Origin of the sequence: Pseudoalteromonas rubra (assembly GCF_000238295.3) — a bacterium.
GTDB classification, from domain to species: Bacteria; Pseudomonadota; Gammaproteobacteria; order Enterobacterales; family Alteromonadaceae; genus Pseudoalteromonas; species Pseudoalteromonas rubra.
The window spans coordinates 403,701-461,371 of the sequence record NZ_AHCD03000035.1 but is presented as its reverse complement, the minus strand read 5'-3'; the positions used below and the strand labels follow the sequence as shown (position 1 = coordinate 461,371).

44 protein-coding genes, 7 tRNA genes and 1 pseudogene (2 of these 52 cut by a window edge) are annotated in these 57,671 nt (G+C 45.3%); 26 read left to right on the top strand and 26 right to left on the bottom strand.

Annotated elements, in window-relative coordinates; genetic code table 11:
• Positions 1-13, bottom strand: a pseudogene (locus tag PRUB_RS13055) (IS110 family transposase) (its annotated part extends 176 nt beyond the left edge of the window); the annotation flags it as partial.
• A 387-nt stretch (positions 14-400) separates the two neighbouring features.
• Here PRUB_RS13055 and PRUB_RS13050 point away from each other — a divergent pair.
• Positions 401-928 (top strand): hypothetical protein, encoded by a 528-nt coding sequence (locus PRUB_RS13050; RefSeq protein ID WP_040644971.1) that lies wholly within the window; start codon positions 401-403, stop codon positions 926-928.
• A gap of 210 nt (positions 929-1,138) precedes the next feature.
• Here PRUB_RS13050 and PRUB_RS26685 read toward each other — a convergent pair whose 3' ends face one another.
• Positions 1,139-1,486 carry an IS5/IS1182 family transposase gene (locus PRUB_RS26685; RefSeq protein ID WP_010387234.1) on the bottom strand — a complete coding sequence of 116 codons (348 nt, stop codon included), beginning with the start codon at positions 1,484-1,486 and terminating at the stop codon, positions 1,139-1,141.
• A gap of 921 nt (positions 1,487-2,407) precedes the next feature.
• Here PRUB_RS26685 and PRUB_RS13040 point away from each other — a divergent pair.
• Entirely contained in the window at positions 2,408-2,770 is a 363-nt protein-coding gene (locus PRUB_RS13040) for a hypothetical protein (protein WP_010387231.1), read from the top strand.
• A 185-nt stretch (positions 2,771-2,955) separates the two neighbouring features.
• On the opposite strand, the gene PRUB_RS13035 is transcribed toward PRUB_RS13040, so the two are convergent.
• Positions 2,956-3,927: a transposase gene (locus tag PRUB_RS13035; protein ID WP_010387230.1), complete on the bottom strand. Its 972-nt coding sequence runs from the start codon at positions 3,925-3,927 to the stop codon at positions 2,956-2,958.
• Positions 3,928-4,705: 778 nt separating this feature from the next.
• Here PRUB_RS13035 and PRUB_RS13030 point away from each other — a divergent pair.
• The 8 genes from PRUB_RS13030 (at position 4,706) to PRUB_RS12995 (ending at position 12,929) form a co-directional block, all read left to right on the top strand.
• Positions 4,706-5,335, top strand: coding sequence for an ankyrin repeat domain-containing protein (locus tag PRUB_RS13030; RefSeq protein ID WP_010387228.1), 630 nt, complete (start codon positions 4,706-4,708; stop codon positions 5,333-5,335).
• Positions 5,336-5,671: 336 nt separating this feature from the next.
• Entirely contained in the window at positions 5,672-6,799 is a 1,128-nt protein-coding gene (locus tag PRUB_RS13025; RefSeq protein WP_010387227.1) for a serine hydrolase domain-containing protein, read from the top strand.
• Between the two features lie 333 nt (positions 6,800-7,132).
• The gene (locus PRUB_RS13020) at positions 7,133-7,603 is read left to right on the top strand and encodes a DUF3291 domain-containing protein (RefSeq protein ID WP_010387226.1); all 471 of its coding nucleotides are present in this window, start codon (positions 7,133-7,135) and stop codon (positions 7,601-7,603) included.
• Positions 7,604-7,737: 134 nt separating this feature from the next.
• Positions 7,738-8,634, top strand: coding sequence for an ADP-ribosylglycohydrolase family protein (locus PRUB_RS13015; protein ID WP_010387223.1), 897 nt, complete (start codon positions 7,738-7,740; stop codon positions 8,632-8,634).
• A gap of 44 nt (positions 8,635-8,678) precedes the next feature.
• Positions 8,679-8,960 carry a hypothetical protein gene (locus PRUB_RS13010; RefSeq protein ID WP_010387221.1) on the top strand — a complete coding sequence of 94 codons (282 nt, stop codon included), beginning with the start codon at positions 8,679-8,681 and terminating at the stop codon, positions 8,958-8,960.
• A 232-nt stretch (positions 8,961-9,192) separates the two neighbouring features.
• Positions 9,193-10,914 carry an FAD-binding oxidoreductase gene (locus tag PRUB_RS13005; RefSeq protein WP_010387220.1) on the top strand — a complete coding sequence of 574 codons (1,722 nt, stop codon included), beginning with the start codon at positions 9,193-9,195 and terminating at the stop codon, positions 10,912-10,914.
• A gap of 515 nt (positions 10,915-11,429) precedes the next feature.
• Positions 11,430-12,143: a hypothetical protein gene (locus tag PRUB_RS13000; protein WP_010387219.1), complete on the top strand. Its 714-nt coding sequence runs from the start codon at positions 11,430-11,432 to the stop codon at positions 12,141-12,143.
• A 165-nt stretch (positions 12,144-12,308) separates the two neighbouring features.
• Entirely contained in the window at positions 12,309-12,929 is a 621-nt protein-coding gene (locus PRUB_RS12995) for an ankyrin repeat domain-containing protein (protein ID WP_040645197.1), read from the top strand.
• Between the two features lie 142 nt (positions 12,930-13,071).
• Here the strand turns inward: PRUB_RS12995 and PRUB_RS12990 are convergent, their stop codons facing one another.
• Entirely contained in the window at positions 13,072-13,914 is an 843-nt protein-coding gene (locus tag PRUB_RS12990) for a formylglycine-generating enzyme family protein (protein ID WP_010387217.1), read from the bottom strand.
• Positions 13,915-14,346: 432 nt separating this feature from the next.
• Between PRUB_RS12990 and PRUB_RS12985 the strand changes: the two genes are divergently transcribed.
• Together PRUB_RS12985 and PRUB_RS12980 are read left to right on the top strand one after the other, a co-directional pair.
• Complete coding sequence (locus PRUB_RS12985) at positions 14,347-15,348, top strand: hypothetical protein (RefSeq protein ID WP_010387215.1); 1,002 nt, start codon at positions 14,347-14,349, stop codon at positions 15,346-15,348.
• A gap of 806 nt (positions 15,349-16,154) precedes the next feature.
• On the top strand, positions 16,155-16,463 hold the full coding sequence (locus PRUB_RS12980) for a hypothetical protein (protein WP_010387213.1): 309 nt from the start codon (positions 16,155-16,157) through the stop codon (positions 16,461-16,463).
• Positions 16,464-16,592: 129 nt separating this feature from the next.
• On the opposite strand, the gene PRUB_RS12975 is transcribed toward PRUB_RS12980, so the two are convergent.
• On the bottom strand, positions 16,593-20,681 hold the full coding sequence (locus PRUB_RS12975) for a hybrid sensor histidine kinase/response regulator (RefSeq protein ID WP_052026458.1): 4,089 nt from the start codon (positions 20,679-20,681) through the stop codon (positions 16,593-16,595).
• Positions 20,682-21,238: 557 nt separating this feature from the next.
• On the opposite strand from PRUB_RS12975, the gene PRUB_RS12970 reads away from it, so the two are divergent.
• Positions 21,239-22,516 (top strand): flavin monoamine oxidase family protein, encoded by a 1,278-nt coding sequence (locus PRUB_RS12970; protein WP_010387210.1) that lies wholly within the window; start codon positions 21,239-21,241, stop codon positions 22,514-22,516.
• 61 nt (positions 22,517-22,577) lie between these two features.
• On the opposite strand, the gene PRUB_RS12965 is transcribed toward PRUB_RS12970, so the two are convergent.
• The 3 genes from PRUB_RS12965 to PRUB_RS12955 form a co-directional block, all read right to left on the bottom strand.
• Positions 22,578-24,281 carry an AMP-binding protein gene (locus tag PRUB_RS12965; protein WP_010387208.1) on the bottom strand — a complete coding sequence of 568 codons (1,704 nt, stop codon included), beginning with the start codon at positions 24,279-24,281 and terminating at the stop codon, positions 22,578-22,580.
• Positions 24,282-24,578: 297 nt separating this feature from the next.
• Positions 24,579-27,752, bottom strand: a complete 3,174-nt coding sequence (locus PRUB_RS12960; RefSeq protein ID WP_010387206.1) for an efflux RND transporter permease subunit — start codon at positions 27,750-27,752, stop codon at positions 24,579-24,581.
• Positions 27,753-27,756: 4 nt separating this feature from the next.
• Positions 27,757-28,932 (bottom strand): efflux RND transporter periplasmic adaptor subunit, encoded by a 1,176-nt coding sequence (locus tag PRUB_RS12955; RefSeq protein WP_010387204.1) that lies wholly within the window; start codon positions 28,930-28,932, stop codon positions 27,757-27,759.
• 459 nt (positions 28,933-29,391) lie between these two features.
• On the opposite strand from PRUB_RS12955, the gene PRUB_RS12950 reads away from it, so the two are divergent.
• The gene (locus tag PRUB_RS12950; RefSeq protein WP_010387203.1) at positions 29,392-30,006 is read left to right on the top strand and encodes a TetR/AcrR family transcriptional regulator; all 615 of its coding nucleotides are present in this window, start codon (positions 29,392-29,394) and stop codon (positions 30,004-30,006) included.
• Between the two features lie 15 nt (positions 30,007-30,021).
• On the opposite strand, the gene PRUB_RS12945 is transcribed toward PRUB_RS12950, so the two are convergent.
• The 3 genes from PRUB_RS12945 to PRUB_RS12935 form a co-directional block, all read right to left on the bottom strand.
• Positions 30,022-31,866 carry an ABC transporter ATP-binding protein gene (locus tag PRUB_RS12945; protein ID WP_010387201.1) on the bottom strand — a complete coding sequence of 615 codons (1,845 nt, stop codon included), beginning with the start codon at positions 31,864-31,866 and terminating at the stop codon, positions 30,022-30,024.
• A gap of 209 nt (positions 31,867-32,075) precedes the next feature.
• On the bottom strand, positions 32,076-32,537 hold the full coding sequence (locus PRUB_RS12940) for a DUF3010 family protein (RefSeq protein WP_010387199.1): 462 nt from the start codon (positions 32,535-32,537) through the stop codon (positions 32,076-32,078).
• 75 nt (positions 32,538-32,612) lie between these two features.
• On the bottom strand, positions 32,613-33,617 hold the full coding sequence (locus tag PRUB_RS12935; protein ID WP_040645231.1) for an endonuclease/exonuclease/phosphatase family protein: 1,005 nt from the start codon (positions 33,615-33,617) through the stop codon (positions 32,613-32,615).
• A 237-nt stretch (positions 33,618-33,854) separates the two neighbouring features.
• On the opposite strand from PRUB_RS12935, the gene thrS reads away from it, so the two are divergent.
• From thrS to rplT, 4 genes are all read left to right on the top strand, one after another.
• Positions 33,855-35,765, top strand: coding sequence for a threonine--tRNA ligase (gene thrS / locus PRUB_RS12930; RefSeq protein ID WP_010387197.1), 1,911 nt, complete (start codon positions 33,855-33,857; stop codon positions 35,763-35,765).
• A 72-nt stretch (positions 35,766-35,837) separates the two neighbouring features.
• A complete protein-coding gene (infC, locus tag PRUB_RS12925; protein ID WP_010387196.1) occupies positions 35,838-36,401 on the top strand; it encodes a translation initiation factor IF-3 in 564 nt (187 codons plus the stop codon).
• Between the two features lie 204 nt (positions 36,402-36,605).
• Positions 36,606-36,806: a 50S ribosomal protein L35 gene (gene rpmI / locus PRUB_RS12920; RefSeq protein ID WP_010387195.1), complete on the top strand. Its 201-nt coding sequence runs from the start codon at positions 36,606-36,608 to the stop codon at positions 36,804-36,806.
• Between the two features lie 15 nt (positions 36,807-36,821).
• Positions 36,822-37,181: a 50S ribosomal protein L20 gene (gene rplT / locus PRUB_RS12915; protein ID WP_010387194.1), complete on the top strand. Its 360-nt coding sequence runs from the start codon at positions 36,822-36,824 to the stop codon at positions 37,179-37,181.
• 57 nt (positions 37,182-37,238) lie between these two features.
• Here rplT and PRUB_RS12910 read toward each other — a convergent pair whose 3' ends face one another.
• Positions 37,239-38,069 (bottom strand): SDR family oxidoreductase, encoded by an 831-nt coding sequence (locus tag PRUB_RS12910; protein ID WP_010387192.1) that lies wholly within the window; start codon positions 38,067-38,069, stop codon positions 37,239-37,241.
• Positions 38,070-38,210: 141 nt separating this feature from the next.
• On the opposite strand from PRUB_RS12910, the gene PRUB_RS12905 reads away from it, so the two are divergent.
• From PRUB_RS12905 to PRUB_RS12890, 4 genes are all read left to right on the top strand, one after another.
• On the top strand, positions 38,211-40,001 hold the full coding sequence (locus PRUB_RS12905) for a M14 family metallopeptidase (protein ID WP_010387191.1): 1,791 nt from the start codon (positions 38,211-38,213) through the stop codon (positions 39,999-40,001).
• Positions 40,002-40,643, top strand: a complete 642-nt coding sequence (locus PRUB_RS12900; RefSeq protein ID WP_010387188.1) for an MBL fold metallo-hydrolase — start codon at positions 40,002-40,004, stop codon at positions 40,641-40,643.
• A 54-nt stretch (positions 40,644-40,697) separates the two neighbouring features.
• On the top strand, positions 40,698-41,156 hold the full coding sequence (locus PRUB_RS12895; RefSeq protein WP_010387187.1) for an Lrp/AsnC family transcriptional regulator: 459 nt from the start codon (positions 40,698-40,700) through the stop codon (positions 41,154-41,156).
• Positions 41,157-41,268: 112 nt separating this feature from the next.
• A complete protein-coding gene (locus tag PRUB_RS12890; RefSeq protein WP_010387186.1) occupies positions 41,269-42,825 on the top strand; it encodes a SulP family inorganic anion transporter in 1,557 nt (518 codons plus the stop codon).
• A 118-nt stretch (positions 42,826-42,943) separates the two neighbouring features.
• Here the strand turns inward: PRUB_RS12890 and PRUB_RS12885 are convergent, their stop codons facing one another.
• The 11 genes from PRUB_RS12885 to PRUB_RS12835 form a co-directional block, all read right to left on the bottom strand.
• Positions 42,944-45,148, bottom strand: a complete 2,205-nt coding sequence (locus PRUB_RS12885; protein WP_010387185.1) for an ATP-binding protein — start codon at positions 45,146-45,148, stop codon at positions 42,944-42,946.
• A complete protein-coding gene (locus tag PRUB_RS12880) occupies positions 45,120-46,316 on the bottom strand; it encodes a sugar ABC transporter substrate-binding protein (protein WP_010387184.1) in 1,197 nt (398 codons plus the stop codon). The genes PRUB_RS12885 and PRUB_RS12880 overlap by 29 nt, the downstream gene beginning before the upstream one ends.
• A gap of 2,169 nt (positions 46,317-48,485) precedes the next feature.
• Positions 48,486-48,562 (bottom strand) — tRNA-Val (locus tag PRUB_RS12875).
• A 41-nt stretch (positions 48,563-48,603) separates the two neighbouring features.
• Positions 48,604-48,680: transfer RNA gene (locus PRUB_RS12870), tRNA-Val, on the bottom strand.
• Between the two features lie 41 nt (positions 48,681-48,721).
• Positions 48,722-48,798 (bottom strand) — tRNA-Val (locus PRUB_RS12865).
• Between the two features lie 41 nt (positions 48,799-48,839).
• Positions 48,840-48,916: transfer RNA gene (locus PRUB_RS12860), tRNA-Val, on the bottom strand.
• A 41-nt stretch (positions 48,917-48,957) separates the two neighbouring features.
• Positions 48,958-49,034 (bottom strand) — tRNA-Val (locus PRUB_RS12855).
• Between the two features lie 41 nt (positions 49,035-49,075).
• A tRNA-Val gene (locus tag PRUB_RS12850) sits at positions 49,076-49,152 on the bottom strand.
• 39 nt (positions 49,153-49,191) lie between these two features.
• Positions 49,192-49,268, bottom strand: a tRNA-Val gene (locus PRUB_RS12845).
• A 126-nt stretch (positions 49,269-49,394) separates the two neighbouring features.
• Positions 49,395-50,384 (bottom strand): DUF3080 family protein, encoded by a 990-nt coding sequence (locus tag PRUB_RS12840; protein ID WP_010384487.1) that lies wholly within the window; start codon positions 50,382-50,384, stop codon positions 49,395-49,397.
• Positions 50,356-51,711, bottom strand: a complete 1,356-nt coding sequence (locus PRUB_RS12835) for an MATE family efflux transporter (protein ID WP_010384488.1) — start codon at positions 51,709-51,711, stop codon at positions 50,356-50,358. Before PRUB_RS12835 ends, PRUB_RS12840 begins: the two co-directional genes overlap by 29 nt.
• Before the next feature lie 138 nt (positions 51,712-51,849).
• Between PRUB_RS12835 and PRUB_RS12830 the strand changes: the two genes are divergently transcribed.
• Positions 51,850-52,491 (top strand): riboflavin synthase, encoded by a 642-nt coding sequence (locus PRUB_RS12830; RefSeq protein ID WP_040645239.1) that lies wholly within the window; start codon positions 51,850-51,852, stop codon positions 52,489-52,491.
• 156 nt (positions 52,492-52,647) lie between these two features.
• Here PRUB_RS12830 and PRUB_RS12825 read toward each other — a convergent pair whose 3' ends face one another.
• Together PRUB_RS12825 and PRUB_RS12820 are read right to left on the bottom strand one after the other, a co-directional pair.
• Positions 52,648-52,851, bottom strand: coding sequence for a CPXCG motif-containing cysteine-rich protein (locus tag PRUB_RS12825; RefSeq protein ID WP_010384490.1), 204 nt, complete (start codon positions 52,849-52,851; stop codon positions 52,648-52,650).
• A 78-nt stretch (positions 52,852-52,929) separates the two neighbouring features.
• Positions 52,930-53,784, bottom strand: coding sequence for a fructosamine kinase family protein (locus PRUB_RS12820; protein WP_010384492.1), 855 nt, complete (start codon positions 53,782-53,784; stop codon positions 52,930-52,932).
• 135 nt (positions 53,785-53,919) lie between these two features.
• Between PRUB_RS12820 and PRUB_RS12815 the strand changes: the two genes are divergently transcribed.
• A complete protein-coding gene (locus PRUB_RS12815; RefSeq protein WP_010384493.1) occupies positions 53,920-54,612 on the top strand; it encodes a DUF445 domain-containing protein in 693 nt (230 codons plus the stop codon).
• A 103-nt stretch (positions 54,613-54,715) separates the two neighbouring features.
• Here the strand turns inward: PRUB_RS12815 and PRUB_RS12810 are convergent, their stop codons facing one another.
• Positions 54,716-55,075, bottom strand: coding sequence for a DUF3718 domain-containing protein (locus PRUB_RS12810; RefSeq protein WP_010384494.1), 360 nt, complete (start codon positions 55,073-55,075; stop codon positions 54,716-54,718).
• A 620-nt stretch (positions 55,076-55,695) separates the two neighbouring features.
• Here PRUB_RS12810 and PRUB_RS12805 point away from each other — a divergent pair.
• The gene (locus tag PRUB_RS12805) at positions 55,696-57,078 is read left to right on the top strand and encodes an amidohydrolase (RefSeq protein ID WP_010384495.1); all 1,383 of its coding nucleotides are present in this window, start codon (positions 55,696-55,698) and stop codon (positions 57,076-57,078) included.
• A gap of 10 nt (positions 57,079-57,088) precedes the next feature.
• Positions 57,089-57,671, top strand: partial view of an amidohydrolase family protein gene (locus PRUB_RS12800; RefSeq protein WP_010384496.1) — the start only. It continues 662 nt past the right edge of the window; 583 of the gene's 1,245 nt are visible here — the first part of the coding sequence; the start codon lies at positions 57,089-57,091; its stop codon lies off the right edge, out of view.

The following is a 57,671-nucleotide window of genomic DNA, read 5'->3' as shown; positions in this document are numbered from 1 at the left end:
TAACTTGATTCATGATGGATGCTCCTGTTAACTGTAAATATCACTCTCAGTTTGGCGCATTGACGCCGATTTAGGAGCGTCCATCTCATCACCCATTCAAAACCAGCGCTCAGTGAGGGAAAAAACACGGATATCCATTGCTATCTGTTCCTTTTCTGGCTCATCATGTGCTAGAAGTTTTCGAGTGGGTGTCTGCGAGTTTCAATTTATGGTGGCACACGGCGGCTTCTGTATTACTTTGTGCACAGCTTAGCAGTGCGTTGTATGACTGAAACTAATTCAATTGTTATTATATGAAATGTTTCTCTACCAAAGTTAAATTGAGGGTTTAGTGTTTAGTTTTTTTAAGCGTCCAATTAGTGTCAAAGTAAATTGCTCTTGTGAGCCGAAAGAGTCACTTTTGCTAAAAGCATCCCAGGTATCTCAAGTGGTTATACTTTTTGTTGGTGTGGCTACAGTGTGCGTCGCTTCTCGGCAAATAACTGCATCTCAACAACTGGGGCAAACGCAATTAGCGAAAGAAATGTATGGGCAATATTTAGAATTAGCCTTTGAGTTCCCTTATTTTGCAGAGCCTCAGTCTGGTTTGGCTTGTCCAGGCAATGGAGCTGATAAAGGTCAAACAGCCGCAAATAGTATCTCAGTTATTGATAGCAAGGGTAAAGACGATTTATGTTGGGCTCAATATACTTGGTTTGTCTCCAGGCTACTTTACGCATCAGAGAATATCTTTTCGCTAGATTTGCCGGAGGAACACAAAACGAGTTGGGTCACAACAATTAATTTACAGATTTCTTATCATTTAGAATATATTTCGAGCGAAAGCTTCGCAGAGACAATACCTAACTATTCTTGTTCACTCCAATCGATTTTACGTGTATCTAATGAATTTATTCCGAATTTTTTGCCAAAAGAATGCCGTAGCTAAACAAATAAGCAGACACCCAACATTGAGTGTTTCTTTAATAGTCGTTAGGCTCTTTTTTGGGTGAGTGAGAGTGATATTTCGAACAAATAATCGAAATATCACTGTAGGCAGCTTTAAATATGAACAGCTTCTGAAAAAACTGTCTCAATTTCTTACTGTGTGGCATGGCCTTGTTGATCAAATCCAGATAGCTTAGGCAATACTGTGATTCTAGCTGTTAACCTGATATTCAGGCATACCTAGCCCAGCCATTCTATTGAGCACTTTCACTTTAATCATCGCTTCAGTGTGCTGCTGATTGAATCCACGACTGACCAGCTTGTCACCCATAAGCTGTTTATATCGGTACATTGCTGTTTCCGCCAGTGAACGTTGATGGTAGTTCACACACTTTTTCCACTCACTGCAGCCTATATGCTTTGTTAAAATGACTGCGCTGTTACGGACATGCCCATCCTCCCACAACTGCGCGTTACACCTGGGTGGGATCACTGCGTCGGCCTTTTTGGCTGCCACTTCAGCATAACAATTAAAGAAACAATTAAAGAAGACACCCATTCAAAACCAGCGCTCAGTGAGCGATTTTTCTAGTATTTTGGGTAACATCCCCACAATATGGGGCATTCCAAAGTTAAATCTGCCAAGGTATGACAAACAAGTTTTGTAATTGGTGTCTCATAAACGTTCTATATCGTGTAGGATGTACCACGCATGGTTTTGCTATCTGGTTGGTTTTTATGAAATAAATTAGATAAAACAAAGCCGCACATGCCCTTTTTTATTGATTTTAAATATGGGTGTCTCTGGATTCTTAGTTTCTACTAAGCGCATAATTTCAGTAACTTACACATAACAAGCCAAGTCAACGGGACAATTTTAAGCTGGCTCCCGTCGCTTCGCTCCTTATTTTAGCCAGCTTAAAAATTGCCCCTGCTTGGGGCGTTATGTGTACATGGTGAACGATGGCAATCCCTAAAAAAGGCTCTAGGAAAATTGTGGTTGATTCTGTTGAGTATCGGTGGACGATTCGCAGTAAGCCAACTTATAGCCAAGGTGTATTCGGCGATGATATGACTGCAGCGGTAGAGTTATCGGAATCACCAATGTCAGTACTTTCAATTACATTCCCTTGGATGCGATAGCTGGATAGGAAACCCAGAGATCCCTGTTACTCCCAGAGATATTGAGTCCTGCATCAAAGAGCCTATAAGCAAGGGGTGGAAACCTGATCTAAAAGGTGGTGCGTTTAAATATGTACACGAAGCAAAAACATAACAAACGGTTGAAGGTTCGACGCCCAGCACTCCGCTGCCTTTGTGTTGTTCGCTTCGCTCTCAAATGGAGTTAAAGCAGGAGTTAAAGCAGACACCCATTCAAAACCAGTGCTCAGTGAGCGATTTTATTCAGTGTAGGAATGGATGTCTGCCTTTCTGCGCTTGCAACAGCAAACTTATATTCGAAACTTGGACCTGTAAAGCCGTGAAAAAAAAGTTATATATCACAGCCTATGATGAATCCGAGTGGCCTATGGATACAATGTATTATGCCACTCAAAACCCAGATGCTAGCGACGTGCTAGTTGTAGAAGCTGAAGAGTTGAGCTGGTTTTTGAATACAACTCTTATTAAAAGTCTGGACAAGCAGAATGAAAGCGAAATTCATTTAGGGGAAGATGACTGGATTCCCGCAGTAGAAACGAGAAAGGTTTGCATTAAAATCATTGAAAATTGGCTGTGTATGTCAGAAGGTGCTAAGCACCCACTTGTAATTGATAAGCTTTTGGAACTATTCAAACAGTCGATAAATGATGAGCAAATTGCTGTGTGCTTTATTTATCAATAAGTGTGAGTGCTTATTGTGTTTTGAGGTGTTGTTTAAAAAGAAATTAAAGCAGGCACCCATTCAAAACCAGTGCTCAGTGAGCGATTTTATTCAGTGTAGGAATGGATGTCTGCCTTTTTACTGTGTGGCATAGCGCAGTACTGCAAGAGTGACAGTCACCATTTGAGCTTCGGATCATGGCAAGCCTAACTTAATAAGGATTCACAATTAGCGAGGTTGGCGCGCCGTCTTTTTTGTAGGTGGGCATAATAATTAGTCATAGCATGACGCCTGCCGACAGCACCGTGGAATACTTTGGTAAATCTTGTGGTGAGTTTTAGCCAGTTTTCGGGCTCGATTTGCAGTCGAGCGAGAATAGGCTGAGCATCGGAGATGTGGCCTCGTTTGTCTGCTCGAATACATCGACCTGTCAGTTCAACCAGTTCAATGTAGTATTTAAGTTCAAAGGGAAGCCCTTTGGGCATATTCTGTCTTGGGTTGCCAGCAAAGCGTAGAAGGCTCTTTGGTTGCTTTCCACTAAGAGCATGTTCAATACGTTTTTTGATACTGGTGAACTCAGAAGTTTCAGGTGTGTTGACTATTTTGGCCCGGATTGGATTCAGGTCAACATAGGCCATACAGGCGGCCAGTGCCGCTTCATCGAGTAACGCCTGGGATTTAAACCTGCCTTCCCAGAAACGACCCGTACAGCCATCTTCTTTGTTTGCCCTGCGGGCAATGTTTTCGTTTAGTACGCGCATAAACCAGCTGATACTTGATAGCCTTTCACGATATTTGTCGATAATATCGTCGAGCATCATACGCTCGGACGGATTAAGTTTGTTATTTTCAACGAACTTGTGCGTCAGCCAGTTTCCCTTGAATAGTTTATGCCAACGAATAACAATGGCTTTGTCGGTCAATCGATTGGCTTTTTTATCATCTACATACAAAACAATATGTGTATGGTTACTCATAACTGCGTAAGCGCAGATATCAATGCAAAAAATGCTTGCTAGCAGGAGTAGCTTTTCTTCAGCCCATTCACGGCGGTGCTCATAAGACCGGCCTGTTAATGGGTCTTTACCACATAGAAATGCTCTCCTGACACAGCGAGAGATACAATGGTAGTATCTTGTGTCAACTAAGCTGACCTGACTTTTCCGTGCCGTTGGCATTTTATGTCCTTATCCTTGGTGCAGATTAAAAGCATAGATAGTGGAAGTCAGGCAGGCAAGTTTTGGGATGGGTGTCTGCTAGCTGTTGGCTAGCTGTTGGGGTGGGTGTCTGCTAGCTGGTGCTATACTTCGTCCCGGATATAAGAGTAATTTTAAAGAGACACCCATTCAAAACCAGCGCACTGTGAGGGGGGAAAAACACGGATATCCATTGATATCTGTTCCTTTTCGGGCTTGTCATGTGTTAAAAGTTTTTGAATGCGAGTTTTCGAATGGGTGTCTGCGAGCATCGCGGTAAAAATTGGCTATTCAAGCTCCAGACGTCATATGGTGATGAGTGCTTCATCATGAATGAGTCAACTTATAAAGAGCTAAACCTTAAGTCTCCAGTTGATAAGCCTATGCTTGACGGTACTGATGTGGGAAGCTCGTTTATTGTAAGTACAACCGATGTATCAGGAATAAAGGTTGTCATTAGTGCTAAGTAGTTAGCTGAATTGTGATGATGGGGTGCTAGCGGCCCATCATCACAATTTCACACCAACTCTAACATCAGTAATTTAGTGACACTAGAATCTAGGGTGACACCCATTCAAAACCAGTGCTCAGTGAGCGAGGCAAGTTTTGGGGGGGTCTGCTAGCCCTTAGCCAGCTCTAAAGCACTTGGAATACAATTGCAGTTACAACCGACATGTAACATAGAAAATGGAAACATGAACCATTACGTTAGAACACATGGAATTGATGGGATAATTGAGTCATTAGGTAGGTTATAAGCATGAAAAATAATTTCATGAAGTTTAAATTTGTATTGTTTATTTTATCTCTATTCTTGATAGCATCTTGTGACGAGATTTTAGCATCCAATTTAAATGAGTCTGACAGGCCTTCTAGGGAGGTCAGTGCTATAAACACCAATTTGATCAATGCTATTCTAAATAATGATAGGAAACTTTTTGAGTCAGCATTAAATGATGGTGCAAACCCTAATACTAAACTGGAAACAGGAGGGAGTGTGTTGAGTCTCTCTTCTGTGAATTTGGACTTTTACTATTTTAAAAGCCTATTGGAAAAAGGAGCTGACCCAAATACATTTAATAGCCGTTCTAAAAAGAATGTAATCTTTGAAGTGTTGGGGCCGTATAGAAGGGAACATTTAAAGATTCTACTGAAATACAAGCCCACTCTTGAAGTAACTGATGGTACGGATAGCACACCGTTAATTTATGCTGCTATTTTGAGTAATTACGAGTCGATGCAATTACTTTTGCGCCAGGGAGCTGATAAAACAAGTAAGAACCGATTCGGTTACAGCGCTCTTGACATTTTAAATGACAATGCTTCGCGAGAGTGTAAAGAGTCTCCATGTAGTAAGCTACGGGAAACAATGCTTATGCTAAGGAAATAAATAAGCATACTTGAATCAATGTCGTAACAACCAGCTTCGGCTGGTTTGCTATGAAGTCAAAGTGAGTGGCTATTAAATCTGAAGTGAATTAGTGTGATTATCTGGGAATAACAAGTGCGTGGACACCCAATCAAAAACTGTCCTAAATTTGGAGCGTATTAAAAGAAACACCCATTCAAAACCAGCGCTCAGTGAGGGGGTGGGTGTCTGCTAGCTGGTGAGGGGATGGGTGTCTGCTAGCTGGTGCTAGCTGTCTTGGGTTAATTTAACATTTAAACCTTTTACGGAATCTTATCGTCTAAAGAATGATATTCAAAATATATCAAAAGGAAAAAAATGAACCGAATCATAACCCAAACTAAATCAATGATATTGGTTGTTTCATTAATGGTAGTGTTGACCTCTTGTAAAAGCCATGATGCAACTAATTTTGAATCAAACACTAAACATGAACTCATAGAACTTATTGATGGAAATGTTGGGCAGGTCGTCTCAATTTCGATTGTAGACTCAGAAAATACTCACCAATATCATTTAGGGACGTTTAGTAATGGCGATATGCCTAACAACCAAACAATATACGAAATTGGTTCTTTAACCAAAACTTATACAGGATTAGTTGTTGCTAAGGCCATTCTTGAAGTGAAAGTTGAGCTTGATAAAGACATCCGTCATTACCTTAAAGGTAAAAAATACAAAAACTTAGAGCTGTCTAACCAATATATAACTTTACGACACCTTTTGACCCATACTAGTGGTCTTCCAGGATCTTTTGCTGTTAGTCGTGAAGATATTGAGCAAGGCAGATATTTTGAAAAAATATCAAAATACTCCAGAGATGATTACTTTGATGATCTTAAAAAAGTGCAGCTTAATTCTACACCTGGTGAGGACTATCTGTATTCAAACGTCGGTACTAATTTAGCCGGATATATTCTGGAATCAGTCTACCAAAAACCTTTTGAGTTGCTGGTTTCTGAAATGATCACGAGCAAGTCTGGAGAGCAGGGAACGAAATTTAGACGTACAGAATCCGAGGTAAGTGAAGTGACAGTCGGTACAGATGGAAATGGCAATCAAATGCCTTTGGCTAGTGCTTATTGGTTTGCTAGTGGAGGATTAACTTCAAACGTTGAATCTGTCACACGTTATATGCAACACCAATTATCCTCTGAGCCTGAGGTAGCTATTTCTCATCAACTTTTGGAAGAGAGTTGGACGGGCCATGGCTCGGCATTTTATTGGCACACAACTAAAGATGATTCCAATGAACTGATGCTTTATCAAAGTGGTGGTTCAATGGGCACATCTAGTTGGCTGGCCATTTATCCAAATAAAAATGTTGGTATTTTCATCGTAACAAACTTAGCAGAGGAAAATACTCAACCAAAGTTAGAAGCTATTTCAGAAAAGGTTTTTGACTATTTGATGGCATATAACAAAGCCTCAAAGTCGGATGCTTAACAGTAGACCAGTTCCGCTTCGCTGCATACTTGGAGGAGGGCACGAATTTAGGAATGGATGCCTGTCGGTTGACAGCTCAGTTGACCAGCAAGACTGGCACCGGATTAGCGCCACTCATAAGGCGCACATGAATTTGGCGACAGTTTTTTCTGAGTCTATCGTGTAGGCTAGAGATCTCACGTATGGTGTTATTATCCGTCTAGTTTTTTGGCGATATGAACTAAGTCAAACAAGGCGGAGCGTGTTCATCATATTGGTTTTAATTTTAAATATCTGGGGATTCCTCAGACAATGGCGTTATACGCTTTCGGAATATCAAAAGGAAAAATGTGTATGAAATTGGCACAATTGAACATAGCGTTAGCAAAATACCCTCTAGACAGTCTGGAAATGAAAGATTTCGTCGATAATTTAGATCTAGTCAATGGAATAGCGGAAGGTAGTGAGGGGTTTGTTTGGCGCCTAAAAGATGAATCAGGTGATGCGACATCTATAAAGGCCTTTGATGACCCTAATATGATTGTCAATATGTCGGTTTGGGAATCCGTAGATGCATTGAAAAATTTTATGTTCCGCACCCACCATCGCGATTTTATGCGCAGGAAAAGCGAATGGTTTCATCGTTTGCCAGAAGATACGTATGTTCTTTGGTGGATCGAAGATAATCAAACCCCTGATCTCAATGAAGCTATAGAGCGATTGGAGCATCTCAGAAAAATGGGTGATACAGCTTATGCATTTACCTTCAAGGCTAACTTCACTGAGATCGAAGCAAAAAGTTTACGTAAGGGCCTTGTTGATTAAATCCACCACAAAAAGCACAGACATCCATCTGTGTCTGTTTCTTGTATGTTTCGTTATGTTTTGACTTTCTGTACGGCAGGCAATTTTTGGAATGGGTGTTTGCTAGTCCTGTTAAGTGAAACAATGGAGTTGATTTGGAAGATAAAATAATTGGTTCTTTGGTTGGGCTTGCTTGTGGTGACGCAGTAGGCACTACGTTGGAATTTGCGTCAAGAGGCTCTTTTGAGCCAATTGAGGATATGGTCGGTGGCGGTCCTTTCAATTTGAAGAAAGGGCAGTGGACCGACGACACCTCGATGGCGTTATGTTTAGCTCATAGCCTGCTCCATAAGAAAGCGTTTGACCCAACTGATCAAATGAATCGTTACTGTGATTGGTATAATGATGGTTACTTGAGTAGTAACGGAAAGTGTTTTGATATCGGAATAACGGTATCTGACGCGCTGAGAAAGTACCAGATAACCAGAAATCCTTTTAGCGGTTCCATCGACACGTTTTCATCTGGTAATGGGTCTATTATGAGATTGGCGCCTATCCCTATATATTATTTCGGGGATATCGATGCTTGTATAAAGTATGCGGGAGAAAGCTCTCGAACTACCCACGGTTCTCCTCTGTGCGTTGAATCTTGCGAGCTTTTTGGTTATTTAATTCACAAAGCGTTCAACGCCAATAGTAAAAACGAAATATTCGAAGCTATCCCTGGTAATTTTTGCGCTGAGTTGCAGCCGATATCTGAATTCAGTTTTGATACTTTGGATTACATGGAGCTTACTGGCAGCGGTTACGTGATTGAAAGCTTAATCTCAGCACTTTGGTGCTTTTACCATGGCGAAAACTTCAAGGATTCAATATTACTCGCAGCGAATATCGGAAACGATGCTGATACAACAGCGGCAATATGTGGACAAATTGCCGGAGCTTATTATGGATATAGTGGAATACCTAAAGAATGGCGAGAATCAATAGCTATGGCCAGCGAAATTAAGCAGCTCGCTTTGGACTTGTATCGAGCGGGAGTGGCCAGCTAACAAGCGGGTCGTGCCAGCACGGCACAATCAGGTGCTATATGTCTATGGACACATCTATCATCTATGAAAAATTAGAGTTTTATCGAGAACCGTATTTAGCTCAATCAATCGGTTTGTGTGTTGATAAAGCTGTTTCAATTAACAATAAGCAGTTCACACTCAATATTTGGCTTGATCATGATTCAAGTTTCGAATTGGTAGTATTTATGCTGACTGAGTCAAAACTTCTATTTAAAAGTTGCTACTGTTTAGGTTTGCGAAAATTACATAAAAAACAAATTGAATACCTTACAAATGAACAATTATGGGAGGTAGGTATCCCGTAGTGAGCAAATAACAAACTACTTAAAAGGGTGCAAACCAGTTGGCTTGTGTTTGTTCATCGCCCATGCTAGCCAAGCATTCACATGTCTATTAGACAGGCTTTTAGGTTTAACACTCTCAGGAGAATGGGTACTTTCACAGGTGTGTTCAAGCGCTGTAACAAGATGTAATGGTTTTAGTTATTGTGTCGACACACAATATTGCTAAGAACTATTACAAAAGGAATAAGTCGCTATGTCTTTGATCGACGACCTGAAACACCTGTTTGAACCTTTCGCTGCCAATCCGCCAAATATACTTAGCCCTGATGAATGTCGTGACCAGTATGATAAATCGCGTAAAGTTTTTAATCGCAGATTTGATTTTATGCCCAGTGCCATTGTACAGGTCAAGAATACGGCACAGGTTGCTGCGCTGATTGAGCATGCAACCAAGCATGATATTGAAATTGCTGTTAAATCTGGTGGTCATGACCACGAAGGTGAGTGCGTTGCAACCGGCAAACTACTGATAGATTTTAATCTGATGAACAATGTGAATGTTTATCAGGCTCAACTGCCATCCAGCACGGAACAAGCGTTTGGTGTGCGCATTCAACCCGGTGCTATCTTTGAGAAGATTAAGGCAGAGCTCGATACATATCATCTGGGTATTCCTCATGGCACATGTCAGAGTGTGGCCATTGCTGGCTATACCATGGGCGGTGGCTGGGGTCCCTGGACGCGTAAATACGGTATGGGATGTGAGCGATTGATTGGCGCGACCATAGTACTTGGCGATGGGACTGTAAAGTACTTAGGTGTGAGCGCTGAGCTCAACCAGGAGCCGAGTTTATCTGGCTGTGAGCCTCAAAGAGATCCTGATCAGAACAACAGTATATTGTGGGCGCTGCGAGGTGGCGGCGGGCTCAGTTATGGTATTGTCACTGAATTGGTTTTTAAGCCATTTAAGTTACCAAAGATTGCGCAGAGTTTTGTGATTAAAAGCGACTCATTTCCAGCGCTTGAAAAAATCAAAGCTGTCGACATTATCGCGGCCTGGGAGCAGTTAACCGCACCTGGTCAAAATCCAAACCTGATAGGCACTAACCTTAAAGTGAATGCAAAAGGGGTTAAGTGTGTATCTGAGATCAGTGAAAACGCACTATTAAGCTGGCAGCTGAATGGCCATTTTGGAGGCACAAAAACTGAACTGCAAACCATGATGACACAGTGGGCTTATTATCTGGTCTCTCTGATTAACCAAGACCCTTATTTAACTGACACAGAGAAGCAACAGCAAACAAATGACGTCATTCACGAATTTAATGAGTTCTATCAGAGAACTTGTGCACATGCAGTAGAGTTTAATGCAGCGACCAATAGCACAGGTTACTCTCTGGACTTTGATAGCTGGGACAGAGAACTCGGTGGTATTCAGTTGGAAACAGACGAGCCGGCACCACACAAGATAACATCGAGAATGCCTACGTCAAAATGGGGGAGTGCTGGCAGACAAGCGCTGGTCAAATCGCTGCAGTCTACCTTGCTAGATGGGGATGCTACAGACAGCAACATCGCAGCTTACATTACCTTAGGGGCTATCAGTGGCCAATATTATTCAGATAAACAACAATTATCAGAACAGGATAAAGTGAGCTGTGCATTCCCCTATCAGGACAGACCCTTTACGATTCAGTATCAGGCGTGGTGGGATCAGCCGGAGCAGGGTAATGAACCCGCAGATGTCGCAAAACTGATCTCAACACGATTTTATGAAAACAGAGCACAAGACTGGATAGAGTCATGTCGAAGTTTTGATATACCCGATACAAGAGGGGCGTTTATCAGCTTTAAGGATGCGGCGGTGAAAACAGAAGATTACTTTGATGACAGCTATGAGTCGCTAATAGGCGTTAAACTCGACCAGAGTCAGGACTCCAAATGCCTGTTTAGAAGCAGAAAAACCATCATATAATCAACTTGTACTGGCTGACTTTGAACATTAAAACTGGGTCAGCCAGCCACACCAATAAATATCAGATAGTCGTGGTTTTGGCAGCTCTGTATGCCAGTTTTTCAGTAGTTTTGTTCAGTTTCACTGGCTAATTAGCTGCGTGGACACCTAACCCTAGTTTTTCCTTACTACGGTGCTATTTACCAGTTTTCTATTAGGCTGGCTGTCCGAGATAGGTGGGTTATAAGTGATGAATGTCATTTTGTCAGTTATAATAGCCGGTCTCTCCGAACTTATGAATCGTGTTTATTCTGTTAAGGCTATGAAATGCCTAGGGTAAGCATTTTTACACAACGAAAAAATGAACTTTGTTGATATCGGCTATTGAGTTCTAAAATTAGCAATAGCCTTGAAGGCTGAGGTGCCAGGCGGTTACGCTTATTATTGATGGGTAATTAGCGATGTGAAAGGGGCGCTTTGAGAGTTGGGCTCAATCGGTGTTCTCAGTAATTTACTATTAAATGAAAGTAGGAAATATGGTGTACGATAAAGTAGATTATACTAAATACAGTCTGGAAGATTTATATTGTGCTTATGAATCAATAGATAAAGAAAAGTACCCCGAACGTGCAAGTGAGATCGAGTCCTATATCTTAAAGTTAGGTGGAAGCATTGGTTCCACAGAGCCCGAGACAGTTCATTTTAAAAGTTGCACTGCAAGGCAGGTTAAGAAACTTTTTTATAGCGGTTTATCAAAAGAGGAAGTTTACAGGAAACTTAGCACTGAAAATTACAATCCGGTAAAAGTCAGCAGGGTTTTGTCTCAGATACTTGAAAAAGACACTTTACAAATGAACAAGAAAGTCCACATTGGATTTGTTATTTCACTTTGTGTATTTTATTTGACTCACTTAGCCATTTTAATAATAGGGGATGGGCTAACCAGTTCATTGAGTGAGGTTTTGTTTTACAGTGTATTGGGGTTAATCATTCCTTCAATAGTGGTTTTTACTATATATAAAGGTCATATTGGTGGGTTTTATCTTTTGTGTTTTTTCTTGTTCAAGGGGGTACTTGATGATTTGGCGATTTTTGAACAGAACCCTTTTGTAATATCAGTAGCGGTAAGCTTCAATGTAGTGTTGTTTTGCTTCGCTGTTTATGTAAAAAATAGACTTTATCCATATCAGTCATTTTTTCATAATAAAAAAGATATACATGGAAATTATGTGTTTAAAAGTACTAAATAATTGGCGTCATAGATTGGTTTTACCTAAATGGGTTCTTGGTTTTAACCCGGTGCCACTCGCTGTAGGCTGAGATTACATCACGCTTTTGCAACCTCATTTATTGCTGGCATCACCCAGATCGGCGTACTAATAGGCCTGGTAAAACACACAAAATAGGCGAGATAATTGAAATTTTATACAGCTTTAAGAAGCAAAGCTATTTTGAATAAATTAAAAATATTACTGGTGGCGATAATACTTACAGTACTTACTTTGAATTTTATCAGTGATGAACAAAGAGATATAAATTTGGAGCTCGTGAATGCAATTAAGGAATGTGATATTTCCGCTGCGCAACCTCTGTTGGAGGAGGGGGCTGATCCCAATATATATATTGACGGTCATGGATCGGCGATGGCGCACTCACCATTCTGCTTATCAACAGAGCCACTTGAGTTGCTGTTAGCATACGATGGTGATCCAAATATACAACTAATGAATTTAGGTAAAAGGCTAATATTTAGGGTGATTTCTCCTGGGAAACTGGCTTCATTGAAGTTACTAGTTAAGAGCGGTGCAGAAATCAATGTAACGACTGAAACTGGTTTGACTCCATTGATGCAATCCCTAATGCTAGGTCAATTTGATATGGCTATTTACCTGATAGATTCAGGAAGTCATCTGACAGCAAAGGATAACTTTGGTACTACTGCGCTAGAAATTTACTCCGAAGGGACGATAAAATCGCCACCTCAAAAGGGTAGCTTAGAATATGAGGTAGGCTTAAAGCTTGGCCGTGTCTTTTAATCAAAGTTATGATTTATGCAGGCATGTATTGTGCTAACTTGATAGATAATGAATAATTCTGTTAGATGTCTATACCTCTAGCAGCTTGGTGTATTGATGCTGTTTTAGATGCGACCACTGCAGTCACGCACCAGCCCCTCTTTTAGTCTTTGACTAACCTAAATCCAACATCTATAAACCCTGAATTTGCGAAAAGTCGGTATCTGGATGATGAGCGCAAATATTTTGGATGTTGCCACATAGAGCCTCCTCGCACCAGCCTTCGCTTACAAATTCCTGAATGATTATATTTCTCGCCTCTAGCTTCATTGGCTTTTTCCGTTGTGGGCTTGTATTCATACTCTCTTTCATTCCAGCAATCTTGCACCCATTCAAAAACATTTCCTTGCATGTCGTATAAGCCAAATTGATTAGATATATATGACATTACAGGGCTAATATTTGAATATCTATCTTCAGGCCAGCCTTGTTTGTTACTTCCATTGGCATATTTACCATCTGGCGTATTGCCCCAACTGTATATAGTCGTTGTGCCACTCCGAGACGCGTATTCCCATTCTGCTTCTGTTGGAAGGCGGAAACGTGATTTTTGGCTCTCATTTAGCCAGGGAATAAATTGATAGACAATGTCATTCCACCTTACGATAGTAACTGGATGGTTTAATGGGTATTCTAACCTTTTGATTCGATTGTCTTGGCATATACCTGCTTCAATGCAGGGTAAATACATCTCCCAAGTTACTTCATGTTTCATTAAATTGAAACTGGGGATTTTTCGACTGTGTACCGGGGTTTCTTCTTCTGTGCACTGTGTGTCGTCTAAACTACATCCCATCAAAAAATCACCAGACGGAATTCTGACAAGGCTACCACTAATTAGCTCAATTGCTTTAGCTCGCTTTGCATTCTGTTTTTTGCTGGTTGTCTGGCAGCCAGCCAAAGCCATGCTAAGTAGAATAAAAAGCGTTGTGTTTATTATTTTCATTTTTATACTTCCATCGGTTTCATGGTAAGAGCAATGGTTTTTCTAGAAATGTAATAAAATTCAACCCACAATTCTCGAACGTATCTCACGTTGCACAGATACCCAGCTACATCATTCTAATACTCACCAGTATAGTGCACTTTAGGTTGGGTGTCCGGGGAAGGGCGTTACCCGAAAATATCACTCAAATGTTGCACTACGCAGTTCCAAATTGAACTTGTCCATAGGCAGTGCATAAGCTTATGTGGATGTCCATAGGAGGTTCTAGAAGGTTCACAATAGAACTGACTTGGCTTGAGTAACGCGCACAATAATGGTAACTTTTTGTTATTTATAGTGATAAGTGTTTAGGGAGGATGTTTTTGACTGTTTTGATTACTGGCTTAGTTCAGCGTTCTCGTGAATACACAATGATATAATCAGGAATTATTGATGCACAACCAATCAACAATAAATTTAATAGAAAACTACTCTAAAGAAGAGCACATGCGTCTTATTCAAGGGAACTTAAATATAGATTACTCCAGGCTGAAATCTCTAAGCCCAATTTTTAGTGAGCGATGGGATGCAGATAACTTGCCGTATGTCGCTAAATCACACGTAATCGACGCATATTATTCTTTGCCGGAACGCCCTGATATTGCATTTACTTCGTTGTGGAAGGCTATCAATAATTCATATAACAGTTATTACTTAAAGCAGGTGTTTGGTAATCCAAATTGCAAGCAGTTGACAGATACAAAAAGTCTGGAAAAGGTTATTGAGCATATAGCTAATGATGCAAATGTGGTAATTGAAGATGAACATACCATCGAGAGTTTGGTGGGCTTTTATATAGGAAAAATCCCAGATAAAACATACAGATTTGTTGCAAGCTATATTTTGAAGGGGATGGCAATAATGGACCCTAAATCAAATGGCAGTGTATCTGAAATTTACGCGCTTTCTTCCTATAAAACATTTAAAAATAAATTCCCAGAAATTCACGGTGTAATTGAGAAAACATATGGTGAGAAGTATCGAGATATATGTGATGTTGGTATTGGTAGCGATAAAGTGACTGTGCAACTCAATATTGCAAACTCTGATGAGGAAAAATCCATAGCTTTAACACGTAGTTTAGCAGATAGCTTGAAGCGCATGCTAAATGGTAATAAGGTCAAACTGGATAATGGTGATTTCTCTGGAGTTATTGAGCTTTTATCATTTCAACAAAGACTTTACTTTTTAATTTTTACAATCCTCTACTCCGTAAGAAATAATAATACACATGGAAATGTGGCATCAAGGATGAACAGTGAATATGCGAATAAAGAAAGCTTTGAGGCGGCTGAGTACATATTCTTACTTGGGCATATGTTCTTGTCCCTGATTATGTATAGGAATGGCGATCTATTGCCAAGTGATTTAAAGTTGAACTTTGAAAATATATGAATAGATGTGTTGTGGGTATACATAAAGGGCATGCCTCCGGTGGTAAAGTTAGATGTCTAGATAAATTTCCGTATGAATATGCGCTTTAATTTGTATGGTTTCTTTTTTAATGAATAATTGATTTTAAGTGGTGAGGTTCGTATATTCATTGCGAAAGGAAGTCGGTTAGGTTAAAAATAAAAACAATAGAGAATAATAAACCAAGCCACTCGGATTTTTAACATTGGCACATTTTTTCCAGCTCGTCACGTTGAAAAAAGCCTGCCAATATTACTGATCGCTGCTTGGGACACTATGCATGGAAAGAAAAATATGACTAAATTTGTGGGCGTTTTCCTGTTAACTGTGTTGATAAGTGCTTGCGCCGCGACCTCGAATAATGAATTAGGTTATGACGGGTATAATCGCAGCGGTGAAACCGTTGAGCAAACTTTACTTCGGTTAAAGGAGGATTCGTCTGTTGACGTTCGAAATGAGCGAGGATGGACGATTGCTACGATGAAATCAGGAAGAGTGATGTGGAGTTTCACACCACCAAATCATCCCGCTCACCCCTCTTTCGTAAAGCGAGAGGTAATCGAAAATGACGGAAGAATTTATATCGAGACAAGTGCGAGATGCGGAGCGTCAAAACAAATATGCGACGACCTGGTTCAGGACTTTATTAAACTCAATAACCTAGTTAGCAAAGAAATGTCCGGGAGTTAAATGCACAATAAGACTAATAGCTTCAATGCTGTAACGGAACAGCCTTCGCTTCGTTCCAGCAGCAGGGTACTTCGGCAAACTATGCTTATAGGATATCTGTGATCAACCAACCACACTGGTATAATCTAAAAAATGAACTTGCTGAGTACATAGCGCCGAAACTACGGGGTTATCAAGAGAACTTTGCGCAAGAAGGCGTAGCAGTACCAACTTGGCTAGTTGAAGATAATATTGATACCTCAAATTTATCTGCAGCTGAAATGGATATGTTGAAAGATGAGTGGCTGAACATAGTTGGTCAAATGGCGAAAGCATTTGAACTGGTTCTTGATGGTCAATCAGGTGACCCTAAAGTTTTTACAGGGCTAGAGCTCTTTGCTAAATATTACGTGCACTTGTGGGACTAGGCACCCAGTATTGTGCGTTCTTGTGTGGGTCTGTAATGTTTGTTTAGAAGCAGAACCATTATCTAAGAATCCACCGGTATTGGCTGGCACAGGGCTTCTGTAAGCTGGGCCAGCCAATTGCCATTCCATTCAGGTGATAGTGGTTTTGGTTACCCAGTATTCAAGCTTTTCGGTGACTTTGGCTGACTCTATAGGCTTTGTTATATAGTCATCCATACCTGCATCCAGGCACTTTTGCCTGTCGCCTTGCATTGCGTTTGCTGTCATTGCAATGATGGGGATATCGGTATAATGATTGCCAGCCTGAGCTGAGCGAATACGCCGGGTGGCTTCATAGCCATCCATTTTTGGCATTTGGCAATCCATTAGTAGCAAGGTATAAGCTTGGGTTTCAGTGTTGCGCAGTTTGTCCAATGCCTCTAAGCCATTTTCTGCAATGTCTATGGTCACACCCAGATGTTCTAAGATCCGTGTTGCGACCAATTGATTGACTTTATTGTCCTCGACCAGTAATACATGGGTGTCTTTTGCCCACGGGAAGTCTTGTGTATCGGCCTGACTTTGTTTGTGGCTGGGGCCAGTATCCTCTTCCTGATTCTTACTGGGCTCTAAGCCAGATAGTGCTTTCATTAAATCGTGTTGGGTAGCTGGTTTCGTGAAGTAACCATCCAAAGGCACCGGGCTTGATTCAACCGCATCAAACTGTTCGTCCAGTAGCGTCATCATGATGAGCTTTAGCTGACTAAGCTGGCGGTTTTGCCTGATCTCGCGGGTCATTAATTCACTACTCATTGTAGGTAGTGTTCTGCTGAAAAACACAATGTCAATGCTGCTTGCAGAGAGTATCTGCAAAGCCTGCTCTGCGCTGTGTGCTTCGCTAACCTGTACTTGCCAACGTTCGAGCTGATGCTTTATGACTTCGTTACTTGAGGTATCTGAATCGACTAGCAGGGCATGGATGTTTAATGACGAAAATGCGGGGGCATTTGGCTCTGTGATCTCACATGGGTTGACCTGACATGTGAACTCAAAACAACTGCCGTGCCCAACGGTGCTAGAAACAGATACATCACCACCCAGCAACTGGCACAGCCGTTTGGTAATACTCAGGCCTAATCCAGTCCCCCCATATTTTCTGGTGGTAGAAGCATCAACCTGAATGAAGGAATCAAACAAGCTCGACAGCATCTCCTCAGGTATGCCAATTCCGGTATCCTGAATGCGACAGGTAAGCATGGTTTTGTCATCACTGATTGAGTGAGTCAGTGACGCGCTCATCACGATTTCGCCTTGCTCAGTAAATTTGATCGCGTTACTGAGGATGTTTGCCGCGATTTGTCGGATCCGACCTGGGTCTGAATTAATCATAGCTGTTTGGACACCCGTCAGGTCGACGACTAAGCCTACCCCTTTTGTCTGAGCACCAAGCGCCATAGATTCAGCCAGCTGCTCAAATAGCTGCCTGACGTCGAAATCGATGAACTCAAGTTCCAGTTTGTCGGCCTCAATCTTAGAAAAATCCAGAATATCGTTGATCAGACTGAGTAGGGAGTGAGCGCTGCTACTGGCAATGCCGACAGAATGCTCCTGCTCAGGTGTCAATTCGCTGTGCTTAAGAAGCTCCAGCATGCCCAACACTCCGTTCATTGGTGTTCTTATCTCATGGCTCATGTTAGCCAAAAATTCAGATTTCAGGCGGGTTGCTTGCTCCGCTTTTTTAAGGGCAGCTTCCAGCTCCATCGCTTGTGATTTCAAAGAAGCCGTTTTCTGTGAAACTTGTTCTTCAAGCTGCACTACGAATTGTTTTTGGCGATTGATTTCTGCTTTTTGCATGCGGGTGCGCAGATATATCACAGTAAAAATGAGCAAGGCACAGGCTATGGCATAGAGTGTGTAAGCCCACCAGGTTTTCCACGGAGGCGGGGCAACATGCAAGTTAATTGATAACAGTTGCTCACTCCATTCACCCCGACTATTGGTGGCTTTTACCTGAAACGTATAAGTCCCGCCATCCAGGTTCGTGAACGTGGCTGAATTTCGGTTACCAATGTCTATCCAGTTGTCGTCATAGCCCTCGAGTTTATAGGCATACTGGTTTTTATTAGGTGACACAAAATCAAGCACGGAAAACTCAAGAGAAAAAATATAATCCAGGTAGGTGAGGTAGATATCTGTGACGTATGAATAGGGTTTATCAAGTTTGACGGACTGGCCCATTTTATTAAAGCCCGTCAAGATAAGCGTTGGGTCTTTGAGGGTTGATTGCAAAGGACGTGTACTGAAATATTCGATACCGCGCTGGCTACTGGTAAAGAGTAGATCTCGTTTGGCTTTGACCAGGCTATCAGAGTAGTAATTTAATCCAAGCAATCCATTATGACTATCAAAATTGCTCACTTTCCCCGTTGACGGTGAAAACTTAGTGATGCCTCGGTTTGTGGTTAGCCATAAATTACCTCGCATATCATCTGAGATAGCGCGGATGAGGTTGCTTGGCAGCCCATTTTGTGTGCTAAAGTGCGCAAAATTGTTTGTCTTGGCCTGATACAGGTTGAGCCCTTGCTGGGTAGCAATCCAGATCTGCCCGTTCTGTGTCTGGTAGATATCCTGCACAATGCTGCCAAGCAGGCTATCCTCACGATAAGGGTTGTTCACAAAAGGTTGAAAGATTTGCTCTTTTTCAAGCCACAGGTTCACGCCGTTACCGGTGCCGACCCACATGTTGTGCGCATTATCTTTGTAAATAGTTAATACTTCTGGGTGTGACAAGCCATAGGAGCTATCAAGGTGTCTGAAGGTACCAGCGTCCGGGTTATAAATATAAACTCCGTTTTTGTATGTACCTACCCAGAGGTTGCCTTGTTGGTCAACGGCAAGTGCCCTTATTTCCCGAAATTGTCTGTGGTTTGGATCATCCTTTGGATAGCGAATAAGCGTCACGTCACGCGTATCCAGGTTGAACAGAGCTAAACCCTCATCCTGTGCAACCCACAAAGTGGCATCACCGTCGAGGTGTAGAACAGGGCGCTCAAGGAGTCGATTTTCACTAAAGCCGTTAGACTCGTTAAATAGCGGTGGAGAAAGGGGGTGCAAGGTTTGTGATGCGACATCCCACCTGAGCAAGTGAGAAGTCGAGTTGACGATGATCAAGTCGCCATTCTTATCTGCAGCAATGCCGTTTGGTGCTTTGAGCATTGAATTACTGATGGATTTGAATTTACGATGTGGTACCAGTTTAAAAATACCGTGCACTTCATTGGTGATCCACAGCGTTTTGGCGTTGTCTTCAAATATAATTCGCATGCCATTATTGTACTCAAGTTCCAGCTGTACCAACTCCTCATTCGACGGGTGTTTTCTGAACACGCCTTTACTGGTAACAAACCAGATATAACCCTCCTGATCTTCAATCATAGAGTTAACCTGTCCCAGATGAGTGCCGTCTTTAGGGCCTATTTTACTGAACTCTGCACTGGCTGGGTCGAATGCAAAGGGGCCTTGCTGGGTACCGATATACAGCTTGTTATGCGACGTTTTCAAAATGTGCCTGATTTCATTGGTTCCAGTGGGGGTGGTGTTTGTTGGGTCCGGGAAAAAATAATTGAAGCGCTGAGTGGTTTTATCATAGAGGTTCAGGCCGTAGCTCGTCGCTATCCAAAGACGGTCCATGCCATCATTTTCGATATCCCATATTCGATTGTGAGACAGCCCGGTAACAGAGTCAGTGCTCTTACTGACGTGCTCAAAGTTACCTTGCCCCAGATAACGATTAAGCCCGCTATCATACGATCCCAACCAGACTGAACCATCCAGGTCATGATATAAAGATTGGATCCGGTTTGCTGAAATTGAGGTGGGTTGTTTAGGGTCATGAAGAAAGTTTTCGAACTGTCCGGTCTTTGGATCATAGCGATTGGCACCTCCGCCCCAGGTGCCGATCCAAATGTCACCATTTCTATCTAACATCAGGTTGCCAGCATCATTATGCGACAAGCCGCTGTCGCTTTGGCCATCAAATTCAAACAGGGTGACTTTTCGGCCGTCATAGCGCATCACACCATTCTCTGCTGTGCCAAACCAGAGTAAGCCTTGTTGATCTTGTATGATGGAATAGATTTCGGATGAGACGAAGCCGTCCTCAGCAGTTAGCTTTTTAACTGAGTATTGATTAGCAAGTACCGGGATGTTGCCAAAACACAGCGCTGGCGTAACAGCCATCAAGACCAAACCGAAATAGACTACAAAAAGCCGTTTACCCAAATGCATGATTGGCAACCAAAGAAGATGCTTAAAAAGCGGAGCTCGTGTTACTAGGCTAGTTGAATTTGCGAACGATTTCTATGCATTCAGTTGTTTATACTGTTAAAAATTTATTATTTGCTGAGCAGGTTTCAGTCTATCCCAATACTGTTTATGCCATTAAGCAAAATAGTGCCGACATTTATCGGTCTATTGCTTTGGAACGATGTCAAAACGATTGAAACATTAACGCAACCTTGATGGTTTCCAGCACTCTCTCACACTTTGCCACATTCGCTGACAACAAATACATACTTAAACGAGTCCCTGGCTCTTATCCTAGTGTGCAGATGTTTAGACAACTTAGTTATCACCACATACAAGGATAGAAAAATGAAAGCACCAACAGATCATACTACTAACTTAAAGCACTTGGCATCTCAAGTGCTGGACAATGTTAACTTTGAAAGTATCAAGGATGTGACTGATATTGTTGTTATCGGGGGGGGTTAGCCGGGCTGGCGGCGGCAAAGCAGTTGTCAGACCAAAACCGCTACCACTTTAAGCTACTTGAAGCAAAAAGCCGGGTTGGTGGGCGGACCTTGAATCAACAGCTGACAACAACAGGCGGGGAGCGCCATATTGTCGATGGCGGTGCACAGTGGGTAGGTGCGACACATATTCATATGCAATCTCTAATTGCTGAGTTGGGGCTTTCGACCTTTACAACGCCACAGGAGGGGGAGCCAATATCGCAAGATGACCTCCCAGCGCAAGTGCAAAATGAATTGGCTACAATACGTGCAACCCTTAATAGGTTGGCGGCAAGCTTACCCATACATGCACCCTGGTTGGCCCAGAGCGCTCAGGCCTGGGATGGTCAAACTGCCTATGATTGGTGTGTGGGCCAAGGTTATTCCGCCACTGCGATAGAAGAATTGGATTATTCCGTCCGCTCATTTTTAGCAGCTCCGATCGCACAAATCTCCTTTTTATTTTTACTCCACTATATACGAAGTGCTGGCAGTATTGAGCAACTAGAAGTCATCACCGGGGGGGCGCAGGACCGTATTATCAAAGAGGGAGCACAGTCGATTTGTCTGGCGCTGCAACAGCAGTTGGCAGAACATGTGCAATTTGATGCTGTGACCAAAGTAGAGGAACACGGCGAATTTTGCCTGGTCAGCTGCCAGAGCGGGCAAGTTATTTTGTGTCAGCGTGTGATATTCGCTATGGCACCCAGTTTACTCGGTAATATTCAGTTCGAGCCGCCGTTGTTATCGAATAAAAGGCAGCTTATTGAGCAATGGGATACGAGTGAAGGCAGCATCAAGGCCCACCTGTTATATACTCGACCATTTTGGCGTGCGCAGGGCTTGAGTGGTATTTCATTCATCCCAAACGAGGTGCTGACCAGTACTTTTGACTGTTCCCGTAACAGCAATGGACCGGGTTTACTAACCGTATTTGTAAATAGTAGTGACGCAATGCGCGCGTTGTCGCTGGATGAACGCAAGGAACAAGTGCTTGCAGTTCTGAGCCAATTCTTTGGCAATGAGGCATTTGAGGCTGTGGATTATGTGGAGACAGACTGGCAGGCAGTACCTTTTCAGAGGGGGTGTGAATCTCCTCTTGCGGTTGGCAAGCTCACTCAGTTCGCCGATAACCTGAAAAAGCCGCTCGGGTCTTTTCATTTCTGCGGAACAGAAACGGCAGACATCTGGACAGGTTATATGGAGGGTGCGGTTGCTTCAGGGTATCGGGCAGCGGAAGAGGCTGCCCAGGCACTGGATCACCAGCTGCTTAGCCTGTAATCTCATTTGTAGATGACTTTGTCATTGATGCAAGGGGCTAAACGTGCGTTTTAGCCCTTATTTAAGCCGGTCCGTTGAGTGACTTTTCCATTGCTTCACGCATTTTGAACTTTTGTAGTTTCCCGGTCACCGTCATCGGGTAGGCATCTACGATGCGTATATGTTTGGGGACTTTGAAGTACGAGAGCTTATCTTGTAAGTAAGCTTTAATGGTTTGCTCATCAGTATACTGCTCCGGCTTTAGCTGTACCCAGGCGCAAACTTCCTCACCGTATTTCTCATCTTGGATCCCAAATACCGCCGCATCCTGAATGTCGGGGTGATGATACAAAACCTCTTCAATCTCTCGAGGGTAGATGTTTTCGCCGCCGCGAATGATCATGTCCTTGATGCGACCCACAATAGTGACATATCCTTCGTCATCCATTACACCCAGATCGCCAGAATGCAGCCAGCCTTGTGCATCTATGGTTGCCCGGGTTTTGGCATCATCCTGCCAGTAGCCTTGCATGACACAGTATCCACGGGCACACACCTCACCGGGTACGCCTCTGGGAGCAAGCTCACCACTTTCATCAATGATTTTCACCTCGGTATGGGCAATGGCACGACCGACGGTGGTCACTCGTTTAATCAATGGGGCCGATACTTCAGTAATATGATTAATGGGGCTGCATTCGGTCTGGCCATAGCCAATTAGGATGTCTGTCATGTGCATTTTTGTCTGCACATCACGCATCACTTTTTCCGGACAAGTGGCACCCGCCATGACACCGGTTCTGAGTGAGCTCAGGTCGAACTGGTTAAACTGCTCGTGCTCCAGTTGTGCGATAAACATGGTGGGCACACCATGCAAGGCAGTACATTGTTCGGCCTCGACGGTTTGTAGTGTCAGAAACGGATCAAAAGCATCATTGGGAAACACCGCACAGGCCCCCTGACTAAGGCAGACCAGGTTACCCAACACCATACCGAAGCAATGATATAGCGGTACCGGAATACAGAGCTTGTCCTGCTCTGTCAGCTGCATAGTCTGCGCAACCAGGTTGGCATTATTGAGAATATTTCTATGGGTTAATGTTGCGCCTTTGGGGTTGCCGGTTGTTCCTGAGGTAAACTGAATATTGATGGCATCATTGGGGCTTAATCTGGCTTCGATAGTACGCAGGGCGTTGTAATCTTGCTCTGATGCGAGTGAAAGCAACTGATTGAAATCACACAACCCTGCTGGGGCTGATTCTCCTTGTTGAGGGATCACCACCACATGGGTCAGATCAGGCAGTGTCGGTGCGCGTAGCTCACCAAAAGTATACTCTTCCAGCTCCGGAGCGAGTTCTCTGAGCATATTAATATAGTGACTGTGCTTGAACTGGGTGGCCATAATGAGCATCTTACAGCCCGCATTATTGAGCGCAAATTCCAGCTCGGCAGGGCGGTAAGCCGGATTCAGGCACACCATAATGGCACCGATCCGCGCTGTGGCAAATTGCACCAGAGACCACTCAAGGTTATTGGGCGACCAGAGCCCAACTCTGTCGCCTGGCTGGATCCCGCAATGTATCAAGGCAGCAGCTAGTTCATCGATGCGTTCAAGGTATTCCCGGTAGCTAAGGCGTTGCTGTTGGTGGCTAACTACAATTGCTTCACGGTCGCCGAACTGTTCGACAATGTGCGCCAGAAAGCCGCCAATGGTTTGGTCAAGTAAAGGCGTGTCAGAGGGGCCTCGGTGATAACTGAGGGTCGGGTTAATTGCTGGTGTTGTCATGATCTATTCCTTGTTGTTGTCATTGCTTTTTACTATCCGGCACACCCACGAAACCAATCAGGGAGCTTAAAATCGTAATAAGCTATAACTCAAAGAAATAACAAAGTTTATCCCATTGCAAGTGAGAGCCGATGAATCGGCATGAAATTAGACTAATGGCTAAGGGAGCAGGATGAACAGCCAGCAAAGAAACATTCATCAAATGTAAGCGGGTGAGTTTGGTAAGGTTATTTCGGTAAATAACAAAAAAGCGCCGGCACTCATTGAGTAACCGACGCTTTTATTCGACCTGGAAAGTTAGGCCAGATCTTCTTTAGTATCTACGTGCTCAGCTTTGTGCTGCTGTGCAATTTCTTCACTGAGTTCCTGTTTAGAGCGTTTCTCAGAAACACGTCTTGCCGTTAACCAGTAGAAGAACAAGGGCAGGAAGAACACTGCCAGGAAGGTTGCAGCAAGCATGCCGCCCATGACCCCGGTGCCTACACTATGACGTGCACCCGCACCTGCGCCTGAGCTCAATACCAGAGGTACTACACCCAGAATGAAGGCCAGCGAAGTCATAATGATGGGGCGGAATCTCAGTCGTGCTGCTTCCAGTGCAGCTGCTGCCGGGCTCCAACCTTGCTGTGTTTTCATCAGCGCGTACTCAACGATCAGGATGGCGTTTTTACTGGCCAGACCCAGTAAGGTGACCAAGCCAATCTGGAAGTAAACATCGTTGGTTAATCCTGCGACCCAGATGGAGATAAGTGCGCCAAAGGTACCAAACGGCAGTGCCAGCAAGACCGAAATAGGCAGAGACCAGCGCTCATATAGTGCCGCCAGGATTAAAAATACCATCACAACAGCCAGCCCAAGTGCCAGGCCAGTTGTGCCTGAGCTGCGTTTTTCCTGATAAGCAGAGGCCGTCCATTCAAAGGTCATATCCGGAGGCAGAACCTGCTTTGCGATACGCTCAAACTCTGCAATAGCCTGACCTGAGCTGTATCCCGGCGCTGCATTACCCATCAGCTTAACGGCCGACAGGTTATTGTAACGTTGCAGAGTTTCCGGCCCACGGCTGTACTCAATGTCAGTAAATGCTGAAATAGGGACCATTTCGCCACGATTGTTTTTCACATAGATACGGCCAACGTCTTCTGGTGTCATACGGAATTCAGCCTCGGCCGATAACAGCACCTGCCAGGCTCGGCCGAACTTATTGAAGTCATTAACGTAGTAATTGCCCAGGTTGGCAGCTAGCGCGTTGAATGCTGAGTTGATATTTACGCCCATAGCGCGAGCCTGTTCCCGGTCCATGTGAACTTTCAGCTGCGGTGCATCCGGACGCCACAGTGTCTGAATACCCGCAAGTATCGGACTCTTTTGTGCTTCGCCCATTAGCATTTGCATGCCTTGCTTGAGACGTTCAGGATCGGTACCCGCTTTGTTTTGCAGGTAAACCTCAAAGCCGCCGGTGGTGCCCAGGCCAAATATCGCTGGGGGGTTGAAGGCCAGAACCAGCGCTTCGTTGATCCCAGCGGTCTTCATAAACAACTCGCCAACCAGTGATTTCGTGTCGATTTCTCGCTCATCCCAGTGCTTTTGTGTGATGAATAGTGTCGCAGCACTGTTTTTGTAACCGCCACCAATAAAATCAAACCCAGTAAAAGCAACTACGTTTTCATTGGCCGGATTAGACTGGGCGGCAGCAACAACTTCCTCAACCACTGCAGCAGTGCGCTCCAGTGATGAACCATCAGGCAGGAATACCGCGGCGATGTAGAAGCCCTGATCTTCATCCGGGACCAAAGACCCCGGGGTTTTTTGCCATATAAACATGGTTGCGCCGACCATAGAGGCCATCAGCACCACACCAAGCAAGCCACGTCTTATCATAAAGCTCACGGAGCCCACATAACGGCCGGTGACGCGCTGGAACCAGTTATTGAACCACAAGAAGAAGCCCGCTGTTTGTTTGTGCTCATGTTTGAGGATCATGACACACAGCGCCGGGGTCATCGTCAGCGCGACCACGCCTGACAAACTAACGGATATCGAGATGGTAATCGCAAATTGTCTGAACAGCTCACCCGTTAATCCACCCAGGAACGCGATAGGGACGAACACTGAGCACAATACCAGTACAATAGCGACAACTGGGCCGCTTACTTCCTGCATCGCTTTAATGGCCGCTTCACGGGCATTAAGGTGTTGCTCGTGCATGATCCGCTCGACGTTTTCCAGTACTACGATGGCATCATCCACGACGATACCAATAGACAGCACCATACCGAAAAGTGTCAGGGTATTGATGGAGTAGCCGAGCATATAGAGTCCGGCAAATGTGCCTAATAAAGAAACTGGTACTGCCAGAGTCGGAATTAAGGTGGCGCGCCAGTTTTGCAGGAACAGGTAAACGACCAAAAATACCAACACCATGGCTTCTACCAGGGTGATCAATACTTCACGAATGGACACTTCTACAAAGCGTGTGGTGTCGTACGGAATACCATGATCTAGGCCAACAGGAAACTGTTGACGAAGCTCTGCTATCACGGATTCTACTTCGTTCGCTACATCCAGCGCATTGGCACCTGGTTGTAAAAAGACGCCCAGCAGTACGGCATCTTTACCATTAAAGGTACCGGCAAAGTTGTAATCTTTGGAGCCCAGCTCAACACGCGCGACATCTTTAAGACGCAGGGTAGAGCCATCCGGGTTTGCGCGAATGATAATGGCTTCAAATTCTTCAGGCGTAGATAAACGGCCCTTGGCAGTTACACTGTACACCAACTCCTGTGGCTGGCTGCTGGTTGGCGTGGCACCTATGGTTCCCGCTGCATACTGTGAGTTTTGCTCACGAATGGCTGCGGTGATCTCTTCAACAGTAACACCAAGCTGACTCATGAGATCAGGGCGGATCCAGACACGCATGGCGTAATCTTTGGCACCAAATATTTGTACACTGGTGGTGCCTGGGATACGTTTAATACGGTCCAGGATATTCATGGTGACATAGTTCGACGTCCACAAGCTGGAACGCGTCCCATCCGGTGAATAAAAGGCATGAACCTGTAAGAAACTGGATGAGCCCTTAGCAACCACGACGCCTTGGCGGCGTGTCTCTTCCGGTAAACGCGCCTCAACCTGTTTTACGCGGTTGTTGACGTCTACCGCAGCCTGGTCAATATCGGTGCCTATCTCAAACGTCACTGTGATAGTGGTTGTGCCAGAGCTGGTACTGGTTGACTCCATGTACATCATGCCCTCAACGCCTGTGATGGCATTTTCTATCGGGGCTGCAACCGTCTGCTCCAGGACATCGGCAGATGCGCCGGGGTAAAAAGCCGTTACCTGAACCTGCGGCGGTGCGATCTCTGGGTACTGAGCTATGGGCAGGGTGCGCATTGCGGCCAGGCCTGCCAGTACGATGACTATTGAGATCACAAAAGCAAAGATCGGGCGATCAATAAAATACTTAGAGAACATACGATTATTCTCCTTCGCCGCTCACGCTAACCGGCATTCCTGGGAAGAATATTCGCGCCATACCTTCAACGATCACAGGCTGTCCAGGGGTCAGGCCTTGTCGTATCACCCACATATTCTTGCCATCGAGGTTGACCCATTCACCTACCTCAACTGGCGCAGGCAGAGCAACGGTCATGCCTTGCTCGTTCTCAGTTGCAAGATAAACGAATTTACCTGTGCCGTTGTCCAATACGGCACGTTGCGGCAGCACAATGGCATTATTGCGCACTGCACCGGACAAACGAACGCGGACGAACTGACCTGGACGCAGCTCACCATCCGGGTTGTCGATCCGGGCCTGCAATTCACTGGTGCCGGTAAAGCGGTTTACCCGGACATCCGAGAAGTCGACTTTGCCTGAATGTGCATAGACAGAGCCATCCTGTAGCACTATGGTGGCGTTAAACTCATTATTCTTAGGCAGACTTAGCGTGCCATTTTCAACATCCTGACGCATGGCCAGTTGCTCTCGTTCAGAAAATCCGAAACGTGCCCGCATCATGCCGGTATCGGTGAGTTCACTTAACAGGACGGTCGGTCCGGAGACATAACTACCCTGAGAGACGAACTCTCGACCCATGATACCTGAGACGGGGGCTTTAACCTGGGCATATTCTAAGTCCAGTTGTGCTTCACTGAGTGCCACTTTGGCAGAGTCCAGATTGGCGATGGCAACTTCATAGGCGGAAACGGCGTTATCAAAATCGCGTTTTGAAACTGAACGCTCATCTTTGAGTCGCTCAAGCCTGTCTTTCTCACGTTTTGCCTGTGCTACATTCGCTTTAGCGGCATTGAGGTCGGCTTCTGCTTTGTCTCGTTCCAGCTGTAATGGACGGAGCTCTATGGTAAATAAAGAACGTCCCGCTTTAACGTACTGGCCTTCTTCAAAGTTACGCGATTCAATGAGTCCGGACACACGTGCTCTGATCTCAACTTCTTTATCACCGGCCAGAGTGGCTGGCAGTTCGATGTTGAATGGCACACTTTGGGTTGTGACCTTGTTGATACTCACTTGCGCAGGTGGCATGGATGGACCCCCCTGACTTTGAGGAGCCTCTGAGCAGGCAGAAATAACTAGTGCAGACAATACCGCTGTTGCCAGGTGTACTACACGACTGCTGTTATGGGCTGGATACATGTACACTCCAAATCCTGATTAAAATTTTTTATTCCTGAGTAGAGACGAGTTTGCCTCTCTTTTATTGGGTTTTCTTTTGCATTTTTCGCTGGCGTGGTTACAAACCAATCAAGTAAGTGTAGCACTGCTTTTTGACTTGCGTGTGCCGCATCGTCATTGCGAGATTTTGCGTTAATGCCAGTGAATATCTTGTCGTGCTTCGCACTGTTTACACCAAAACAGAACGAACCGAATGAATAAAAAGCACCGTTATTGCCTATGAAGCAAGATTTATCAGCAGGCTGCACAGTGCTGAGATAGTTCGACAATAGTGCAAGTATACGCAAGTGTATACTTTATTTATTTTGAGGTAAACGGCTCCGTGTACTTTTTTTGAGGGTGTGTATACGCATGTGTTTACTTTAATATTGGACCTTTTTAAGTTAAACTGCTGTTAATTCCAAACTGATGACCGAGTCGATGACCCAGCTTACTGAAAAACAACAAGCAATATTAAGCGCAGCGGTAGAAGAATTTGCACAACGGGGTCTCCAGGCGACCACAATGGAAGCGATATGCAGTGCTGCCGGGGTATCCAAACGCACTTTATATAAGCATTACGCAACGAAAGAAGCCCTATTTGATGCCGTGGTTATTTCGCTAATTGAAAGAATACAACCTATTACGACCATTCAGTTTATCCCTAACTATGATTTTGAGGTCCAGCTACGCCACCTGGCAGACAGTGCTGTGTCCTTACTGTCGGATAACGACTACATTAAGCTGTCACGCATAGTGATGATTGAGTCTATGCGTTGCCAGGCACAGGCAGACAGGCTTAATAACAAATTTAGTCAATGCGAAGCCGCCATGAGCCTGTGGTTTGAAGAGGCCTCGCGGGCAGGCTGCCTGGGCACTTTCTCAGCGCCATTTGCCGCTGCTTTTTTTTGGGGCGCATTAAAGCGGCTGACGTTTTGGGATCAGGCGATCCGCTGGCAGGCGCCCCTGGCTGAAGCGGATCTGGATGCTTTTGTCGATCAGGCCTGTCAGTTGTTTTGTGGTGGCATAAAATACGTCACGCAACAACCAACCTGACCCGCGCGGCTTTGGCTATTCAACGCCAATAAAGCCACCGGTTTGATGTGCCCACAGTTTGGCGTAAATGCCATTCTGTGAGAGCAGTTCATCATGTGTACCTTGCTCAACAATTTGGCCCTGATCCATTACTATCAGTCGGTCCATTTGCGCAATGGTTGACAGGCGATGCGCAATCGCAATCACGGTTTTGCCCGTCATCAAACTGTCTAAACTATCCTGAATCGCTGCTTCCACTTCGGAGTCGAGTGCCGCAGTTGCTTCGTCCAGAATGAGAATAGGGGCGTTTTTAAGCAATACTCTGGCAATGGCGATACGCTGACGTTGTCCTCCGGAGAGTTTGACACCGCGCTCACCGACCTGGGCATCAAGCCCTGTGTTACCTTCGTTGTCTTCAAGCGATTTTATGAATTCACTTGCCTCGGCTTTGTCGATGGCTTTGAGTAAGTCTTCTTCACTGGCATCGGGGCGGCCATACAAAACATTGTCTCTGACACTTCGATGCAGCAGTGCGGTATCCTGTGTCACCATCGCTATGTGCGCGCGCAGGCTTTCCTGGTCGACCTGCGAGATGTCTTGGCCATCAATTTTGATGGTGCCTTGCTGAACGTCGTAAAAGCGCAGTAATAAGTTTACCAAAGTCGACTTACCTGCGCCTGAGCGGCCCACAATGCCAATTTTTTCGCCGGGGGCAATCGTCAGGCTTAGCCCCTGAATAACGGAATGCTGCTCCGATTGCTGCTGGCGTTTGTAGGCAAAGTGCAGATCGTTAAATATGATTTCGCCCTGGGTTACGCTTAAGCCCGGGGCATTGGGCTGATCCTGGACATCCAGGGGTTTGGATAAGGTATTTTTACCATCGATGACAGTACCGATGTTTTCAAACAGGCTGGATACTTCCCACATGATCCACTGGGACATACCGTTCAGACGCAAAGCCAGGGCAATGGTGATCGCTATGGCGCCGCTGCTGATAGCACTGAGTGACCACAAGTAGAGCGAACCCGCCGCGACACTGAAGACCAGCAGGAAGTTCAGCGTTTGTATGCTGACATTCAGTTGCGTTGCCAGTCGCATTTGGGCATAGACGGGTTCAATAAACAAATTCATGCTGTCACGGGCATAAGTTTCTTCCCGTTTGTTATACGAGAACAGTTTAACTGTGGTGATATTGGTATAGCTGTCGACTATACGGCCGGTCATTTGCGAACGTGCATCGGCCTGTTTACTGGCAACCTGTTTGAGTCGGGGAACAAAATAAAATTGCATGCCGATATACAAAGCCAGCCATATCAGCAAAGGGATCATCATTCTCATATCACTGTCACTGACCAGTGCGAGCATAGCACCAAAGTAGACAACGACGTAAACAAGCACATCCAGCAGTTTCATGACTGCTTCACGGATAGCCAGCGCTGTTTGCATGACTTTGGTTGCAATGCGTCCGGCAAATTCGTCCTGATAGAAAGACACACTTTGCTTGAGCAAATAGCGATGTGCCAGCCATCGAATAGCCATAGGGTAATTACCCAGCAAACTTTGATGTAATATTGCGCTGTGAAAAAATACCAGGCAGGGCAGGCCAATGAGTGTTATTGCGGCCATCATGGTGAGTTCCTGACGTTTCACTTCAAATAATTCGGCCGGCGGATATGCCTGCATCCAGTCAACCAGCGTGCCCATAAAGCCAAATAGCATGACCTCCAGTGTGGCCAAGACAGCAGCACTTAGTGACATTAGCAGCAATGGCAACTCCATTCCTTTTGTGTAAAACCGGCAAAATGCCAGTAATCCCTGAGGGGGCTGTGTTGCCGGACGTGACGGGAATGGGACGGTGAATCGTTCAAACAACTTAAGCATAGTGCCTCCTGCATGATGACAGTGCCGAAATGACCCTGCAAGTAGATGGGGTGTGCAAACCTAGCCTGTTCAGAAAAAGCACACACCAAGCGTACTTTATAACTCAGAACCTGTATGAAAACCAAGTGACAATTTGAAAAAAGTGAAAGGGGAGAGTGTGTTAGCTAGTTATGCAAAGAGAAAGCCCGGCATAATCGCCGGGCCAGTAATTATTCTGCCTGCTCGGCGTCTTCATGACCGTAAGTCTTACGCATAATGAACACGTAGGCGTTGTGAAACGCTTGTTCCTGATACTTTTTCAGGCCAGTATCGGCGAAGTCAACAGGCACAGGGTTACGTTTAAGCTGCTCTTTCACTTCCGTGGAAGACAATAACTTCACATCAGTGTCTTCTATTAGCTGGATCGCTGCTTCCATTTTAAAGCCCGCTGCGCTGCCCGCAAACTTGCCTTTATGGGCACGTTGACGAATGGCAATAGAGTCAATTTTGTAATCTTCTACCAGTTTGGCAAAATCGAAGTGGAATTTGCGCATTGCGTCTGTGTCCTGGCCAATATTGCCAAGTGTAAAGCGAGTCTGGCGAATATCGCGAATATCAAAAACGTCTTCTTCTTTGCTCAGAAGGCACAGCAGGGCCTCGCTGCCGGTAATCTCTACACCGAGTGTTCTCATTGTTGGTTTCCCATTAACTGGTCAAATAAATCGTTATAAGTAAGGATCATATCACAGCTCATCATGACCGAGAACTTATTGCAGTATCATTTCGATGGCGATGGCCGCGTGATCGGAATAGCGAATGTCTTCTTCATCTCGTTTGGGGTCTAAGTGCGACGCGTAATTATGGTAGGTGAGACGCCTGACCTTGCTTTGCTCAAGGTTAGGATTGAATTCTTTGGAGGCGAGGATGTAGTCAAGTGTGTTGCCCACCCCCTGATAATAATGTGTGGGGGGTTTTTGTCCGAAACTGAGTTGGTTGTCGGCCAGACAAAAACTGTCAAACAGCCCGACGCTGTTAAAGTCCTGGTGGATGGCACTGGTCGGGAACTGTTGCGTCATAAAAGACAGCGCAGGACTGGCAATGTGATCGTTAAAATCGCCCATCACCAGTGTGGCGGCGCCTTTTTCACGCTGCGTCTTCAGCGCATCATAATAGACAATGGAGGCTTCGAGTGAGCGGGATATTTGGGATTGCATGGTGCCTACTGTTTGGTGCAACAAAGTGAGCAGGGGATCCTCCTGGGGAGTGTTCCCTAGCATATGGGCCATAGAGTGAACCCGCTGGGATTTAAAGTGTACGGCATAAACGGTTGTCAGGCCTAAGCCGGGCAGCTCGAAGCTACACTTTATTGGGGTCCGGTTAAACTTAAATTGATGCTGATTGTTGAGATATTCCAGTAACTCGGGGCACGGCTCCAGCGGGGTAAAGCTCTTAAACGGGAATTTGCTGGCAATGGCGACAATGGGATTAAACAGCACATTTGGGTAAACCAAGTCCGGTTTTGGGGTGTCAACGGTTGCGAAATAAGGCAGTCCCAGATCTTCACACAAGGTGGCCAGTGTCTCGGGGCTAAATACTTCCTGAAACACAATCACACTGGGGTCCATATGTTGGATCAGGCCCGTAATAAACTGTGTTTTGGTCAGCCACTGAGTGTCGTTATACGACTCTTCCAGCTGGTAAAAAGAATAGGGCGGCGCAGCAAAGTTCAGCAAATTAAAAGATGCAAACTTGTATGAGTGTTTCTGTGCCATGGTTTTCCCCGTCATTTTAGCCAAAATCCCTGCTTAATCTTAGTCTTTTCCTTGCAACTCGTCACGTGAGCGTTCACAATGGGCGCTGCGTTTGAAAGTCCCCGGACACCGACAGTATACCACTGTTCAGCCAATGCTTATTCGTAAAAGTGTTGATGGGCATCAAATTTAAAACAATTAACTTAAACTAGTACATGTGATGCGTTGTAGGTGTCACCACTGTAAGTAGGAATTATCATGCCAGTAATTACTCTCCCTGACGGCAGTCAGCGTATATTTGAAAACCCGGTTACAACTTTAGAAGTCGCTCAAGACATCGGCCCTGGATTGGCTAAGGCCACCATTGCAGGTCGTGTAGACGGTGTGCGTGTTGACGCCTGTGATCCGATTGAACAGGATGCACAATTAGAAATTATCACAGCCAAAGATGAAGATGGCTTAGAGATCATTCGTCACTCTTGTGCTCACCTGATCGGCCATGCGGTTAAACAGCTTTTCCCTGAAGCGAAAATGGCGATCGGCCCGACCATAGATAATGGTTTTTATTATGACATCGATATGGAGCACTCGCTGACCCAGGAAGACCTCGATGCCATTGAAAAACGTATGCTTGAGCTAGCCAAAACCAATTACGACGTTGTTAAAAAGAAAGTTAGCTGGCAAGAAGCTCGCGATGCGTTTGAAGCGCGTGGTGAGACCTATAAGATGGAAATCCTGGATGAGAACATCGAAAAAGATGATCGTCCGGGTCTGTACCATCACGAAGAATATGTTGATATGTGTCGTGGTCCACACGTACCAAACATGAAATTCTGCCACCATTTCAAAATCATGAAGGTGGCTGGCGCATACTGGCGTGGTAATGCCGAAAATAAAATGCTGCAGCGTATCTACGGCACAGCGTGGGCTGATAAGAAGCAGCTTAAAGCTTACCTAAAACGCCTTGAAGAAGCCGAGAAACGCGATCACCGTAAAATTGGTAAAGCGCTTGATTTGTGGCACTGGCAAGAAGAAGCGCCTGGCATGGTTTTCTGGCACAACGATGGGTGGAGCATCTATCGTGAGTTAGAAGATTTCGTGCGTGAAAAGCTGCGTGAATATGCATACGAAGAAGTGAAAGGTCCGTTAATGATGGACCGTGGTCTGTGGGAAAAATCAGGTCACTGGGACAAGTACTCGGATGCGATGTTCACCACTGAGTCTGAGAAGCGTGAGTATGCAATAAAGCCAATGAACTGTCCTGGCCACGTTCAGATCTTCAACCAAGGTCTGAAGTCGTACCGTGATCTGCCGTTGCGTATGGCAGAGTTTGGCTGTTGTCACCGTAACGAGCCATCAGGTGCATTGCACGGCCTGATGCGTGTGCGTGGCTTTACTCAGGATGATGCGCACGTCTTCTGTACTGAAGAACAGGTAATGGATGAAGTATCCGCCTGTATCAATATGATCTATGATACCTATTCGACGTTCGGCTTTGAGAAAATTGTTGTGAAGCTATCAACGCGTCCTGAGAAACGTATCGGTGATGACGAAATGTGGGACAAGGCTGAAGAAGCACTGGCAGATGCACTAAAAGCAAATGATATCGAATTTGGTTATTTGCCGGGCGAAGGCGCATTCTACGGCCCTAAGATCGAATTTACTTTGTATGACTGTCTTGAGCGTGCTTGGCAATGTGGCACAGTGCAGCTAGACTTTGCTTTACCGGGCCGTTTAGGCGCGACGTATGTAGCGGAAAATAATGAACGTAAAACGCCGGTGATGATCCACCGCGCCGTGTTAGGGTCAATAGAGCGTTTCATCGGTATTTTAACCGAAGAGTACGCAGGGTTATTCCCGACCTGGCTTGCGCCTAAGCAAGTGGTGATCATGAATATCACCGACAAACAGGCAGACTATGTGCACGAAGTTGTACAAAAACTGAATAAACTGGGAATAAGAGCCTGTGCTGACTTGAGAAATGAAAAGATTGGCTTTAAAATCCGCGAGCATACTTTAAAACGTATCCCTTATCTGCTTGTTGTCGGTGACAAAGAAGTTGAACAACAAGAAGTAGCGGTAAGAACGCGCAAAGGCGAAGACCTGGGCAAGTTCTCTGTAGATGATTTCATCGCTAAAATCAGCGAAGAGATTAAAGACAGACGTTAATTTATAGTAAACCTGTGCGAAAGGCTTATCACTTAATTCAAATCGCTTTTCGCACAATATATTTTTGACTTTTTGGAGGAACGTACCATTAGAGGCGGCAAAAAAGGGCAAACTACTGCTCAGAAAAATCGTATCAATGAAGAAATATCAGCAAAAGAAGTTCGCTTAATTGACGCTGAAGGCGAGCAGGCGGGCGTAGTTTCTATTAGAGAAGCAAGAACGCTTGCAGAAGAAGCCGGCCTGGACCTGGTTGAGATCAGTCCAAATGCAGAGCCACCAGTCTGTAAAGTAATGGACTATGGTAAGTTCCTTTTTGAAAAAGCAAAACTACAAAAAGAACAAAAGAAAAAGCAAAAACAGATCCAGGTTAAAGAAATCAAATTCCGTCCTGGCACGGACGAAGGCGATTATCAGGTTAAACTGCGTAACCTTCGCAAATTCCTTGAAGCGGGCGACAAAGCGAAAATCACCATTCGTTTCCGTGGCCGTGAAATGGCTCACCAGGAAATTGCCATTGAAATGCTTAATCGTTTGAAAGCCGATCTGGAAGAAGTGGCTCAGGTAGAGTCATTCCCGAACCGGGTTGAAGGTCGTCAAATGATTATGATGATGGCACCTATTGCGAAAAAGTCTTAAGCAAGGCATAATACGCGCCGATTTAACGATCGACAGAATTTAACTCAGGTTTAAAGTGCGTCAGCCACCTGAGTTAACCGGTACCTAAGTAAAGGTCACATGTGGCCTTTCACCGGAATTAGGGTGCATACCAGGCCAACAAAGTGATGTTTATCATCCGCCTGCTTGCATAACGTTAACGCAATATCATTTGGAGTTATTGCAATGTCTTACAAACTAAAGACACACAGAGGTGCTGCTAAGCGCTTCAAAAAGACTGCTTCTGGCGGTTTCAAGCGTAAACAGTCGCATCTTCGTCACATTCTGACTAAGAAATCTTCTAAGCGTAAACTTCACCTACGTAACAAGACTATGGTTCATAAGAATGACCTGGGTCTTATCAATCGTATGTTACCATTCGCTTAATAGAGGATATCAGAAATGGCAAGAGTTAAACGCGGTGTTATCGCACGTGCACGTCACAAAAAAGTATTAAAGCAAGCTAAAGGTTACTACGGAGCGCGTTCACGCGTTTATCGCGTAGCTTTCCAGGCAGTAACTAAAGCAGGTCAATACGCTTACCGTGACCGTCGCGCTAAGAAACGTACTTTCCGTCAACTATGGATTGCACGTATCAACGCTGCTGCACGTCAAAACGGCCTATCTTACAGCCGTTTCATCAATGGCCTTAAAAAGTCATCTGTTGAAATCGATCGTAAGATCCTAGCTGATATCGCAGTATACGACCAGGTAGCTTTCGCAGCACTTGTTGCTAAAGCAAAAGAAGGTCTTGCAGCTTAATTCTATATTAAGTTAAGCGATTGAAAGAAAAGGAGCCTATGGCTCCTTTTTTTGATCCTATCTATTTTTGAGCAAAATTTTGTCCAGCCAGGCTGAGCTAAGCAGGCGCTTAAGATATCCCATTAAGTAGGTCGGGAAGGTCACATAATACCTGGGCTTTGCACGTTTTGCTGTCAGTGCATGCAATAGCTTTTCGTAGACCGCATCAGGCCCTAAGGTAAACTTTTGTGGTGCAGATTGTGCATTGAGGCGGGCTAATTGTGCTTCGTACTCTGCTTTATGTGCACTGCTGCTTATTTCAATATGCTGCTCAAATGCAATGCGTGCATTGCGGCGAAAATCTGATAAGACAGGGCCTGGCTCTATCAGACTTACCTGAATATTTGACTCGCTTAGTTCCATACGGAGTGTATCCGTAAGCCCTTCGAGAGCGAATTTACTGGCGTTGTAGGCGCCGCGATAGGGCAAAGCGACGAGCCCCAGCACAGATGAGTTTTGAATGATGCGGCTGTCGCCGCCATGGTTTCTCATATGGGCAACTGCCAGGCATGTCAGGGTATGCCAGCCGAACAAATTGGTTTCAAATTGGGCGCGTAATACCTCGGTTGGTAAGTCTTCGACCGCGCCGGGCTGACCATAAGCACCATTGTTAAACAGCGCATCGAGCTTTCCGTCGCACAGCGCAACAGCCTCTTCAAATCCCTTTTTGATAGACGCTTCATCCGCCAGATCCAAAAGGATGCAAGGAATGCCGTCAGCTTCAAAGCGCGTCAGGTGTTCAGGATTGCGCACCGATGCGACGACGCGAAATCCCGAGTGGTGAAGCGCTTTGGCGCAGTAATAACCAATGCCGGTGGAGCAACCTGTGATTAAAATCGATTTTGTCATGTGTTTATCCATGTTTTTTCGCAGCGCCAAAAGTTAGCTCGCGATTAACTGTGAATTTTTGTAGAATCACCGCACATTGTAAGTTGTTAATTTAAATATTGATATAATCATTATATTGATAGATAGAAATAAAGATTGTTTATGAATTTAGGCATTGTTTTGCTAAGTGCAACAGTAAATCTGAATAGTCATTTACCACCGCTGCAAGACTGGCAGGGAAAGAGTGTCGACCTGATGCAGGAACAGGGACCACTCACCACAGATTTTGAACTGAGCAAAGGTTTGGAAAGCCCGGACTATGCAAAAACGATGGCATTTATCGACCGTCTGGTCGCGGCGAACCCAACTCAGTTTAAGGCGGTTACGATTGGACAGAGTGACGCGGGCCGCGACATCAAAATGCTGATTGCGTCTCAGGTAAATCAGTTCAGTCCTGCGATGTTAAAAAATAACAACAAACCGACATTGCTGGTCCAGGCTGGGATCCACGCAGGCGAAATAGACGGCAAAGATGCTATGTTTATGCTTTTGCGCGATATTGCGACGGGCAAACGACGTGATGTGCTTAACAAAGTCAATATTCTGTTTATTCCTGTGCTGAACGTCGATGGTCACGAAAGAAGAAGCGCCTACAATCGCATTAACCAGCGTGGTCCAGCGACTATGGGCTACCGAACCAATGGGCTCAACCTGAACCTTAATCGTGACTACACTAAGCTTGACACGCCGGGTGTAAGGGCTGTTATGCAAGTGATCAATCAGTATCGGCCTGCTATGTATCTTGATTTGCATGTGACCGATGGCGCGGACTATCAATACGATATCACCTATGGGTTTAACCCCAGTTTCGCCAGTGAGTCACCTGCTGTTGCTAAAGTGTTGGAGCTGCACTTTACCCCCATGATAGACGAAAAACTTCGCCAGCAAGGCCATGAGCCTGACCCTTTGGTGTTTGTCATGGACAAACGCGACTTTAAAAAAGGGCTCGCAGGTTGGGTGGCTGGTCCGCGCTTTTCAAATGGCTGGGCAGATATTAAGGCACTTCCCAGCATATTGTTAGAAAATCACTCTTTGAAACCGTATAAACAACGAGTACTAGGTACCTATGTATTCGTTGATGGCGTTATTGATGCATTGTCTGAGCATCATCAGGCATTAGCTAAGGCCGTCGAGACAGAGAAACATTTTGTGCCGGATGAGCTGGTTGTCGAGCGCAGTTATGCTGAAAAACCGGCGCTGATCTCGTTTAAAGGCATTGCCTACAAACGCTTCGAAAGTGCGTTATCTGGTCAAATGGAAGCCAAATATCTTGGCGAACCCAAGTTGTATGAGCAACTCCCTGTATACTGGCAAAAAGAAGTAAAGGTTAAAGTGAAAGTGCCCAGTGCGTTTTACATTCCGCCTGCTTACACCAACACTGTGGAAAAGCTTAAACTCCATGGGATTACTGTTGAACAACTGAACACAGATGTGCTGGCTGATGACTTGGTTCAGCTTGCGATAACTTCCTATCAATTTGCAGACACCCCATTTGAAGGACGTTTTCGTGTCAGTGCCGAATTCGAGCAGCAGGCCGTGTCGACCTCTCTGAGCCTGTCAGGTTGGTATAGAGTGTCAACCCAGCAAGCCAATGGAGAGTTGATAACCCATTTGCTTCATCCTAAAGCGCCTGACTCGTTTTTCGCCTGGGGCGATTTCCCCGGTGTGTTCCAGCGCACTGAGTACGTTGAAAATTATGCGCTTGAACCTTTTGCCCGGAAAATGTTAAAAGACAATCCGGCGATGGCACTGGCGTTTGATAAAAAAATCAGCGAGGATAAAGCCTTTGCGAAAGATCCAAAAGCGAGAATGGAGTGGCTATATCAGCGTACGCCTTATTACGACCAGGCTTATCTGAAGTATCCGATACTCATGTCCTTTAAGGAAAAATAAATGCAGGTAATCACCATACCCGTCACACCGTTCATGCAGAATTGTCGGATCATTTGTTGTCCTGGCACAGGGGTGTGCGCAGTGGTTGACCCGGGAGGCGATATTGATAAAATATTGTCTATTATAAAGGAACGCACTCTTAAAGTTGAAATGATTTTGCTTACTCACGGGCATCTCGATCATGTTGGTGCCAGTGAGGCGTTATCTGAAGCTTTAGGGGTTGATATTGTCGGGCCACAGCGCGAAGATAAGTTTTGGTTTGATGCATTACCTATGCAAGCGCAGATGTTTGGCTTTGCACCGCAGGCGGCGTTTTTTCCCAGACGCTGGCTTGAAGACGGCGAATGCGTTGAGCTTGGCGAGCTGAAATTGGAAGTGCGCCACTGTCCCGGACATACGCCGGGCCATGTCGTGTTTTATGAGCCACAGAGTGCAACTGTATTGGTTGGTGATGTGTTGTTCAAAGGCTCAGTAGGCAGAACAGATTTTCCAAAGGGGGATGCTGCATTGCTAAAACGTTCTATCGAAACTCAGCTATTCACTTTACCAGAGGCGACTCGGGTCATGAGTGGGCATGGTGAAGATACGTCGATTGGGTATGAGCAGCGACATAATCCTTTTATGAGCGGGCGGTTTGGCTGATAACTGAGTCTATCGGCACTGTATTCATTTAACTAATTAAAAATTAAGAAAAATATGTCATTAAATCAGGTTGATCGTCAAATACTAGCGCTGTTACAGCAAGATGCGAGTTTATCTACGGCAGAAATAGCCGATAAAGTTGGGTTGTCCCAGTCACCTTGTTGGCGTCGTATTGCCAAACTCGAGCAAGATGGTTATATCAAAGGAAAAGTTGCTTTGCTGGATGAGAAACAGCTTGGTTTTGATATGCTTGTTTATGCTCATGTTAAGTTATCTAATCATGGTCGTAATAACCTTGCTGAATTCGAAAAATTGATCATGAGCTATGACGAAGTGACTGAATGCTATACCATGGCAGGCACAATGGACTTTATGTTACGTATTATTTCTCGTGGTATAGAAGGGTATGAGCAATTTGTCAGAGATAACCTGCTCAACCTGGAATATGTTCAGGAAGTTCATTCAAACGTCACAATGACGTGCGTTAAGCGGACCACAGCCCTGCCGATCTGATTGTCATACATCAGACCTGAAACTCAACTATAATGTATCTCATTTGTTAAAAGCGCTGGATTTTGCTAGGATCCAGCGCTTTTCTGTCGTAGTAATAATCTTGGGGATTTAAATGTTTAATCTAATAGGCAAAGCGCCCAGCTCTGCTAAGAACGACATACTGTCAGGATTGACCGTCGCTCTGGCGTTGGTACCTGAAGCTGTCGCATTTGCGTTTGTCGCACATGTCGATCCATTAGTCGGCTTATACGCCGCGTTCATCGTGGGCTTGATCACGTCTATTTTTGGTGGTCGTCCAGGTATGATATCTGGTGCAACCGGTGCGCTTGCCGTCGTTATGGTGAGCCTGGTGATTGAACATGGTGTCGAATACCTGTTTGCGACAGTGTTGCTGATGGGGGTTTTACAGATCCTCGCAGGCGTATTTAAGCTTGGTAAGTTCATTCGTATGGTACCGCATCCGGTGATGCTCGGTTTCGTAAATGGTCTGGCCATCGTGATCTTTCTCGCTCAGCTTGGTCAGTTCAAGGTGATGGATGGATCTGGCACATTGCAGTGGATGCAAGGGCAGCAGCTATATATCATGGCTGGTCTGGTAGCACTGACGATGGCAATCATCCACTTTCTGCCAAAACTAACAACAGCAGTACCGTCAAGCCTTGCTGCTATCCTGGTGGTTACAGGCCTAGTGATTGGACTGGACCTGGATACGCGTAACGTTCTGGATTACCTCAAAGACATGAGTGGCAATGTGAATGCTACTATTGCAGGCGGCTTCCCTGAATTCCATATCCCTCAGGTGCCCTGGACATGGGAAACGTTCACGATTATTTTCCCATATGCACTGATCCTTGCCGCAATTGGTCTGATTGAATCACTACTGACACTGACCTTGATCGACGAGATCACTGAAACACGTGGCCATTCGAACAGAGAGTGTATTGGCCAGGGGGCTGCAAACATGACCTGTGGTGTATTCGGTGCGATGGGTGGCTGTGCAATGATTGGCCAGTCAATGATCAACATTAATTCAGGTGGTCGTAGCCGTCTGTCTGGTATTACCGCTGCGATATTACTCCTCGCCTTTATCTTGTTTGCTGCCAGCCTGATCGAAATGATCCCACTGGCTGCTTTGGTTGGTGTGATGTTTATGGTTGTACTGGGCACTTTTGAGTGGTCCAGCTTCCGCCTGATGAAGCGTATTCCAAAGAGCGACGCGTTTGTAATTGTCCTGGTATCTGGTGTTACAGTGGTAACAGATCTCGCTATCGCAGTCTGTGTCGGTGTGATTGTCTCGGCGCTGGTATTCGCCTGGGAGCACGCTAAGCACATCTATACCAGCAATTATATTGATGAGCAGGGCTCAAAAGTGTACGAGTTACATGGTCCATTATTCTTCGGCTCTGTAAAGAATTTTGCTGAGTTGTTTGATGTGGCAAATGATCCGGCTGATGTGATCATTGAGTTCAAACATAGCCGGGTTGCTGATCACAGTGCAATTGAGGCCATTGATGCGCTTGCAGAAAAGTACACTAAGGCCGGTAAGAAATTGCATTTGCGTCACCTGAGTCAGGATTGTCAGCAGTTATTAGCAAAAGCGGCTGATTTGGTGGAAGTAAATGTGATAGAAGATCCAAAATACAAAGTTGCATCGGATAAACTGGCGTAACTTCAGAACAGAAGCCCCTTAACAGGGGCTTCTGAACAACCCCTGGCTACTGCCTTTCCTCCTGCACCATGTAACCGTTTTTTAGCTCACACAGTGCTCGTGCGCCAAGAATCTGCCTCTAGATTGTGTTTGACTTAGTCGTCTCACCAGATTGCGTATCACTTTCCATAACACGCGAAATGGTATCGAACAGTGCCTGCATATCAATTGGCTTAGCAACGAAGTCGTCAAACCCGAGAGAGAGGTAACGGCTGACATCCTCCGGGAGTACATTGGCTGTAATGGCGATGAGTGGATTGTGATAGTCGGTGCTTTTTACCTGTTGGCAAACCTCTATGCCATCCATCACAGGCATTTGAATATCAACAAAGAAAAGGTCAGGTCGAGCTTTATTAAAGCTCTCCATGGCGAGCTTACCGTTAGCCGCCATAATGAGTGTTGCATTAGTCTTTTTCATCATGGCTGAAAATATTTGCTGATTAATCAGGTTATCTTCAGCAAGCAGTACCTTAACACCGCGCAAATCTGGGACTGCAGGTTTCGTTTGCCTATCTTCGATTGCAGACTGAGCTGAGGGCTTAACACACTGCAGCGGGAGCGTGACCGTAAACTGGCTGCCTTCTCCAGCAACACTTGTGACCGTTACGTCACCCTGCATAAGTTCTACCAGCTGTTTGACGATAGCCAGCCCCAGTCCGGATCCGCCATATTTTCGGGTCGTTGAATTGTCGGCCTGATGAAAATGTTTAAACAAGTTGGAAAGTTGGGTAGGGGTCATACCAATTCCGCTATCGCAAACCTCTACCGTGAGTTTATTGCTGTCACCTTTGGCTCTCACAATTACCAGACCTTGTTCTGTGAACTTGATCGCATTTGATAGCAGGTTACGGAGGATTTGCTTTAGTCGCAGGGGATCTGCGAGCCTGACTGAATACTGCGGCTTTAACTGTGTGTCCAGTTCCACCGTTACCTGTTTGTCACGGGCCAGGTGTTGATATTCCTGAATGATTTCCCGGCATAAATGCGGAATGTCCACAGCCAGAACTTCGAGTGTGAGTTTACCCGCTTCCATTTTAGAAAAGTCGAGTATGTCATTCACCAGACCGAGCAGGGTTTGTGAAGAGGTATAGCCTTGCTCAACGAGAGAACGCTCTTGTGCATGAAGATCTTCCTGTTTTAAAAGCTGAAAAACGCCCAGAATCGCATTCATTGGGGTGCGAATTTCGTGGCTCATGGTGGCAAGAAATTGCGCTTTGGCCAGTTCTGATTGCTCGGCTCGCACTTTCTCCTGTTTAAGCTGTGTAACTTGTGTATTGACGGTGCCGACCAGCTTATTAAGCGTCTTTTGCAGTGTTTTTAGTTCTTCATATTCAAGGTTAGCATTATTCTGTTCATAGTTGCCTGACGTCAGTGACATACAGTATTTTTCAAGCTGCTTCATGGGTGTAGTGACTTTGCGGCTGACGTAAGCCAGGTACCAGAAAAGTATGACCAATACGCCCAATGCCAGCATTGCGCTTCTGATGATGGCATACAGTATCTCCTGAGTATAAGCACTGTGCTGATGAGACAGGGATAGCGATAAGTTCAGGCCTTCAGTGTTACGCTCATAAATGGGGTAGGTTGCATTGAGCCCCGCATCGAATTGATGTCCCTCATGAAACCACATTTGCTCATCCGAAAAGGTTGTCAGTGACTCATAATCAGCCAGTTCAATTGCCATCTGACTGACATCTAATTCAAAAAATAGCACGCCGGTATAGCGAAATGGGTCGATAAGAGAGGGCAACGTCTGGCGTAATGGCACGGCAATAAAAAGCGTTCCACCTGGAGAAGCGTTTACTCCCAGCTCTGTGTTGCTGATCAAGAGCTTTCTGACCATCAACTCGCGCGCACTTTCGTTAATGACAGAAGCGGTGTGCTCTATGATAGAAGGGGTTGCCCAGTGCAAAGTATAAAGAGGGTACCCTTCGACAATGTAGGGGGAGCCATCACTGATCATCACACTTTTGACCAATGGAGATTTGGATACCAGCTCTCGGATCTCCTTAAGCGCGTATTGTGTATACAAAAGGTTTAAAGGCAACTCTGCCAGGATCCGGTGGTCGCTGTAGTGCGCGACCTGAAATGTCAGTTCGGCCAGTCTGTTTTTTATGTCCAAAGACAGGCTGGTTGCGCGTTGTGCAACGGTATCTGATGCGATTTTATTGGCTTGTGTCCAGGCGCTATAGGCGAAATGGGCCAGGGCAATGGTTAACAAGACCAGGACCATAGTGCCGACTTTAAGCTGTAATTCACTGACCAGGTTTTTTTTCTTGCTCATAGCTAATCGACTTTTCTACGATATGTTGCATGAAATGGGCGGCCTGTTGTTCATCAAGCACGCCAGCAAGGTGGCGTGTCAGGCCTTTCAACATGGCTTCCCACACAAAGGCCATTTGTGCTTCGTTGGGCATCGGCTGAGTGTATTCCAGTGTTGTGATAAGCGCTTCAACCTGTGCAATGCTTTGTATTTTTAATGTGTCTAATGCTCGCTTATCGACAGGCAGAGCATTAATTGACGACCAAAAGTTGGTTTGTACCGGCAGAGATTGTAAGAATTCAGATAAGCGTTTAAGTTCTGCTCTTTTGGGGCCCGACAGGGCATTATTGGGAAAGGCCATGACATGTGATGAAAAGTAGGAGCGCATAGGTGCATCATTCAGGCTGGGCAATTGTGCGACCCCTAATTTGTCCGCAAAATGCTCGGAGAAGCGCTGGAACATCCAGGAGCCATTGATGGTGTAGGCAACTTCGCTAGCCAAAAATCGATTAACTGTGCATTCATAGTTACATTCTACGTCTAGCCAGTCTTCTTCTTTGAGCGACTTATACCAACGCAGAGCGCGGATCATCGCCGGTGTGTCCAGATTCACATGACCATTTAAAATCAGTGGCGTACCAAAGGTGCCCAGAAATGCCCTAAACCAGTACATCTCATAATAATTCCAGCTTATCTCAACACCCTGAGCTTGCTGCTGTGTGCGGAGTTGTTGCCAGCTTCTAGCAGGTTGGCTTACCAGCGTTCTGTTATAATACAGCATCAGGTGATTGCCAAAAACGATAGGTACGCCAAGTGTTGTGCCGTTGGCTTTGATGTTGGATTTTACTTGTTCTATCAGGTGTGTGGACAGCCAGTCGTCAGGCACTGCGGATAAGTTGAGTGCTGTCAGTCCCATGTAATCCGCAGGAACTATGATGCCGTCGGGTAACGCATTATTACTGGCACGGAGCAATAACTCCGATTTGAGGGTGTTATTTTCAAATTCAACCACCTTAACTTGGATACCCGTTTTTCTGGTGAATTCGGCAAACAGGGGCTTAAAGTCGTAATTTTCTAATCCGATAGCAATGGTCAACGATTGTTGTGGTTTCTGATTGGTGTACCCCAAACTACTGAACAGGCTCGTCATCAGCATGAGTAGAAGAGTCAAACTTAACCTGCCAGACATGGCCTTCCTTAGTGAGTGATAGTCTATTTAATGTATAGCAAATTCTATGGCCAGGGCAACCTGAGGCGTGTGCCAAGATCAATTTGAATTGATAACGTGTCATGATAGCGAACGGTTATGACAGCTATGAGATAGGCTGCTATTTTGTGCGATTCTTCGTATGACATGAAATTGGCAGTTCAAAGGCTGCGACTAAGGAATGCGGTGTGACTATTTATGTGTTCTGGAGAATAGGAGTCTGAGGAGTTGATACTAGACCGAGTGTATCTGAACCGCTGACTGCTGGACAGGGTCATAGAGAGTGGTGGTGCTCTGAATAGATGCGCGATGGTTTTACAATTGAGGAGTTAATTAATAACAAAAGTAGATTGGTACGACCGAGCGGATTTGAATCGCCGACCTCTGGTCCGGGTCATAGAGAGTGGTGGTGCTCTGAATAGATGCGCGATGGTTTTACAATTGAGGAGTTAATTAATAACAAAAGTAGATTGGTACGACCGAGCGGATTTGAATCGCCGACCTCTGGTCCGGGTCATAGAGAGTGGTGGTGCTCTGAATAGATGCGCGATGGTTTTACAATTGAGGAGTTAATTAATAACAAAAGTAGATTGGTACGACCGAGCGGATTTGAATCGCCGACCTCTGGTCCGGGTCATAGAGAGTGGTGGTGCTCTGAATAGATGCGCGATGGTTTTACAATTGAGGAGTTAATTAATAACAAAAGTAGATTGGTACGACCGAGCGGATTTGAATCGCCGACCTCTGGTCCGGGTCATAGAGAGTGGTGGTGCTCTGAATAGATGCGCGATGGTTTTACAATTGAGGAGTTAATTAATAACAAAAGTAGATTGGTACGACCGAGCGGATTTGAATCGCCGACCTCTGGTCCGGGTCATAGAGAGTGGTGGTGCTCTGAATAGATGCGCGATGGTTTTACAATTGAGGAGTTAATTAATAACAAAAGTAGATTGGTACGACCGAGCGGATTTGAATCGCCGACCTCTGGTCCGGGTCATAGAGAGTGGTGGTGCTCTGAATAGATGCGCGATGGTTTTACAATTGAGGAGTTAATTAATAACAAAAGTAGATTGGTACGACCGAGCGGATTTGAATCGCCGACCTCTGGTCCGGGTCATAGAGAGTGGTGGTGCTCTGAATAGATGCGCGATGGTTTTACAATTGAGGAGTTAATTAATAACAAAAGTAGATTGGTACGACCGAGCGGATTTGAATCGCCGACCTCTGGTCCGGGTCATAGAGAGTGGTGGTGCTCTGAATAGATGCGCGATGGTTTTACAATTGAGGAGTTAATTAATAACAAAAGTAGATTGGTACGACCGAGCGGATTTGAATCGCCGACCTCTGGTCCGGGTCATAGAGAGTGGTGGTGCTCTGAATAGATGCGCGATGGTTTTACAATTGAGGAGTTAATTAATAACAAAAGTAGATTGGTACGACCGAGCGGATTTGAATCGCCGACCTCTGGTCCGGGTCATAGAGAGTGGTGGTGCTCTGAATAGATGCGCGATGGTTTTACAATTGAGGAGTTAATTAATAACAAAAGTAGATTGGTACGACCGAGCGGATTTGAATCGCCGACCTCTGGTCCGGGTCATAGAGAGTGGTGGTGCTCTGAATAGATGCGCGATGGTTTTACAATTGAGGAGTTAATTAATAACAAAAGTAGATTGGTACGACCGAGCGGATTTGAATCGCCGACCTCTGGTCCGGGTCATAGAGAGTGGTGGTGCTCTGAATAGATGCGCGATGGTTTTACAATTGAGGAGTTAATTAATAACAAAAGTAGATTGGTACGACCGAGCGGATTTGAATCGCCGACCTCTGGTCCGGGTCATAGAGAGTGGTGGTGCTCTGAATAGATGCGCGATGGTTTTACAATTGAGGAGTTAATTAATAACAAAAGTAGATTGGTACGACCGAGCGGATTTGAATCGCCGACCTCTGGTCCGGGTCATAGAGAGTGGTGGTGCTCTGAATAGATGCGCGATGGTTTTACAATTGAGGAGTTAATTAATAACAAAAGTAGATTGGTACGACCGAGCGGATTTGAATCGCCGACCTCTGGTCCGGGTCATAGAGAGTGGTGGTGCTCTGAATAGATGCGCGATGGTTTTACAATTGAGGAGTTAATTAATAACAAAAGTAGATTGGTACGACCGAGTGGATTCGAACCACCGACCCCCACCATGTCAAGGTGGTGCTCTAACCAACTGAGCTACGGTCGTACAATAGTAAGCGTTTTAAAAATCAATCCATCAAGATTAATTGGTACGACCGAGTGGATTCGAACCACCGACCCCCACCATGTCAAGGTGGTGCTCTAACCAACTGAGCTACGGTCGTACAATAGTAAGCGTTTTAAAAATCAATCCATCAAGATTAATTGGTACGACCGAGTGGATTCGAACCACCGACCCCCACCATGTCAAGGTGGTGCTCTAACCAACTGAGCTACGGTCGTACAATAGTAAGCGTTTTAAAAATCAATCCATCAAGATTAATTGGTACGACCGAGTGGATTCGAACCACCGACCCCCACCATGTCAAGGTGGTGCTCTAACCAACTGAGCTACGGTCGTACAATAGTAAGCGTTTTAAAAATCAATCCATCAAGATTAATTGGTACGACCGAGTGGATTCGAACCACCGACCCCCACCATGTCAAGGTGGTGCTCTAACCAACTGAGCTACGGTCGTACAATAGTAAGCGTTTTAAAAATCAATCCATCAAGATTAATTGGTACGACCGAGTGGATTCGAACCACCGACCCCCACCATGTCAAGGTGGTGCTCTAACCAACTGAGCTACGGTCGTACAATAAACGCTTAAAAGCATTAATCTATTAAGACTAATTGGTACGACCGAGTGGATTCGAACCACCGACCCCCACCATGTCAAGGTGGTGCTCTAACCAACTGAGCTACGGTCGTACAATGTTGAGCAACTATGACTGTTTTGTTGCATTAGGTCACTTGCCAACGGCCGCTAATATATAGCGAGCGTTCGAAGGGATCAAGTAAATTTGCTAAATTAATGTTTGTTTGCACTTTTTTCGTTCATACCGGTGTAACTTTACACACTTTGTAGAAGCCTTGCCACCATTGGGCATGCTGTCTGCTTGACGACTTCAGCTCAGTCATCAGTGCCGCTGCATGATCCGGGTATAACGGGTGAGGGATAGCTTGTGAAATTTGAGCGAATGAGTTACTCAGTTCCTGTAACTGATTACTGAGTTGAGACTGGTATGGTTGCAATTGTGAAATAGCGTATTTATTGAAAATATTATGCAACACCTTAGCTTTTTTCTTGTTTTTACCTTCAGGGCAAACCGTTTTTTGCAGATCAATTTGCGACAGCCATGCTGTCAGGCTGCGATTCCAGCTGATTTGTCTGCGCGCACTGGTCATTAAAGTTTGGATATAGCTGTTATTGTTTAATTTACTTAAGGCCGGCGTTATTTTCTGTGAGTCAATGTTTTCAGGGGCAAGTAAACTGTTTGCTACAGACGCAAGCACAGCCAGGCCCTCATTGGCCTGTATCTCATTGTCTGTGCCTCGCTTGTCAGTTTCTTCAAATGTCAGTCTGTTAAATTGGTTTAGTTCGGGCTCTGCTGAGAGCATAAATGCGAAATACTGAGGCAACGCCGTGCGCTTTTCTTCGCTCGCCTGGCGAAGAATGTTTTTGACTTCCTGATCCTGAGTTTTGGTATCCTGAATACAGCGTTCAGCCAGCTGGATAAAGCGAACCTGATACTTGAATACTTCACTGGGAACAGCCAGTTTACCGAGTTGGTTATTGTGTCGTGCAACGTCCTGGGCCAGCGCACAATGTCCCAGGTTGGCTAGCTGCAATACAGAGAGCTTAAACGAGGCTTCAGGCCTGGTGGCTGTGTATTCAGCGATAGGGGATAGTTTGTCAATGCTGGGCGGAGGGGTGTCCAGCACATTGGCCAGCCTGTTGGCATATTCCAGGTTGATGTCACTGGCAGTGGGTGTACAGGCCACTGCCAGTAGCAGGCTAAACAGGATCGGGGCGTAACGTATCAAGCCGTTTCCTCACAAAATATAGAAGTAGTATAGCGGCGCAAGTCAAGCCGACGATAATGCCTATCCAGAACCCTCTGGCACCCATGGCCGATGTCAGTATGTCGGTTTTTGCCAGCACAAAACCTAGGCTGAACCCAATCAGCCAGTAAGACACAAAGGTGACAATGGTGATGGGGCTGGTGTACTTCAATCCACGCAATACACCATTGGCAGCAACCTGCAAAGCATCTGGCAGTTGATAAATACATGCCAGCACGATTATCCCAGAGGCCAGTAACGCCACTTCGGTATTTTGAGTATATACCCAGGCAATCTCATTTCGGATCACGTAGGTAAAGGTCGCAACAATCACTGACACTACCACTGCACAGACAAAGCTGGTATAGACCGAATTAACCAGTTTGGGGTAATTGCCTTCTCCTGACAAGGTTCCAATACGTATTGCGATCGCCATAGAAAGGCTAAGAGGGAGCATAAACAGAATGGTCGTTATGCTGGCTGCGATTTGGTGTCCGGATACAGCGATGGCCCCGAGATCGGCAATAAATAGTGGAATACAGGCAAATAAAGTCACTTCAAAAAACGTTGCGAGGCAAATGGGCAAACCCAGTTTTACTATTTGAAATAAGGTTGCAGCATGCGGGCGTGCGAAGGCTGTGATCAACCAATGTCCGTCGAGATATTTATTGTTGAAGCTGTAAATCAACTGAGCGATGGCCATGACCCAAAATACTAAGGTTGTTGCCAATCCACACCCCGCGCTGCCCAGCGCGGGCATGCCTAATTTGCCATAGATAAATACATAGTTGGCAAAAACATTGACGACCAACCCAAGCAAACTAATGTACAAGGCCGCTTTTGTGTTACCTACGCCTTCTGTGACATTACGGTAAACTGAAAACAATAAAAAAGCAGGTAGTCCCCATTTTACAAAGTCAATGTACTGTTGTGCTAAGTCTGTGATAGCACTCGCTGCCCCGATACGTGCAAAGACCAAAGGAGTGAAGGCACTGGCAATAAAACCAAGTGAAGAGAGTATCAGTGCAAGGTAGATACCCTGCTGAAAGTACGTTTTAATACCGTCACGTTGTTTGGCCCCATCGCAGTACGCAACCATACTGGTGATTGCCAATAGAATACCCTGTAAAGAAAAGGTCATCGGGTTCCAGGTGCCGGTTGCAATTGACAGTGCAGCGAGATCTTCGGCGCTGACTTGTCCCGCCATCATGGTGTCGACAACCGACATAAGTACCAGCGTGATTTGGGCAAAAAAGACGGGGGTGGCAAGACGCACCAGGCGCTTTGCTTCCCATAAAGCAAATTTCATACTGAGTCTGGACTTCCTAAAACGTTAATCTTAAAAAACTTCTTTAAAACTTACCACTTTTATCTGATAAAAGCGCAGTTTAATCTGATGAGTGTTTGGGTTACACTGCGCGGCATTATTCTCGAAAATCTGAGTGTTATGTTTACCGGAATTGTACAGACTCAAGCGACAGTGGTTAGTGCTGTGTTGCGCGAAGGGATCATGAAGCTGGTGTTGTCGGTTGACAGCCGATATTTGGAAAAATTGACTCATGGTGCGAGTATCGCAATTAATGGATGTTGTCTGACCGTCACAGATTTTGAAGTAAGAGGTGCAGACGTCGTCGGACAGGTGTCTTTTGATGTGATCGACGAAACGCTCCAGTTGACCAACTTGAGTATACTACAACAGGGTAGTCGGGTTAACTTTGAACGCTCTGTGACCTTTGGTACTGAGTTGGGTGGGCACATTGTATCTGGCCATGTGCATTGTCAGGCAACCATCATGGCATATATTCAGGAAGCCGATAATTGCCGGATTAAACTTGCTATTCCTGAGGAGTGGAAAAAATACATTCTTTATAAAGGGTTTATCAGTGTTAACGGTGCAAGTTTGACGGTAGGCAAACTAGAAGAAGATGGTTTCTGGCTTCATCTCATTCCTGAAACACTGACACTGACCAACATTGGCACAGCTCGCGTTGGCGATCTGTTTAACATTGAAGTTGACCAGCAGACATACACGACAGTGAACACGGTAGAACATTATCTGCGTAAAAACAGGGGCAATTTCTCATTGTGATACCATCCCGGTGGCACGAGTGGCTGAATTTGAGGCGATAATACCGCTGGTACATCCTGTTATCGTTGCGGCGCTGGTATCTGAAGAGACATTGAATACCGTGAGTAGCAAGTGTTGTTCTTAAGCAGGTGGTGATGTGGGCACTGTCAGTGCCCATTAAAAGACTTGTTCGTCGTCTGCATCAACCCTCAGTTCAAGTTTGTTAATTGCGTAATCTATGTGCATGTTCAGATGGATCGGGTTGCAACAAGCTGCGCAATCTTCATAGTAGTCCTGATCACCTTCGCTGGCATCCAGACTAACAAAAATATGGTGGCCACAATGCGGGCAACTAATACGTTGGTCATACAGCTGCTTCATGAGTTTACTCCAACGAGTTTTCCGTTTTTTACATTAATAACTATAGCAGCATTGTGGAGTATTACAGTAAAGTTGCAGTTATTTGCAAAGGTCGTCGATGTGGTTGGCGGCCTGCTTCAGATAATCCCCTGCGAACATATTTGCGTGGCAGAGCAAAGGGTAGAGTTGATAGATACGCCGGCGGTCTTCATACCCTTCCAGTCTGGGGTAAACACTATCATACCCTTCGTAAAACGCATGTGGCAGAGGCGCAAAGAGTTCGCTGGATGCGAGATCTATTTCTCTGTCGCCATAATAACAAGAGGGGCAGAATAAACAGGGTTTACCCTGGGAAAAGGCGATATTGCCACGCCAAAAGTGGCCGTGTAGCAAAGATGGCGCAACTTGATGTGGCAACATGGGTTTAATGCGCTCAACAAACTGGTCGATATCCACCAGTTTGATCCCTTTTTCCGCCAATAGTTGTAATTGCCAGGCGATCCGCTCTTCAGCAAAAAACACTTCCCATTTTTTATGCCACTGGTTTGGCTGGGCTAAATCGAAAAAGTAGTTATCTTCCTCCAGCCCATACATTTTTTGTTCGTGGCGCGCATGCAGCTTGGCGAGTGTGGTGCCACAGGTATACCAATCTTCTAGCTCGCCTGACGTCTCAAGCCATTCAAGCACCAAAAAGCAAAACTCAATACTTGAGCCGATCGTGATGGTATCGGCAACCAGAAAGTCGCTGTCCCGGATCAGTGTGTCATGGTTGCGTGCTTCACACTCAAAGCGTTCCAGCGCCTGAATATGATCCACCTTAACCAGGTAGCAGTGATGATCATTCTCGATTTTAAACAACCGAGCGTGCGCATTGCAGGGCAATTGCGTTTTACGGGTAAACTCGAAAGGTTCATGAATTGCATCACTGATATACTGGTTTACGAGATTCCACATAGTCCCGCCAAGGTTTGAGTACCACACATAGTCTAAACTATGGCCGATTTTTGCTATAACACAAATACTTGTAGAGAGATTTAAATTCACTACAATATGCGGCCGGGCAAAATACTCAGATCATAAGAGGCACTGATGAGTAAAAGTTTAGCGACAAATATCCTGGCCGCTGTGGTTGTACTGCTTGGCTGGTTATTAGAGATCGATGTGTTATGGACTATGGGCTTATTTGCCTTATCAGGAGCTGTGACAAACTGGCTTGCAATACATATGTTGTTTGAAAAAGTGCCGGGTCTCTATGGGTCGGGCGTGATCACCATTAAATTCAAAGAATTTAAAAGCGCTATTCGTAAACTGATACTCGAAGAGTTCTTTAACGAAGATAAGTTGCGTAGTTTCGCACAAAAAAATGAGATTCAGCTGGATCTGAAGCCAGTTATTACGCAAACCGACTTGTCACCGGCATTCAATAAACTGGTACAGGTGATTGAGGCTTCTCAGTTTGGGGCTATGTTGGCGATGGTGGGCGGCAAAGAAGCGATTGAGCCGATGAAAGACAGCTTCACCGATAAAATGAAAGAGGCCTTGTTTGAAATCAGTGAAGGGGAGGAGTTTCAACAGCAACTCTCTGGACTGCTGAGCAGCGGGCAGTCGGTTGATGCTGTGAAAGTAGCTATTGAACATGCGGTTGAAGAGCGTTTAGAAGAACTCACGCCTGCGATGGTTAAAGGTATTGTTCAGGATATGATCCACACACACCTTGGCTGGTTGGTGGTTTGGGGTGGTGTCTTCGGTGGTCTGTTTGGGCTCATTGCTGCTTTGCTTTAAAGGCCAACTTTGTGTTGAATCATTTAGATTGGATAAATCATCTATATGGACGCATCGTGCCGGGTATCAGCAGTTCACGATGCGTCGAGTGAATGACTGACACTTATCTGGAACCAGAAATGACGATTGTCTGTGTGTTATCGTTCATTGCAATGTCTGTGATTGATGTGTCAGTCGTAAAGTCGATATTCAACAGCCCTGCAGTTTTATGCAGGCCAAACTTCTTGGCGAACTGAGGCACTGGCATATCGTTGCAGGTGAGTTTATTGGCAACAATAGAGCGGCTTATCCGATGCTCCGTTAGTTCTTTAATTAAAGTCAGACGGTGGTTAGTTCCCACTGCAACACATAGCTGTGTCGCAATGCTGTTGTCTGCACCTACAAATTCTACTTCTCCTGCGCTGGCAGCCAGGCTGGTGGCCAAAAGGAGGGGGGAAAGCACTAAAGTCGCGGCAAGTTTCATGATCTTCTCCAGATTTATACAAAGCTCACAACAAGTATTGATGCGAATGTTGCAAAATGCTGTAACCGTGAAATAACCGAATGTAAGTAACTGTGTCTGCTGTAAAAATGCTAAGTAACAAATTGATTTTAATGCTATAGTTGTTTCAGGCGTAAGAGAATAATGTGTTCTGTCAGGGCAATTTTTTTTCGATTAACTATTTTTCTTTGTTTCATTATAGTGATGTTTTCCTTTATTTGAGCTTAGATTAATACCTGTGTCAAAAGTATGTCGATACCTGTCTGGTTGTGACTGCAATACAGGTTTGTCGATATTGCATACTGCCGACAATATGCGCTGTACTGAGCTTGTAGTACTCCTAGGGGTTACACTTGGATTCGCTGCATTAATGTACAAAAAATAGCTGCAGATCACGCGGATGTGCTTGATCCCTAGAATGTCATTACAGCCCAAAGCAGGTAGTTTAAAGTCAGCTTAGTCTCTATTGCAGGGAGAAAACTCGAAATGTGCAGGTGGCCGAGCTATATTGTGAACTGTCGAAACTTAGTTGCAATTTTACGTCAATTGTAAGCCAATACTCTGCGGGGTGATCAATCACGCAGAACAATAAGAGAAATATGATGCAAAAATTCAAGCCGACGGCGATTGTACTTGCATTAAGTACAGTTCTTTTAGGGTGCCAGGACAAAGGCCCTCAGAAAGAAAAAGTCACCATTGATAAAAATCCATACCCAAGTACCTACCAGCCTCATAGCTCAGGCTCTACTTTAATCACCAATGCAACCGTACTGACTGGTACAGGCGAGCTGTTGGAAGACACGGATGTATTGCTTAAAGACGGCAAAATCAGTCAGGTAGGAAAAGACCTATCCGCTCAAGCTGACGTGACCATAGATGCTCAGGGCAAGTGGGTCACACCAGGTATAATTGATGTGCATTCACATCTGGGTGCTTATCCAAGCCCATCTGTAGAGTCTCATGCAGATGGTAACGAAATCACTAAGCCGAATACTGCTCAGGTGTGGGTTGAACACTCAGTATGGCCACAGGACCCGGGCTTTAATCGGGCGCGTGAAGGCGGGATCACCACATTACAGATCCTGCCTGGTTCTGCCAACTTGTTTGGCGGTCGCAGTGTCACGCTGAAGAACGTGCCATCTCCAACTATGCAAGGCATGAAGTTTCCGGATGCACCCTATGGTCTGAAAATGGCGTGTGGTGAAAACCCGAAACGTGTTTATGGTGGTAAGGGCGTCGCACCTTATACGCGTATGGGTAACATGGCGGGATATCGTGCCGCCTGGGCTGAGGCGGCCGAATACAAAAATGCTTGGGAACAGTATGATGCGGCTTATGCGGCAGGACTGAACCCAGATGCACCAAAACGTGACATTCGTTTGGATACGCTGCGTGGCGTACTGGACGGCGAAATCCTGATCCACAATCACTGTTATAAAGCAGAAGAAATGGCCATGATGATCGACCTCTCTAAAGAGTTCAATTATCATTCGGGTACCTTCCATCATGGTATTGAAGCTTATAAAGTCGCTGATCTACTTGCCGAGAATGGTAACTGCGCCGCATTGTGGCCGGATTGGTGGGGCTTCAAAATGGAAGCATACGACATGGTGCCAGAAAACGTTGCAATCGTGGATGCCGTTAAAAACTCATGTGCCGTTGTTCACTCTGATTCAGACACCACAATCCAACGTTTGAATCATGAAGCTGCCAAAATTATGAACACGGCGAACCAAGCCGGATTCTCGCTTAAAGAGCAAGATGCAATTAAATGGATCACCTATAATGCGGCTAAATCGCTCGGTATCGAAGAGAAAACCGGGTCGGTCAAACAAGGTAAGCAAGCGGATATTGTTATCTGGGACCGCAATCCATTTAGCGTTTATTCTAAAGCCGAAACCGTCTACATCGACGGTGCCAAAGTATATGACCGCTTCGATGAGAAATATCAGGCGGTGAGTGATTTTATGCTGGGTCAGCGCTAAGGAGTAAATGATGAATAAGTTTAAGATTTCTTTATTGACCAGTGCATTGCTGGCTTCTTCAGCCGCATTTGCTCAGGTTACGGCGATCACCAATGCTAAGGTTCACACACTGACTGACGCGGGTACCCTGGAAGGGGCAACTGTGGTAATTGAAAACGGCACCATCACTGCGATTAACCCTGCGAGTGTTAAGGCCGATGTGACGATTGATGCGCAAGGCCGAGTGCTGACACCAGGTTTTATTGGCTCAATGAACCAGCTTGGACTGGTTGAAGTGAGCGCTGTGGCTGGCTCCAGAGATGCAGGTGACGATAAAGCAGGCGTAGACTTTGATGCCAGTCCGGCTTTCAACCCGCGTTCGTCGCTGATCCCATATGGCCGTAAAGGCGGTATCACGCAAAATGTGGTTGTGCCACATGGCGGTAAGAGCATTTTCGAAGGGTTAGCCTTCGTTGTGGACTTATCCGGTGAGTTTAACAGCGTATTGAAAACGCGTACTGCGTTGATGGTTGATATGGATGCAAGCGGCAGCGGGTCGCGAGCAATGAAATACAAAACGCTGACAGAAAAGCTTGAAGGCCAGCAGCAAAAGT

Bases quoted from the DNA above. Each gene is read 5' to 3' on its own strand.
- PRUB_RS13025 (WP_010387227.1), top strand. From the start codon at position 5,672: ATGAACCGAATCATAACCCAAACTAAATCAATGATATTGGTTGTTTCA.
- PRUB_RS12935 (WP_040645231.1), bottom strand. From the start codon at position 33,617: ATGGCACAGAAACACTCATACAAGTTTGCATCTTTTAATTTGCTGAAC.
- PRUB_RS12810 (WP_010384494.1), bottom strand. From the start codon at position 55,075: ATGAAACTTGCCGCGACTTTAGTGCTTTCCCCCCTCCTTTTGGCCACC.
- PRUB_RS12885 (WP_010387185.1), bottom strand. From the start codon at position 45,148: ATGAGCAAGAAAAAAAACCTGGTCAGTGAATTACAGCTTAAAGTCGGC.
- PRUB_RS12905 (WP_010387191.1), top strand. From the start codon at position 38,211: ATGAATTTAGGCATTGTTTTGCTAAGTGCAACAGTAAATCTGAATAGT.
- PRUB_RS12960 (WP_010387206.1), bottom strand. From the start codon at position 27,752: ATGTTCTCTAAGTATTTTATTGATCGCCCGATCTTTGCTTTTGTGATC.
- PRUB_RS12950 (WP_010387203.1), top strand. From the start codon at position 29,392: ATGACCCAGCTTACTGAAAAACAACAAGCAATATTAAGCGCAGCGGTA.
- PRUB_RS12880 (WP_010387184.1), bottom strand. From the start codon at position 46,316: ATGTCTGGCAGGTTAAGTTTGACTCTTCTACTCATGCTGATGACGAGC.
- PRUB_RS12975 (WP_052026458.1), bottom strand. From the start codon at position 20,681: ATGGCTGTTACGCCAGCGCTGTGTTTTGGCAACATCCCGGTACTTGCT.
- rplT (WP_010387194.1), top strand. From the start codon at position 36,822: ATGGCAAGAGTTAAACGCGGTGTTATCGCACGTGCACGTCACAAAAAA.
- PRUB_RS12805 (WP_010384495.1), top strand. From the start codon at position 55,696: ATGCAAAAATTCAAGCCGACGGCGATTGTACTTGCATTAAGTACAGTT.
- PRUB_RS12890 (WP_010387186.1), top strand. From the start codon at position 41,269: ATGTTTAATCTAATAGGCAAAGCGCCCAGCTCTGCTAAGAACGACATA.
- PRUB_RS26685 (WP_010387234.1), bottom strand. From the start codon at position 1,486: ATGGGTGTCTTCTTTAATTGTTTCTTTAATTGTTATGCTGAAGTGGCA.
- PRUB_RS13000 (WP_010387219.1), top strand. From the start codon at position 11,430: ATGGTGTACGATAAAGTAGATTATACTAAATACAGTCTGGAAGATTTA.
- PRUB_RS13020 (WP_010387226.1), top strand. From the start codon at position 7,133: ATGAAATTGGCACAATTGAACATAGCGTTAGCAAAATACCCTCTAGAC.
- PRUB_RS12825 (WP_010384490.1), bottom strand. From the start codon at position 52,851: ATGAAGCAGCTGTATGACCAACGTATTAGTTGCCCGCATTGTGGCCAC.
- PRUB_RS12990 (WP_010387217.1), bottom strand. From the start codon at position 13,914: ATGAAAATAATAAACACAACGCTTTTTATTCTACTTAGCATGGCTTTG.
- PRUB_RS13035 (WP_010387230.1), bottom strand. From the start codon at position 3,927: ATGCCAACGGCACGGAAAAGTCAGGTCAGCTTAGTTGACACAAGATAC.
- PRUB_RS12835 (WP_010384488.1), bottom strand. From the start codon at position 51,711: ATGAAATTTGCTTTATGGGAAGCAAAGCGCCTGGTGCGTCTTGCCACC.
- PRUB_RS12830 (WP_040645239.1), top strand. From the start codon at position 51,850: ATGTTTACCGGAATTGTACAGACTCAAGCGACAGTGGTTAGTGCTGTG.
- PRUB_RS12895 (WP_010387187.1), top strand. From the start codon at position 40,698: ATGTCATTAAATCAGGTTGATCGTCAAATACTAGCGCTGTTACAGCAA.
- PRUB_RS12955 (WP_010387204.1), bottom strand. From the start codon at position 28,932: ATGTATCCAGCCCATAACAGCAGTCGTGTAGTACACCTGGCAACAGCG.
- rpmI (WP_010387195.1), top strand. From the start codon at position 36,606: ATGTCTTACAAACTAAAGACACACAGAGGTGCTGCTAAGCGCTTCAAA.
- thrS (WP_010387197.1), top strand. From the start codon at position 33,855: ATGCCAGTAATTACTCTCCCTGACGGCAGTCAGCGTATATTTGAAAAC.
- PRUB_RS13030 (WP_010387228.1), top strand. From the start codon at position 4,706: ATGAAAAATAATTTCATGAAGTTTAAATTTGTATTGTTTATTTTATCT.
- PRUB_RS12910 (WP_010387192.1), bottom strand. From the start codon at position 38,069: ATGACAAAATCGATTTTAATCACAGGTTGCTCCACCGGCATTGGTTAT.
- PRUB_RS12965 (WP_010387208.1), bottom strand. From the start codon at position 24,281: ATGACAACACCAGCAATTAACCCGACCCTCAGTTATCACCGAGGCCCC.
- PRUB_RS12945 (WP_010387201.1), bottom strand. From the start codon at position 31,866: ATGCTTAAGTTGTTTGAACGATTCACCGTCCCATTCCCGTCACGTCCG.
- PRUB_RS12940 (WP_010387199.1), bottom strand. From the start codon at position 32,537: ATGAGAACACTCGGTGTAGAGATTACCGGCAGCGAGGCCCTGCTGTGC.
- PRUB_RS12900 (WP_010387188.1), top strand. From the start codon at position 40,002: ATGCAGGTAATCACCATACCCGTCACACCGTTCATGCAGAATTGTCGG.
- PRUB_RS13010 (WP_010387221.1), top strand. From the start codon at position 8,679: ATGGACACATCTATCATCTATGAAAAATTAGAGTTTTATCGAGAACCG.
- PRUB_RS12815 (WP_010384493.1), top strand. From the start codon at position 53,920: ATGAGTAAAAGTTTAGCGACAAATATCCTGGCCGCTGTGGTTGTACTG.
- PRUB_RS12820 (WP_010384492.1), bottom strand. From the start codon at position 53,784: ATGTGGAATCTCGTAAACCAGTATATCAGTGATGCAATTCATGAACCT.
- PRUB_RS12985 (WP_010387215.1), top strand. From the start codon at position 14,347: ATGCACAACCAATCAACAATAAATTTAATAGAAAACTACTCTAAAGAA.
- PRUB_RS13005 (WP_010387220.1), top strand. From the start codon at position 9,193: ATGTCTTTGATCGACGACCTGAAACACCTGTTTGAACCTTTCGCTGCC.